Raw genomic sequence first — 56,281 nt, 5'->3', positions numbered from 1 at the left:
ATTAACGCTTGCCCAACAGGTACAATTAACAGGTGCGTTGGTTGTTTCTACGCCCCAAGATCTTGCTTTAGTGGATGCGCGTAAAGCAATAGAAATGTTCATGAAAGTTAATGTTCCTATTCTAGGACTCATTGAGAATATGAGTTATTTTATCGCTCCTGATACGGGAAAACGCTATGATATTTTTGGCTATGGTGGTGCACGGGCAGAAGCGGAACGTCGAGAAGTCCCTTTCTTAGCGGAAATACCGCTTGATGCAGCTTTAAGATTTTCTTCAGATGAGGGGGTCCCTATTTTTGTTGCTAAGCCTACTGAAGAGCTTGCTAAACTGTATCGTAAAATTGTTGATCAAATAAAAAATAAATTCTTTTGAAGATATGTTTGTTTAAGAGAATTTGCTAAAATATAATCATAAAAGACATAAAAATAGGTGTAACCTTTGTAAGGGTAAAGGGAAGCCTTAATGTTTGAGTGGAGTATAGAGGTGACAAACAAAAAGTTAGTCATGCACTTGGGTAATCTGAAGAACGGGGACTTAATCGGGGCGGTTGGAGCAGTGAGGTGAAAAAGATGTTGGCATTGATGCGAAAAGAAGAAGACAGAAAATGAAAATAATTGAGGAAAATTGTAAAAGGTTATAAAAAATATTTAACAATCACTTTTTTACGATAAAAACAGCTTGAAGATCAATCGGAAGATTGATCCCTATTCATTTAAATTACAAGGGATGGGCGTTTAAAAAGCTCGTTTATCTTGCTCTTGAAATGTGTATAGCAGATAATGTTATCAATCCATATTCAAGAAAAACTCAATAAAAATACCAATAACTTTCTCTTATTGAGAGGATAAAAAATGCTGGTCAAGCCTTTTTAGAAGCATTTATTTTTTGAAAAGTAGCTTCAATAGCCGTTGTTAAAGCACTTCTTCCCCCTTGATGAGAAAAACAATTTGACAAAAATTCATTTGTTCCCCCCTTTGTTGAAAACTCTTTTTCAAGTCGTGCAAAATCGAGAGATGTAGAACAATCTGTTGCTATAATTTTACGCATTTCATCTGTAAGATTGCCAAACATCATGGTAAGAAATTCTGCTGATTGCTGTTGTTTTAACCCCTGTGTTATAAACCATTGATGGGCTGTCTCTAAAAAATTAAAATATACGCCCATAAGTGAACCAGCAGTCATAAAAAGATTAAACTGCTCTTCCTTATCTAGTACCAATGTACCCCCCAATGCATCAAATAGAGCACGTAAAAAGGGATGATCGGGATAAATTGGTGTCAAATTTTTACACTCTGCGACAAAAGGTAGAGGAACAGCACGATAAACTTTATGGTTGATCCATTTTTCCACTTCTGCTGCTTTTGCCATAGCAAGTACGGAAATAACCAGCTGTTCTGGACGAAAGCGAAGAGAACGCAAAACGCTTTCTGCAATTTGGTTAGGCAAGCAAAGAAAAACACAATCACTCACATCGAGCAACGCTTGGTTATTTTCAGCAATCATAACCTTATCATACGTGTGTGAAAGATGCTCTGCTGTTTGTGCATTGCGCGGTGAAACAATAATGGAAGAAATGTCAAAGGTGCTTGTCATGAGGCCATTGACCATTGAAGCACTGATTGTGCCCGTTCCCAAAAAGCCAAGTTTCATTTCTCTTCCTCAGTTTTATATTTTAAAAGGAATCTCAATTAACAGTTTATGTGTTTTAACTAACATAAATGCTAATTGAGGAAGCAACACATAAAATAGCAAGAATAATCAAGCCCAAATAGACTTTTGGTTTGTCAAACAGAACGGCAAAAGCAGAAAACCAACCAACAATAGCTGCGGCTAATGCAAATAAAAAACCTGGTTTATTCATAAGTACAATATGCATTGCCATTAAACCACCAATAATCAGCGCTCCAAAAACAATGAGCAAACCTGTTGCAAACTTTTCATAATCATCCATATTTCGCTCCTTATAGCGCTCAAATTGTTATACACTTTTTAACGCATATGCATATAAAAACGAAACGTTTTTTATAGAGTATGGTTAAAACGGAAGGGGCCTTTTATTGATCAGATGTAAAAAATGCAGGGATATGCTGTGGCCAACGCCAAGGTAAAATTGCAATTAAATCAAAGCGTACAGACAAAAGGGCATAATCTTTTTGCCGTGCAAGCCAAATATCGGCAGCTGCTTCAATTCGCCTTTCATTCATTCGGGAAACCGCTTCCATTGCTTCAGCTAATGTTGAACGTGCTTTGACTTCAACGATTAAAATCAAATTTCCACGTCGTGCAATTAAATCAATTTCCCCACATTTTGTTTTAAAACGCCTTTCGGCAATGTGAAACCCTTTGCAACGTAGCCACCAAGCTGCCAATTTTTCTGCACGAACCCCTCGATAAAAAGACTTTTGCCTCCGTTTTTTTTGTATAGTCTTAATTTTATGCATTTTTTAAAAAATTTAACCGCTGAAAAAGTTCCTGTTTTTTAAAACCGGTCTTTTTTGCAACCAAAGCTGCTGCCTGAGCAGCAGAATGTGTCCGCGAGAGTTTTAATAACATTTCATCAACTTCTTGATCACTCATCACGTTTAAAGAAGAAGATGATTCTCCAACAAGTACAACAATTTCTCCACGAATATGTGATTGTTTTTTGTAAGATTCCAACAAATTCCCCAAATTGGAAGCATCCACTGTTTCAAACTTTTTTGTTAATTCACGACAAATTGCGGCAGGTCGATCAGCCGAAAAAAGCGTGACCATATCCTGTAAAGTTTCAACAAGACGATGCGGTGATTCATAAAAAATCAAAGTCGCTGGAATCTCTTTTAATTGTTCCAATCGTTTTTGACGCTGTCGCTTGCGTGCACTCAAAAAACCTGCAAAGAAAAAGCTATCCGTAGGAAGCCCTGTTGGTATAAGAGCGGTTAAAAGAGCTGATGCTCCAGGGATCGGAATAATTTTATGACCAGCTTTACGTGCCTTTTCTACCAATCGAAATCCGGGATCAGAAATAAGTGGCGTTCCCGCATCGGAAACAAGCGCTACCGTTTTATTTTCTGCCAAAGCGGCTAAGAGCTTCGGCCCCGCTTTTTGCGCATTATATTCATGATAAAGAAAAGTTTTTTTCTGAATACCATAACGTTGCAACAAAACACGTGTTACCCGCGTATCTTCACACGCTAAAATATCAATTCCTGCAAGCACTTGCAAAGCACGAAGCGTAATATCTGCAAGATTTCCAATAGGCGTTGCTACAAGATAAAGCCCTGGTTCTATAACGGGGGCAGAATAAGCATGCGCACCTATAAAATATGCTTTTTCACACATGCTCTTTTCTTTTCATCAAATTCCCCTCACCACAAGATTTTTATTCATACTCATAAGCTTTATAAGCCATTTTTGTTCATTTTTTACCAGTACATTTTTTATCATTACAAAGGCTTACTTTGCTCGAATAGTTGATACTCCCACAATACAATAGTTTTACCTTCATATTCACTAACATTATCATCTGTTTTGGTCAGCATGATCTTTTTCAAAAAAACAGACTCCAGATGTATCCAATATCCTATCAGCTCTATAATTTTCTATAAAGTTTTTCCTTTGAGAACCAAAAACAATTTTACCTGTGCCTATATTTCACGCTTGGTTGTGCTCTTTTACAAGCTAAACTTTCTCAATTATTTCCATAACGCCCATCTTTCAAATGCTCTATTGATATTCAAACTGTTCTTCTGAGTAAACGTCAGCAGATCCTTTTAAAACACAAACAACTCGCTATATCGTTATTGATCAAATATAAGCCCTTCTTAGCAAAATATTTCATTTTGTCCTATTCTCTTCCCCCTTAACAGATATAAAGAATATCTTAAAAACTTTCAAGGTTCATTTTTATCTTAATTATTTGATTTATAATGGATAATTTGTTATTTTTTGCCTATAGAGTAGGCGCCTTAAATATCGTAAAATTATCTCATTTTAACGCCTCTTATCATCAATGAATTAAAATCATTTGTATGCATCACAAGGAGGATTGGTGTGTCGTTGAAGATGAGTAAAAAAGGAGTAAAATGCCTTTTTGAGCTCTCTTAAAGCAAAGGCTATCGCAACATTGGAGTTAGCAAAGAAAGTGATGCTGCCGGTTTATACTTTTTATTGCGTAAATATGGAACTATTCATTTACGAGAATACGAGATATTTTTCTCAAGATTTATCGCGAAAGAATTGTTCGATATATATTGAGAGCTATCTTTTAAAAATAAATCCATAGATAAGCAATACAAGTTTGTTTTAATTTTGGGCGTTTTATTTTTTTGAAGGATATGCTCCCATAAAAAATGCAAGTCATAAAAGCAGGGATAATACGTAATCTCTCTTTTTTAAAAGATAGTGTGATGTTTTTGAAAGTCGTAAAACCGCATGAAAAGATGATGATAAAGATGTGAAACAGATTTCTTCCTTTCAGACCTCATATTCTTACTCAGTGAAGCTGTATTTTCATTTCAGGGAAAATTTAAATAGAATATGCAAGATTTTTGCTCAGGATACAAAAGCTGGAATGCCTCGCTTTCGTTCACCTTTATCTTTCTTTCATATATGCCGCTTGTGTTCGATTTGGATGTTGATTTACAAGCTACAGAGAAAGTACAAGCTTTATAAAGAAAATACGCTATAAAACGCGTAATAGAATGGTCATGAATTGGAAAGACATTTAGGTTTTGTCAGATATTATTTCCAATAATGATAGCGCTTATGGCTTTTTATTCTTATGGTGTTTTTACACATTCTTTGCATTCCATCTGTAAAGGTTAGATGCAAGACAATGTATAGACTACCCTTGATTTGAGCGTAAAAAGTTTATGTGATACTTAGATTTGGGGATATCTTTATCAGTAGAAACATTGAGAGTGATTAAATAAGCATGCTCTGTGTCATGCAATATTTTCTTTTTTCTACATTCATCCGTGGTTTCCTTTAGTGAAAATTGCTTGGCAAAGGATAGGAGATAAAACAAACTCGAAGCATATCTCCATGGGTTTTATTCTTGGCTTTTTGAAACGATTGAGTTTTCTTTGAGGGGGATAAATCCATTTTGGATCATGGGGGAGGGAGCAAAGTAGAGCCACAGCTTTGCCTTTGTACAGACTGTTGAGAGCAGTGTCTGTATTTTTATAGCAGAATGGTCAAGATATCTTCATTCTTGTTTTTTTATTGAAAAAAATCATGCAGTGAGGAGAGTATTTTATATGAGAATAGAGTCCATTTTACACTATGAAAGAACCTATATAGGAAGATGATTGATAGATTTCTGATCTGAGGGAAGTATTTCAATTTAGGAGAAAGAACAATAATCATATAGTGAGGGTTACATATTAGGATAGAAGGGGCCCTCATTGCCTTGCGGACAGGTCCAAGTGATATTTTGGTTCGGATCTTTGATGTCGCATGTTTTACAATGTATGCAATTTGAAGCGTTGATCATATAAGTCAGATGGTCATTATCCTCTAGCCATTCGTAGACAGCGGCGGGGCAATAGTTTGTGGAAGGTCCTCCGTAGATTGCATATTCAGAGTCCTTTTGTTTTTTTAATGAGGCTATTTTTAAATGGCAAGGTTGATTTTCTTCATGATGTGTATTGGAAAGGGCAACACTTGAAAGGCGATCAAAGGTTACAACACCATCTGGTTTTGGGTAAGCAATGGGTTGAAATTTTTTTGCTGGTTCAAGGCATGCATAATCTTCTTTTCCATGGGAGAGTGTTTTAAATAAAGAAAATCCGAACAGTTGTTGCCACCACATATCAAAACCGGCAAGTTTAATTCCATATTTTGTCCCATATTTTGCCCAGAGTGGTTTGGCATTTCGCACTTTATAAAGATCTTTGCCAATGAGCCCTTTTCGCCACTGTTCTTCGATTTCTTTCACCTCATCATGGGCACGCCCTTGTGCAAGAGCGGTAGCGATTTTATCGGCAGCTAATATGCCAGATAAGATGGCATTATGTGATCCTTTGATACGCGGAACATTAACAAATCCAGCAGAGCAGCCAATAAGTGCTCCACCAGGAAAGGTGAGTTTTGGTACAGATTGCCAACCTCCCTCGCTGATAACACGTGCACCATAGGAAAGACGTTTTGCACCTTTGAAGATTTCATAGAGTTTTGGATGTGTTTTAAAACGTTGAAATTCTTCAAAGGGAGAAAGATAAGGATTTTTGTAATCTAAGTGTACAACAAAACCGACAGAAATGATATTGTTTTCTTGGTGATAAATAAAGCCACCACCCCCGGTATTATTGTCTAAGGGCCAACCGGTGAAATGTTGTACTAAACCGCGTTGGTGTTTGTGGGGATCAATTTCCCAGAGCTCTTTGAGACCAAGACCGAATTTTTGTGGTTCACGGTTTTTGCTAAGATTAAAATGTTGTATCAGTTGTTTTGTAATTGAGCCGCGTGCTCCTTCCGCAATTAAAGTATATTTTGCCAATAAAGCCATACCAGGCATATAATTTTTTCCGTGGCTTCCATCTTTGTTAAGCCCCATATCACCGGTGAGAACACCAATGATCGCTCTGTTATCGTTTTGAATGGTCTCTGTTACGGCAAAACCAGGATAGATTTCAACACCCAATGCTTCAGCTTTTTTGCTTAGCCAGCGGCAGACGTTTCCAAGCGAAACGATATAACACCCGTCATTTGATAAGATTTTGGGATGCAAAATATTGGGAAATATTGTAGCCTTTTGAGGTTTTAGAAAAAAAAACTGGTCACGGGTAACAAGGGTCGTGAAGGGATGGTCATTGTCATTTCGCCATTCTGGTAAGAGTGTATTGATACCAATGGGGTCAACAACTGCGCCAGAGAGGATATGTGCACCAACTTCGGTACTTTTTTCAATAATTGCGATAGAAAGCTCAGGGTTAATTTGTTTCAAACGAATTGCGGCAGAAAGCCCTGCAGGTCCTGCTCCGACAATGACTATGTCAAACTCCATACTTTCACGCTGGTCATGCAGAGGTGCTTTCATGGTTTATAAAGCTTTCTCCAATTCTGGAATAATTTGATGGAGGTCACCTACAAGAGCATAATCGGCAATTTGCATGATGGGAGCTTCTTCATCTTTATTAATGGCAACAATAATTTGTGCATCCATTATACCGGCTAAATGTTGGATTGCACCGGAAATGCCAACGGCAATATAGAGTTCAGGGGCAACGACTTTTCCTGTTTGTCCAATTTGCCAATCATTGGGCGCATAGCCTGCGTCCACTGCTGCGCGACTGGCACCCAAAGCGGCATTTAATTTGTTTGCAAGGGGAAGAAGAAGTGCCATAAATTGCTCTTGAGAACCAAGACCGCGTCCGCCTGATATAATAACACGGGCTGAGGTAAGATCAGGACGATCACTTTTGTTGGTTTCTTCTTTTACGAAAGAAGAAAGATTTGGATTGGCAGCTGGCGTTATTGTTTTAATGGGAGCAGAATTATTTTGGGAAGGTGTTGGTGTGAAAGAAGCGGTGCGAACTGTTATAATCTTTTTGTGATCATTGGTGCGTACAGTTTCAAATGCATTGCCTGCATAAATTGGTCGTTTGAAAGTATCGGGAGAAAGAACGGCGGTAATATCTGAAATTTGCATAAGATCAAGAAGAGCTGCTACGCGTGGCATCACATTTTTCCCAGTGCTGCTGGATGCAGCCATGATCACATCGTAATCATTTGCTAATGTGAGAATTGTGTCTGCTATAGGTTCGGCGAGTTGATGGGCTAAATAGTCTGCTTCGGCAATAAGAATTTGCCGCACACCATTAAGTTTAGCACTGTTTTCCGCTATTGTTTGAATTTTTTCTCCGCAAAGCAAAATATCGATATCGTTACTGAGTGCGCGCGCTGCGGTGAGTGCTTTTGCGGTTTCTTCTATATTATGATCGGCCAATAAAAGAGTTGCCATAAATTTTTGCCTTTTTATGTGAGTGTTGCTTTTACGCTAATGGTGAGAATATTAAATGCAGTTTTTTTGTTTTAGCGCACTGACAAGCTCTTCTACATTCGCTACTTTAATACCAGATTGACGGGGGTTGGGTTCTTCAACGCTTAAAATTGTTAAGCGTGCTTTCGTATCGATGCCAAGATCAGTCAGCGCTTTTTGTTCAATGATTTTCTTTTTTGCTTTCATGATATTAGGGAGAGAGGTGTAGCGCGGTTCATTGAGCCGTAGATCGGCGGTCATAACCATGGGAAGGGGAAGAGAAAGGGTTTGTGTTCCATTATCAACTTCACGAATAACTGTCGCATGCCCATTTTCTATGTTAAGATGTGAGGCAAAAGTTGCCTGTCCCCACCCAAGAAGAGCGGCGAGCATTTGTCCTGTTTGGTTGCTATCGTCATCAATCGCTTGTTTTCCTAAAAAGACCATATCAGGTTTTTCTTCATCAACAATGGTTTTGAGAACCTTAGCAATTGCTAAGGGTTCAAGTGTTTGATCCGTGGTGACAAGAAGTGCGCGATCAGCCCCCATTGCAAGTCCTGTTCGTAGAGTTTCTTGGGCTGCTTCTGGTCCAATTGAAACAAGAACAACTTCTGAAATTTTACCGGATTCTTTCTGGCGAATTGCTTCCTCTACGGCTATCTCATCAAAAGGATTCATAGACATTTTTACGTGAGACAGATCAACGCCTGTGCTATCGGGCTTGACGCGTATCTTGATGTTATAATCCACAACACGTTTGACAGCGACAATTATTTTCATGATGATCCTCTTATTTGTATGAATACAAGTCTATAGCAATACTCATAAGAAACAAAATTGTTTAGAATGGAGTCTCATTTATAACTTGTGTTTTCTTTCATATAAGCTTTTTTTACGTTTACTTGTACTTTCTTTTCGTCATTTTCAATTTTCATATCTTTTGCATTGCAATAATTGCCTTATTTGCTTGAATAAAAAGTAAAAAAATCAATTTGTTTTGTGAGAATATTCTTTTTTCATTTTATATGCTCTGTTTATGATGGTGCAATAGGGGCTTTATGCAATGAAAAATAAGTGAAAAAAATAAAAATGAGAGAATGATTTTGCTTTTCAAATCTTGAAGGAAGAAAAATTAAAAAGCCTTCTTTCAAATATTTGGGGTGAAGATAGGGCAAAAATATTTCTGGAAAAAAGTTTTTTAGCGTTCTTAAAGCTCTATTTACTAAAATAGAGCACACTTTACTCATCATTTGTGCGATTCTTTTCAGAAAGTTAATGAGGGGTAAGCGTTTGTGAATACGAAGGGTCATACGATCAACCAGCCGATCAATCAGGTTAGGAACGATAAATTCTCTTCTTTTGTTGAGCAGAAAGAGAGAAGGGATGCGCCTATGGACGTAACGATGTCTGATATTGCTCAAAAATTACGCACTGTTCATGCACAAATGCAAATGAAGCATTCTTCCCGTTCTTTGATACAGCAGGGGTCTTTAGAAGAGCATTTTAAATCTTACTTAGATGATATTAGTCGGGCCATTTTGGCTGAATATTATATCCGTCGTCAAAGGGAAAAAAAGCTTTTCCAGTCTTTAGAGCAGATTAAAACAATTGTTCAAAGTTTGCAGAGTGAAAAAAAGAGCTTAGAAGAAGCAGCACTAACACGACGTGGTCCTCGTTCAAAATCACCTGATTCTGTTGTACAAAAACTTGCTCATATGGAATGTGAGGGAAATAAAGAACCTTTATCACTTCAAAAAGTTCAAAATTTTTCGAGACAAAACGGTATAATTCCACTCCAAACAAATGTTGAAAATGCGGTGCAGAAAGAAAATAAAAGCTCTTTGCTAAATAATACTCTGAAACCTTCTTTTCAAAAGGTTGAGGGAGCCGTAGAGTGTGCTGTGATAGAAGAAAAGGATATGGGTGTTCAGGCACCTAATCATTGCATTGAAAATGATTTTTCTTCTTTAAAGGGGCAGTCACGGGGGAGTGTCTCGTTTTTATCTCATTTGGTAAAAAAAAGTGTTCTTTGTTTTTTAATCGTTGCATTTATGGTAGCGATAACGTTATGTCTTTACAGCTTTTTAAAAGGAGCTCGCTTTTTTTAGTTTTTATGATGTTGATGTTAATAGATGTGAAATGTATTGCGCATTCGTGGATTATGCGAAAGTTGTATAGCAACTAAAATTATCCTTTTAAACACGCAACAAAGATTATTAGAAAAAGAGGATAATTGGAGAAAGATTTTTCCAATTGTTAAAAAGCCTCAGATTATCTTGAAGGTTCTGTAAGTGAGTATTTATTTACCAATTGCTGAAATGTCACTCAATATGCTGATTTTGATTGGTATGGGAGTCGTTGCTGGTTTTTTTTCTGGTCTTTTTGGAATTGGGGGCGGTTTTCTTATTACACCTTTATTGATTTTTTATAATATCCCTCCTGCTATTGCTGTTGGAACAGGTGCAAACCAGATGATTGCGTCATCTGTAACAGGGGCGATTACACATTTTAGAAGACGTACGCTCGATATCAAACTTGGTATTCTTTTGGCGATTGGAGGAGGGGGTGGTTCTTTAATCGGGATTCAAATTTTTTCTGTTTTAAAAAAATTAGGTCAATTAGACTTAATGATTTCCCTTCTTTATGTAATTCTTCTTGGAAGTGTAGGAAGCTTGATGATTGTTGAAAGTTGGTATGATATGATGCGCAAGCGTAAGGCAGGAAAAGCCAATATTCGTCTTGCGGGTCGACATAACTGGATTCATCGCTTACCGTTAAAAATGCGTTTTCGGACATCTATGATATATGTCAGCATTATTCCAGTTTTAGGGATTGGTCTCATTGTGGGGTTGTTGTCTTCTATTATGGGAATTGGTGGGGGGTTCTTTATGGTACCAGCATTGATTTACCTTCTGCGTGTTCCAACCAATGTGGTGATTGGAACTTCACTTTTTCAGATCACATTTGTGTCTTCTTTCACGACAGTCTTGCAAAGTATGACTCATCAGTCCGTTGATATTGTCCTAGCTTTTTTATTAATGCTGGGAGGCAGTATTGGTGCGCAATATGGAACACGAGCTGGACGGAAGTTAAAGGCCGAACAATTACGTATGGCACTTGCATTTTTGGTGTTGATTGTGTGTATGCGTCTTGCTTTTCAATTATTTATACGCCCTGATAATCTTTTCTCTCTGGATGTTCTTATGAGATAAAAATGGGTAGATTATTTTCTTTATGCATTATTACAAGTTGCTTTTGTTTTGTTTCTTTTTCCTCATGGTCACATGTTGGGACGACAGCGACATTCATTGATCAAGTTGATCACGAAACTGTCCAAATTATCGTAACAACGAATACGATTACTGTGGATACAAATTTTGCTGGTCGTGATCTTTATATTGCTGGTGTTTTAGAAAATGTTGATCCATTATATTCTCGACAGAACCGTTATGATGTTGTTGTAAGCTTGGAGGGACAAGACCGAACAATGGTGATGCGAGAAAAAAAACGTAATGCTGGTGTATGGGTTAATACAGATTCTCTTATTTTTAAAAAGGTTCCTCTTTTTTACTCTATGGTTACAACGCGTGAAATTGACGATATTACGAGCATTGAAGATTATAAACGCTTAGGGTTAGGGTTACTCTATTTGCCATTGCAGACGGATGAACAAGATCAGAAAAAAATACAGATCTTTCGCGATGAACTTATAAAATTGCAAAAAGCTAAAAACCTTTATTATGAGGAAGTAGGGGGTGTTCGTTTTGGTTCTGACACGCTTTTTACTGCACATTTTCGTTTGCCAACCAATATTCCTGTTGGACATTATAAGGTCCGTGCTTATCTTTTTCGTGATGGACAGTTTATTGATAGTGCAACAACGACTCTTGAAATTGTTAAAGCACATATTGCTTATACAATTTTTTATGCAGCGCACAAGTATCGTTTTTTATATGGTATTGTTGCAGTGATTATTGCTATTACTACAGGATTTTTATGTCGTTTGATTTTTCGAAAAGATTAACGCAAGGAAAATGTTAAGGCTTTTATTTTTTATGAAAAATTCGTAAGATAAGAAAAATAGGCACAACAACAATAGCTCCCGTCATAGTTATATGGAAGAAATTTGTAAGCGTTATAAATCCTGCTTCCCATAGTGATTGAAAAAAATCTACTATTTTTTGTATGAGGTTTCGAGGTGTCCATCCCAAAAAATTCATTACGATGCCAATGAAGAATGAAAGAATAAGCAATTTTAGACTAACGCGGCTTAATTTTTCTCCAAGAAACGCATGAAAAGAATTTAATAATTTTTTTTTTCGCTTCATTCTAAGATACTTTCGAAGATCGTGTTTTTTATTGTATTATCATAGTACAGCGATGTTAATATCATAAAGGAAAAACATTTTTTTATTTTTTCTTACTTTTTGTAGTTTATCACCTTATTCTGGTTAACAGTGCTGGTTTTTGAAATATACACATGTTTTATTGCATTTTTTGCGATATTTTCATGGCACTTTTTTATGAAATGAAGGAATATCCTTTGTTTCTGAAAATTTGTAGAGAAATTTTATAACGTTTCGACATTTTTTATCAGAGTGAGAGTTTTAGTCTATTGAAGATTTTGTAACGAACTTATTATTGTCGTGTATAGAAATAATATTTTAAGACAGTTTACTTAAAAAAAGACTATCTATTCTGATAATGGTGTGCTTATATAGGTATTATATTTAGGTATTTCAACCTTAGTGCATTGAAAAGATATTTTTTACTGAAAAAATGTAAGCAATGAATTGAGTGTTGTTAAAGGAGCAGAGGTATTTAAAATACGATGTGGAAAAAAGTTTTGTTATGTGTGGGTGCGTAAAGGAATATCAGGGGGAGCCCATGCTCCTTTTATTTAGAAATAAAATATAATTTAAAAGCTGTTATTTGGCAGAGGATTATGGAAAAATTCAAAATTCCTCTTGTAGGGGGAGGAGGTCATGTCGGTTGATGGGTGAATTTTCCTGTTTTTTTAAATGTCAAATTGTTAGTAGAGATCTTTGTTATTAAGGCGCTTAAGCTAACAAGGAAGAGTCTTTTGATGGCATAAAAAGGCGAGAGGAAAGAAGAGCAAGCTTACCCGACAAAAGAGAGAAAATAGTGGTTTTATAGTCTTCAATCGTAGGCGTTATGACATCATGAATAGGCTCTGTTATGGGGGAGTATTCATTGTATGTCAGAGTGTTTGTTGTTGCATGTTTTGGTATAGGGATGGGTAGAAGTCCGTGGTTGGTAAGTGGTGTTGTTTGAAGGTTTTAATACTTTGTTTGAGGCGCTTATGGATCATCTAACCTTATTATTAAAGCATGTGCTTGTTGTGTGGGAAATTTATATAGTAAACTTTAAAAGGAAAAGTCTATGAACTTGAAGAAAAAAATATTACAAAATAGCAGCTCTCTTGTTTCTGCTTTTATAGCTTTGGCGATGGTTGCACAACAAGTTTCAGCAAAAACACCCGCTGATACCCTTGTGATGGCTTGGAATCTTGACGCAATCAGTACATTTGATCCTGCGCAGCTCAATGATGTTTATGGAAGTGAAATTGTTCGCAACGTTTGTGATAACTTGATCAGTACTGCGACAGATGATCCTGCTAAAATGGTTCCTGCTTTAGCAACGCATTGGGATGTTTCAGGTGATGATCACAGTACGGTGATTACTTTTCATTTGCGTGATGGTTTGAAGTTTAATAATGGCAGATCAGCCAATGCCAATGATCTTGTTTGGGGTATGAAGCGGGTTGTCAAATTGAAGATGGGTAATGCGGCAATTTTTAATGAATATGGAATTGTAGAACAAAATGTTGATGATGCTTTGCAAGCTCCTGATAAGAAAACAGTTGTGATGAAATTTGATAAACCTTATCCAGCAGAACTTATTCTTAATAATATTGTTGCAAGTCCTGCAACAGCTTTGCTTGATCGTAACACGATTATGAAACACGAAAAAGATGGTGATTTGGGAAATCAGTATTTGAAGAGTCATGCTGCTTGTGTTGGTCCTTATCAGTTAAAAAGTTGGCGCCCTGGAGAAGCTCTTTTGTTGCGTGCAAGCTCTCACTATTGGGGACAAGCGCCTAAATTGAAGCAGATTTTAATTCGCCATGTTGCAGAGCCCGGAACACAACGTTTGTTGTTGCAAAAGCACGATATTGATGTTGCTCGTGATTTGACCCCTGAAGATCTTGCAGATCTGCAAAAAACAACAGATGTTAAAATCGAAGAAGTGTTAGAGCCATCCATGATGTACTGGGGATTTAACATGACAAATCCTATTTTTGCTAAGGAAAAAGTACGTTTGGCGATGCGTTATCTCATAGATTATGAAGGTCTTGGCAAGAAGCTTCTCAAAGGTGTTGGTGTTCCACGGGCCAGTTTTATTCCTCTTGGCAACTTTGGGGCTTTAGATGAAAAAGAAGGGCAACCCTTTACATTTAATATTGCAAAAGCCAAGCAGCTTTTAGCAGAAGCTGGTTATCCGAATGGATTTGAGGCAAATTTTCTCGTATCAAATGCTCCTTATAGGGTGTTAGTTGCTCAGTCACTCCAAGATAGTGCCGCAAAGGCAGGGGTGCGTCTTAAAATTGAACGGATGGCCGGTACACAGTTGTTTTCTAAACTTTATGCACGGGCTTTTGATACGATTTTTGTCGGATGGAATAACGATTCTGCGGATCCGCATACAATGGCTTCACGTCTTGTTTATAATCCAGATAATCGGCTTGAGGCTAAAAATACAGCCTATCCTAGTTGGCAGCATGGGTATTTGGATGAAACGATGAATCAAAAAGTTGAAGAAGCGTTGTTTCAAAAAGATCCGCAAAAACGAGCGCAACTCTATGCTGATTTACAACGTGAATTGATGCAAAAAGGACCTTATGCGTTTATCTTTCAGAAATATACCGTTATCGCGATGACGCCTGATATCAAAAAGTGGGTTTGGAATAGTGCGCCACATATTTTTTATAGTAAAATTGAAAAATAAGAGTGTCTTCAATGCTGTTCAATAGATAAAGGGCATTGTCATGATATATTCGGCGTATTGTATAAATTTTAAGCTTTGCAATGCGTCGAAGATCATAAGTAATGCGTGATATATTGTTGAATATCTTTTCAAGACATTCGTTTAAAGAGATTTTTCATTCTCATTATAGGTGTATTGAAGTGGATGTTAAGATCGATATTTCAATTTCTCTGAATTAGAAAGAGGTCAATTTATTTGTTAAAAAACTGAGTATAACATAAAGAACGAAGTGTAACAAATGTCGCGGAATTTAGTCGTGCTAAAGGTGCAAAGGTTTTGCGATGTTGAAGGAAAGTTTTGTTATGAGGGGTACACAAGGGATATCAGTTTTTTATGGTGTTCATATTTTCTTTTGCTTTGAAAGATGATGAGATGCCAATTGAAGGGTGCTATTTTACGGGGAGTGATGAAAAAATTAAATTTTCTTTTGAAGAAGGAATAAAAGTCGTTGCATTTGGCAAATTAACGAGTTTTTCTGTTTTATCAAATAGTCAAATTGTTATGAAGGCTCTTTGTTATTAAGGTACTTGAGCCAAAAGGGGTAGTGTTTTGATGGTATAGAATACGCCGGAAGAAATACGAGACAAGCTTGCTTAACAAGATAGAAAAAATACAGGTTTTATAGTCTTCAATAGTAGGCGTTATGATATCGTGAATAAGCTCTGTTGTTGGTGAGCGTTCATTGTATATCAGAGTGTTTTCCTTTGTATGTTTTAGTTTGGCTTATAAATGTAGACAGGAGGAGTCATTGGCAAGAGGTGCTTGTTCTTGAAGGTTTTAAAGTTTGATCTTTAGGAGCCTATCGTTCGTCTAAACTTAATTATTAAGCACGTTTTGCTGCATGGGGAATTTATACAATAAACGTTAAAAGGAAAATTCTATGAACGTGAAAGGTTCTATGAACGTGAAAAGAAAAATATTGAAAAAGGGCAGTTCTTTTATTTCTGCTGTTCTTGCAATGGGGATGTTTGTGCAACAAGTTTCAGCGAAAACACCTGCCGATACGCTTGTGATGGCTTGGAATCTCGATCCAATAAGTACATTTGACCCTGCACAACTCAATGATCGTTATGGAATTGAAGTGGTTAATAATATTTGTGATAATTTAGTCGTTTCTGCTACAGATGATGCTGCTAAAATGGTTCCCTCGTTAGCGAAGAGTTGGGATGTTTTAAGTGATGACCAGAGTACGGTGATTACTTTTCATTTGCGTGATGGTTTAAAGTTTTATGATGGTCGTCCTGCGAATGCCAATGATCTTGTTTGGGGTATGAAGCGGGTTGTCAAATTAAAATTGTCTAATGCGGCAACATTTAATGAATATGGGATTACAGAACAAAACGTTGATGAGGCTTTTCAAGCACCAGATGAGAAAACGGTGGTGATGAAATTTGATAAGCCTTATCCAGCAGAGCTCATTCTTAGCAATATTTCCACTAATCGCACTGCTGCTTTGCTTGATCGTGAGACACTCATGAAAAACGAACAAGATGGCGATATGGGAAACCGATATTTGGCCAGTCATTCTGCTTGTGTTGGTCCTTATCAGCTAGAGAGTTGGCGTCCTGGAGAAGGGATTTTGTTGCGTGCAAGCTCCAATTATTGGGGTGAGGCGCCTAAATTGAAGAAGATTTTAATTCGCCATGTCGCGGAACCTGGAACACAACGTTTATTGTTGCAAAAACACGATATCGATGTTGCACGTAATTTGATGCCAGAGGATTTGGCCGATCTCCAAGCAACAACGGATATTAACGTTGAAAAAGTGTTGGCGCCCTCCATGATCATATGGGGGTTTAATACGACAAACCCTATTTTTGCCAATGAAAAAGTGCGTTTAGCGATGCGCTATCTTATTGACTATGAAGGTCTCGGTAAGACGCTTCTCAAAGATGTTGGTGTTCCACGGGCAAGTTTTATTCCTCTTGGTAATCTTGGAGCTTTGGATGAAAAAGAAGGACAACCCTTTAAACTTGATTTTCAAAAAGCAAAGCAACTTTTAACAGAGGCGGGTTATCCGGATGGTTTTGAGGCCAGTATTTTTGCTGGTGCCTCTCCTTATCCTTTTGCGTTGCCTATTGCTCAGTCCCTCCAAGACAATGCAAAAAAAGTGGGGGTACGTTTTAAAATTGAACGTTTCGTAGGTACGCAGTTATTTTCAAAATTTTATGCGCGTGGTTTTGATACGATTTTTTTCGGATGGAATAATGGCTCTGCAGATCCCCATACAATGGCATCACGTCTTATTTACAATCCTGATAATCGGTTTGAGGCTAAAAATACAGGCTATGCGAGTTGGTGCCATGGGTATTTGGATGAAACGATGAATCAAAAGGTTCAAGAAGCGTTGTTTGAAAAAGATTCTCAAAAACGAGTGCAAATGTACGCTGATTTGCAACGTGAATTTATGCAGAAAGGACCTTATGCTTTTATCTATCAGACATATGTTTCTGTAGCGATGACACCTGATGTCAAAAAATGGGTTTGGAATAGTGCACCACGCATTTTTTATAGTGCAATTGAAAAATAAGAAGGTATCAGGTTTATAAAATATAAAAAACATGATCATGTATATTTAATGTATTGCAAAGCTCTTTAACACTTTGCAGTACGTTGAATTTTATAGGGAATGGATTACTATGTTGTGTAGAGAATTTTATTTCAAAACATTCTATTGGGAAGAGAGGTTATTTATCTCGATAAATTCTACGTGTATAGAAAGTAATAAATTTATTTGTTGCAAAAGACAGGTGTAAAGAATAAAGCAAAATTTAGTGTTTATGAAAAAATGGGGGACTTTAAAATGTTTTAGTGAAAAAACTATTTTATGCAGGTACGTGGGGAAACATCAAGCTACTCTTCTTATACCTCAGGTTACACTCCTTATGGCTTAAAATATGATAATCTATAGGTTCGAAGCTGTTATTTGATACGGAGTTATAATAAGGTTCGAGTTTTCTTCTTAAGAAGGGTGAATATGGCGACTAAAAATTTATTCAGAATCATCAAAATATCAAATTGTTTTGAGGGTTTTGAAGCAATTAGAGTAACGCTTTGATGATACTTTTTAGAAAATAACAAGAAGAAACTTGAAGAAGAAATCTTTTGGATGAAGCAAAGAAAAATTTTGGACTGATATGCTCTGAATTGTAAGTGCAGTGATGTCGCGTGCTATCGTGCGTGATAGCTTTATTTTAATCAGATCGTTTTGCGTTGCATATGTTCATTTGTCCTATACGTGTTCGGGGAGAATGAGCTTTTGAAAAGTGGCTGCTACTCTTGGAGGTTTTGATATTTTACCTCTGGGAGGCGTGTTTTCTAAGCATGATCTTATCATTTTTGCATGTTGTCACATGGGGAAGTTATACAATAACCTTAAATCTTAAAAGGAAAATTCTATGAACGTGAAAAGAAAAATATTGAAAAAAGGCAGTTCTTTTGTTTCTGCTGTTCTTGCAATGGGGATGTTTGTGCAACAAGTTTCAGCGAAAACACCTGCTGATACGCTTGTGATGGCTTGGAATCTTGATACAATAAGTACATTTGATCCCGCACAAATCAATGACCGTTATGGTAATGAAGTTCTTGTTAATGTTTGTGATAATTTAGTCGTTTCTGCTACAGATGATGCTGCTAAAATGGTTCCTTCTTTAGCGAAGAGTTGGGATGTTTCAAGTGATGATCAGAGTACGGTGATTACTTTTCACTTGCGTGATGGTTTAAAGTTCAACGATGGTCGTCCTGCGAATGCTAATGATCTTATTTGGAGCATGAAGCGGGTTGTTCAATTGAAGATGGCTACTGCGGCGACATTTAATGAATATGGTATCACAGAACAAAACGTTGATGAGGCTTTTCAAGCACCGGACGACAAAACGGTGGTGATGAAATTTGATAAACCTTATCCAGCAGAGCTCATTCTTAGCCATTTTGCCACTAGTCGTACTCTTGCTTTGCTTGATCGTGAGACACTCATGAAACACGAAAAAAATGGTGATATGGGAAACCGGTATTTGGCAAGCCATTCTGCTTGCGTTGGTCCTTATCAGCTAGAGAGTTGGCGCCCTGGAGAAGGAATTTTGTTGCGTGCAAGCTCCAATTATTGGGGGGAGGCGCCTAAATTGAAGAAGATTTTAATTCGCCATGTTGCGGAACCTGGAACACAACGTTTATTGTTGCAAAAACACGATATCGATGTTGCTCGTAATCTGATGCCAGAGGATTTGGCAGATCTCCAAGCAACAACGGATATTAAAGTTGAAAGAGTGTTAGAGCCATCCGTGATCATATGGGGGTTCAATGTGACAAACCCTATTTTTGCCAATGAAAAAGTGCGTTTAGCGATGCGCTATCTTATTGACTATGAAGGACTCGGTAAGACGCTTCTCAAAGATGTTGGTATTCCACGTGCAAGTTTTATTCCTCTTGGTAATCTTGGAGCTTTGGATGAAAAAGAAGGACAACCCTTTAAACTTGATCTCCAAAAAGCAAAGCAACTTTTAACAGAGGCAGGTTATCCGGATGGTTTTGAGGCCAGTATTTTTGCCGGTGCCTCTCCTTATCCTTTTGCGTTGCCTATTGCTCAGTCTCTCCAAGACAATGCAAAAAAGGTGGGAGTGCGTTTTAAAATTGAACGCTTCGTAGGCACGCAGTTATTTTCAAAACTATCTGCACGTACTTTTGATACAATTTTTTTCGGATGGAATAATGATTCTGCGGATCCTCATACAATGGCTTCACGCCTTATTTATAATCCAGATAATCGGCTTGAGGCTAAAAATACAGGCTATGCGAGTTGGTGCCATGGGTATTTTGATGAAACGATGAATCAAAAGGTTCAAGATGCGTTGTTTCAAAAAGATCCCAAAAAACGGGCGCAAATGTATGCTGATTTGCAACGTGAATTTATGCAGAAAGGACCTTATGCTTTTATTTATCAGACGTATCACACGATAGCGATGACACCTGATGTCAAAAAATGGGTTTGGAATAGTGCTCCACGTATTTTTTATAGTGCAATTGAAAAATAAGTGGATTTTAATGCTGTAAAATACAACAAGAATGAAATCATGATAACTTCAGCGTTTTGTATGGGGGTTAAGAACTTTGCAAAACGTTGAAGCTTATCGGTAGCGCATTGATATGTTGTGTATAGAATGTAATTTCAAGATACGCTATTTAAAGAGCTCTTTTATCTTATTACGCCATAAAATACTGTTGTTTAGAGCGGTGATATAAGGCATGAAAAGCTTTACATATTAAGTGTTTTTAGATATCGTGATCAGTATTCAGGGTAGGGCTTGGCTGTCGCGCCTATGAAGTAAACCGCATGGAGTGGTCAGCAGGTGTAATCCCACCGAGAGAAGCTAGTCCGGTGGACTGATAGTAATCTCCATCCTTTGAGATGTTGGGAGGAAATCAATTTCGTTAAAATTAAAAATGTGTTTGTGTGAATGTTAAGACTGAATATTTCAATTTCCGTGAATTGAAAAATGGCAAATTTGTTTGATGAAAAAATAAGTGCAACGAATGTTGCGGAATTTACTGTTTCCGAAATAGCAGGGGCTTTAAAGCGTGTTGTTGAGGAAAAGTTTGGTTATGTACGGGTGCGTGGGGAGATATCAGGTTACCGTGGTGCTCATGCTTCAGGACATGCTTATTTTGCTTTAAAAGATGATAAGGCGCGGTTGGAAGCTGTTATTTGGCGTGGAGTGATGGAAAAGCTCAAATTTCCTCCTGAAGAAGGGATGGAAGTGGTTGCTGTTGGTAGACTTACGACGTATCCAGGATCATCAAAATATCAAATTGTCATTGAGGCTCTTGAACCAACTGGGGTTGGTGCTTTGATGACACTTCTTGAAAATCGTAAGAAAAAGTTTTTAGAAGAAGGTTTATTTGATGAAGCTAAGAAAAAAGCTTTGCCTTATATGCCTCGAATTATAGGCGTTGTAACATCACCAACAGGTGCTGTTATTCGTGATATTATTCATCGTATATCCGATCGTTTTCCGTTGCATATTTTGGTTTGGCCTGTACGTGTTCAGGGGGAAACAAGTGGGAAAGAAGTGGCTGCTGCTGTTGAAGGGTTTAATGCGTTGCCTTTAGGAGGCGTTGTTCCTAAGCCTGATCTTCTTATTGTTGCACGGGGAGGGGGAAGTTTAGAAGATTTGTGGGGATTTAATGACGAAGCTGTTGTTCGTGCTGTTTATGAATCTTCTCTTCCTGTTATTTCTGCTGTTGGGCATGAAACGGACTGGACCTTGATTGATTATGTGGCTGATTGGCGCGCTCCAACTCCCACTGCTGCAGCAGAACGGGCTGTTCCTGTTAAGCTTGATCTCGAGGTGCTGGTGGCATCGCTTGGTGCACGTTTGCGCACGGGACTTGCGCGTTATTTTGATTTTTATCGACAAAAACTGCGTGCTGCTCTACGAGCTCTTCCGACTGCCGATCAACTTTTTGCTCTACCACGGCGTGGTTGTGATGAAATTTCAAGTCGATTACAGCGTGCTCTTTGTGTGAGCTACGATAAAAAACGTTTTTCTTTTCATGCACTTGGTGTGCGTCTTTCACCGCGTTTGCTTAATACTGAAAAAGCACAACGCAATACAAAGGAATATACGGCACGTCTTCAGCGTGCTTTTGTGCGTAGTGTGGAAAAACAACGTGCTGGGTTAGAGGTAGTATCTAGGCTTTTAAGGAGCACTTCATATCAGAATATTTTGGAGCGCGGTTTTGTTTTGGCTTTGGGGAAAGAGAATAAGCCCATTAAACGCTTGGCTCAGTTTCCTGAAACGGGGCACATAAATTTACGTTTTTTTGATGGTGATATCCGTGTTGCAACACAAGAGCCTGTTTCCGCTAAACGTTCAAAACATAAGCAAATAAAATCGCCTAGTGATGATCAAGGAATGCTCTTTTAATACGGGGGGTAATGCAATGCTTGCGGAAGGTCTTCTTAAGGGAGTGGATGGAAAAGTTCGTTGCGCATGGGCTGGAACGGATCCACTTTATTGTGCTTATCATGATAATGAATGGGGAAAGCCTGTTTTTGAGGATATCCATTTGTTTGAAAAAATTTGTCTTGAAGGTTTCCAAGCGGGGCTTTCTTGGTTGACAATTTTAAAAAAACGCTCTTCTTTTCGCATTGCATTTGATCACTTTGATTTTGAAAAGATTGCTCATTATGATGAGCTAAAGGTGCTAATGTTAATGCAGAATAAAGACATTGTTCGCCATCAAGGAAAAATTCAATCGGTGCTTAATAATGCATTGAGAGCACAGGAAATTATAACAGAGTGGGGGAGTCTGTCCCACTATTTTTGGTCTTTTCAACCACCACAATCAGAGCGTTATGAAAAGATAGACTTTCAAACACTGTCGGCTCATCCCATAACTCCTGCTTCTCTTCGTCTTTCTCAAGACTTGAAGAAACGTGGCTGGACATTCGCTGGCCCCACAATTTGTTATGCTTTTATGCAGTCTGTAGGGATTGTTAATGATCATCTTGAAGGATGTTTTTGTCGATAAATTGGCAAATTTTCTTTTGTAAGAGTAATGATCAATAGGATAATAATTGAATTATTTAATAAATGTATAAATTATACAATTCCACTGTATAAGATAATTGAAATATACAAACTATAGAATATCAATGATTTTTTATTGTTGTTGGCACTAAAAACGATAAAGGTATAATTTTGAGGATGAAAAAACAGACGCAAAAAGGAGTGATATCTTAACTGTTATGTATCTGAAGTTAGATCATGGTGATGTCTTGTATGTTTTAAAGAAACATTTAGTACACCAAAGCCCATTTCGCGACGCAGCCCGTGAATGGTATGACAGATAAGTCCATAATGCACTCCATCTTTAGGTTTATGAAGGAGCAAATCGGCACCATCACACATTTACTAGCTCTCAATGTTGGGAAACAGTCTTTGGCATTTGTAATGGTTCAGAAGAGTTTTTTTATTTCCGTTAATAACATGACTGTTATAATTAATTGAATATTTTATTCATGTTTGTTGACGAATGCAAAGTGGTTGTTAGATGGGGTGCTGTTGTTGCATTGTTTTTCTTTGCTTATATGACTGTTGGTTTATTTATATGTAGGTTGATTGCCCAATGCTTACCTAGGCAATATAAAATGAAATGCAGCGATGAAAAATTAAAGTTAAATGACTCAAGCTGCTTGTGTTGGGTTTTATTATCTGATAGCTTTCCTCTATTAGTAGAGTGATCTTGCCGCGTGTGCGCTCCAATTTTTTGGAAGATGATTAAGCTCATGCAGGCTTGTATCCACTACATTGCTTCGTTGAATCTCTGTATGTTTCCGCTGGAAACGAGAGTTCTGTTGCTGTATGTTGTTTTCTGCTCTATTTTTATAGTGGTAAAGCAATGATGCACACTAAAGTTTAGAAGGGTTTATATTCGTTATGTCTTTAGGGGGGAAACGTCTAATGAATTTTATTTTTATCAATGAGAGAATGCATTTTAGTGTGTATTCTTTTATTGTAAGCTTTATTTTTCAAAAGATTAAGCAGATTTTTGTAGGGGGTAGCGTTTTAGAAAAGATATTTTCTTATGTCTTTCTGCTGTTTCAGTGCCGTTTTGGTCATGTAGTAAAGATGCGCCGCATCTTGAAACTGAGTGTTTGAGGGGGATGACTATTTTTAAAGTTTGCATATTTTATTTTAAATGTCGCCTAAAGGAATAGAATAATGAATTCATAAATTTTTGCGTAATGATTTTTTTAAAGCTCACTATTTTTTTGGGCGACAAGGCTTATTGATGATTAATAGGGAACTGATATAGTGCATATATCATATGCAAAGAGGTTATGAAAAGAATGTAATACTGGTTAGTAAAACATATATTGCATGTTCGCTGTGGTTTATTGAGACGTAAGTCAATGAATTTATCAAGTAGATGACTCTGTGTAGGTGATTAAAAATATAGGCGATTAGAACGTATTTATTCAATGCTATAATTATAAATTTGCTATATTATTTCAGCGTCATTAATTGATAAAAATAAATAAAGGGAAAAGTTTATGAACTTGAAGAAAACAATATTGAAAAGTAGCAGCTCTCTTGTTTCTGCTCTTATGGCATTGGCGATGGTTGCACAACAAGTTTCAGCAAAAACACCGGCTAATACCCTTGTGATGGCTTGGAATCTTGATGCAATCAGTACGTTTGATCCCGCACAACTTAATGATGTTTATGGAAGTGAAATTATTTACAATATTTGTGATAACTTGGTGAGTACTGCGACAGATGATCCTGCTAAAATGGTTCCCGCTTTAGCAACACATTGGGATGTTTCAGGTGATGATCACAGTACGGTGATTACTTTTCATTTGCGTGATGGTTTGAAGTTTAATGATGGCAGATCAGCCAATGCCAATGATCTTGTTTGGGGTATGAAGCGGGTTGTCAAATTGAAGATGGGTAATGCGGCAATTTTTAATGAATATGGAATTACAGAACAAAATGTTGATGATGCTTTGCAAGCTCCCGATGAGAAAACAGTTGTGATGAAATTTGATAAGCCTTATCCAGCAGAACTTATTCTTAATAATATTGTTGCGAGTCGTGCAACAGCTTTGCTTGATCGTAAGACGATTATGAAACACGAAAAAGATGGCGATTTTGGAAATCAGTATTTGAAGAGTCATGCTGCTTGTGTTGGTCCTTATCAGTTAAAAAGTTGGCGCCCTGGAGAAGCTCTTTTGTTGCGTGCAAGCTCTCACTATTGGGGACAAGCGCCTAAACTGAAGCAGATTTTAATTCGCCATGTTGCAGAGCCCGGAACACAACGTTTGTTGTTGCAAAAACATGATATTGATGTTGCTCGTAATTTGACACCTGAAGATCTTGCAGATTTGCAAAAAACAACAGATGTTAAAGTTGAAAGAGTGTTAGTGCCAACTATGATGTACTGGGGATTCAATACGACGAATCCTATTTTTGCTAAAGAAAAAGTGCGCTTGGCGATGCGTTATCTCATAGATTATGAAGGTCTTGGCAAGAAGCTTCTCAAAGGGATTGGTATCCCACGGGCCAGTTTTATTCCTCTTGGCAACTTTGGGGCTTTAGATGAAAAAGAAGGGCAACCCTTTAAACTTGATATTGCAAAAGCCAAGCAGCTTTTAGCAGAAGCTGGTTATCCGAATGGATTTGAGGCAAATTTTCTCGTGTCAAACACTCCTTATACTTTGTTACTTGCTCAGTCACTTCAAGATAGTGCTGCACAGGCGGGCGTGCGTCTTAAAATTGAACGTGTAGCAGGTACACAGTTGTTTTCAAAAGTTAATGCACGGGCTTTTGATACGGCTTTTATCGGATGGAATAACGATTCTGCGGATCCTCATACCATGGCTTCACGTCTTGTTTATAATCCAGATAATCGTTTTGAGGCTAGAAATACAGCCTATCCTAGTTGGCAGCATGGGTATTTTGATGCCAAGATGAATCAAAAAGTTGAAGAGGCGTTATTTCAAAAAGATCCGCAAAAACGGGCACAACTCTATGCTGATTTACAACGTGAACTTATGCAAAAAGGACCTTATGCGTTTATCTTTCAACAGTATAGCGTTGTCGCGATGACTCCTGATGTCAAAAAATGGGTTTGGAATAGTGCACCGCGTATTTTTTATAGTGCAATTGAAAAATAAGCGTGTCTTTTTAATGTTATCAAAGCTAAAAAGAGCTTAATCATAATTGCATGATGAAAATATTCTCCCATATAAAAGCTCTTCAGTTTTTTAAGGATGAAACTGTGAGGGATCTTTGTGCAGTATATGATTAAGGTCGTTTATAGGGGGGATGAATATGGGAAGTTTATATTGGGGAGGTTTTTTTGTTTATCGTTACAGATTCTCTGCATTCCGAATATAGATTGATATATAAGAGAATTACTTTATAGATGCTTGGTTCGATTAAATGAAGTTGATGTTTGATGCCATGCTATTTAAAAGAGCAAAATCATAATCACTTTGTGTGAAAAGGTACAGGAATACAATAGAAAGAGATAAAATGGGAAAACAAAGAATATTAAAAAAATTTTCTATTTTATTAAGCGCAATCGTTTTTTTTAATGGGGCTGTAACATCGGCATTCAGTACCTCATCTAAAGATATATTGGTAATGGCATGGAATATTGATTCAATTAGTAGTTTTGATCCAGCGCAAACTGTTGAGGTTGTGACGAGTGAGTTATTGACGAATATTTGCAGCGCGTTAGTGCAATATGATGAGTATGACCCTACAAAAATTCGCCCTGCTATGGCAAAATCTTGGGATGTTTTAGATAATGGCAAAAGAATAGTTTTTCATCTTCGTGATGATTTAAAGTTTAATGACGGAAGGACGGCTACAGCGCAAGATCTGGTATGGTCGATGCGGCGGATTATTAAATTAGGATTAAGCTATGCTCAATCTTTAATGGATTATGGATTTACCAAAAACAATGTTGAAACAAATATTCAGGCTCTTGATGATAAGACTCTACAATTAAAATTAGATAAACCCTATCCTATTCAGCTCATATTGACTGTTATTGGACAATCTTATGCTTCTGCTTTGCTTGATCGGGAAACAATTGAAGCACAGAGTATTAACGGTGATATGGGGAATAAATATTTAGCAACACATACAGCTTGTGTTGGACCTTATAAATTGGTGAGCTGGTCTCCAGGAGATAAAGTTGTGTTAGAGGCGACACAGCATTATTGGGGCGATGTACCTAAAATTAAGCAGATTGTTGTGCAGCATGTAGCGGATTCATCAAGTCAAAGACTTCTTTTGGAAAAAGGTGATGTGGATATCGTGCGTGATCTTTCTTCAGAGGATATTTTAGATCTTGAAAAAAAGGGAGGCCCAGTCAAAATTAGTCGTGTTTTGCGTCCGCAGATTATTTACCTATCGTTAAATAATAAGAATGCAATTTTTGCGAATGAAAAGGTCAGATTGGCACTTCGTTATTTGGTTGATTATGAAGGTCTTGGAAAAACTGTTCTGAAAGGGATTGCTATTCCTCGGGCAACTTATATGTCCTTGGGTGTTCCAGGTGCTTTAGATGAAAAAGAAGGCTTGCCTTTTCAGTTGGATTTGAAAAAAGCAAAACAACTGATTACTGAAGCTGGTTATCCTAATGGGTTTAAAGCTAATCTTTTAGTTGGAAGCCTTAGTTATATGTCGTCTGTTGCACAGTCTATTCAAGCCAATGCACGCAAAATTGGTGTTGAGCTTACAATTGAAAAAATGGCACAAAATCAATTGTTGAGCCGTGTACGTGGTGGAAACTATGATACTGCACTTATGGGGTGGGGGAGTGCCGATCCTGATGGACATCCAGCTTCATTAAATCACGTGTTTAACCCTGATCCAACATTTACAAAAAAGCACAATATGTATTTAGCTTGGCGCGCTGGGTATTATGATAAAAATATTAATAACATGGTGATGGATGCTTTGTTTGAGCAAGATCCCAATAAGCGCATTGTGCAATATCGTACTTTACAGCATTATGTGCTAGAGCATGGTCCTATGGTTTATTTATTTCAGACATATTATACCATTGGTATGGGACCTGATGTCAAAAAATGGATTTGGAACAGTTATAGACTTTATTACAATGAAGCAGAAAAATAAAAAGAAGCATGTTATAGAGAAGGATTGTAGAACATGCTTAATAAGAGGTTGTTTCGTTATATGAAAAAAGGTATTTGCTTTATGTTGTGTCGCTACAGAGGGGATTTTTATAATGGTTTTGCCACTTTCAGAGACTGAAAGAGCTGTATCAGAAAAGCAGAAAAAATTATTTTTATGGGATTTTTTATGCAAAGGATTGAAACTTCTTATTTCAGTTTTTATCACATTGCTTGGGTTGGTGACGATTACTTTTTTTCTTGGTCATCTTCTTCCTCTAGATCCGGTTCTATCTATTCTTGGTGATAATATCAGTCAGGAAGCTTATGATGCAATGTATTATAAGCTGGGTCTTGATAAGCCGTTGATTGTCCAATATTGGAAGTATCTTCATAATGTATTTTTGTTTGACTTTGGAGATGCTTTAACTTCTGGGCGACCTGTTCTAGCCGATATTATGCGTGTATTTCCTGCAACATTAGAGCTTGCAACCGTTGCTATTGTTATTGGCACAACTCTTGGAATACCATTTGGTGTTTTTGCAGCAATGTATCGCGATTCATTTATTGATTATGTTGTCCGTGTTTTTACACTTGTAAGTTATTCTACTCCAACGTTTTGGCTCGGATTAATGGCGTTGTTAATATTTTACGCCAAGCTTGGCTGGGTTGGTGGCCCAGGACGACTTGATTTTCTTTATGAATATTCTTTTGAACCAAAAACAGGTTTTTTCCTTTGGGATACTGCAAGCCAAGGACAATGGGAGGCTTTTGGTAATGTTTTTAGTCACGTTATTATGCCTGCTTTGATCTTGGCTTTCGGTGCTATGGCTTATATTAGCCGTATGACTCGTGGGTTTATGATTGAGCAGCTTAATCAGGAATATATCATTACTGCACGTGTAAAGGGATTATCGTGGGCGCGAACCGTTTGGGGGCATGCCTTTCGAAATGCTGCTGTTCAAATTATTACTGTTGTTGCGCTTTCTTATGCTTTTTTATTAGAAGGGGCTGTTTTAACGGAGACAGTTTTTGCTTGGCCTGGTTTTGGACATTATTTGACAAATGCTCTTTTAGCCGGAGATATGAATGCAGTTGTAGGATGTACTTTACTTGTAGGATTTATCTTTGTCGCCATTAATTTATTTTCTGATTTGCTTTATCGCATTTTTGATCCAAGGACACGTTGAATATGACAGTAAGTAATCATCATAAATCGCAATCATCATCTTCTTTGGGTAGTTGGTTAAACGATCCTGTTCCAAACTCCATAATTCAAGCGAACATACAAAGAATTTATCACGCACTGGCTAAGTTTTTTCATAACTTTTCGGCTGTATTCGGTCTGCTTATTATTTGTATTATTATTATATGTGCATTTTTTGCTCCTTGGATTGCTACGCATGATTTTCTTAGCAATGATCTAGGTCATCGGTTACAGCCACCCTCTATGGCGCATTATTTTGGAACAGATGAATTGGGACGTGACATTTTTAGTCGCCTTGTTTTTGGTTCCCGTATTACTCTTTATGTTGTTTTTCTTACAACAGTTATTGTAGGTCCAATAGGGCTTATTGTTGGAACTGTATCTGGTTATATGGGGGGATGGGTTGATACTGTGCTCATGCGTATTGTCGATATTTTTCTTGCTTTTCCAGGTTTGATTTTAGCTCTTGCCTTTTCAGCCGCATTGGGACCAGGGATTGAAAATGCTTCTATTGCAATTTCAATTGCAGCATGGCCGCCAATTGCACGTTTAGCACGTGCTGAGACTTTGACAATACGTTCTTCTGATTATGTTTCTGTAGTTCGCTTGCAAGGAGCTTCTGCTTGGCGAATTATTTTGTTTCATGTTGCACCCATGTGTATTCCTTCAGTGATTGTACGATTAACTTTAGATATGTCTGGAATTATTTTAACGGCTGCTGGTCTTGGTTTTTTAGGGTTGGGAGCTCAACTGCCAAGTCCTGAATGGGGTGCGATGCTTTCTTCAGGGCGGGAATTTATGATGACAAATTGGTGGTTGGCGGCAATACCAGGCTGTGCAATATTATTTGCAAGTCTTGCTTTCAACCTTTTAGGTGATGGTCTTCGTGATGTATTGGATCCACGCAATGGGTAATAAATTATTAGAAGTAGAAGATTTACGTATTTCTTTTCCTACAACGCGCGGCATTTCAGAAGTTGTGCGTGGCGTTAGTTTTTCTGTTGGAAAAGAAAAAATTGGAATTGTTGGTGAATCCGGATCTGGAAAATCGATGACTGGGCGCGCAATACTAAGGTTAAGTCCAAAAGCAGCCATTGTTAAAGCTAAAAAAATGCGCTTTGAGGATGTTGATTTATTGGCCGCAAGTGAACCTCAGATGCGAAAAATCCGTGGGAAACGTATTTCAATGATTTTACAGGACCCCAAATATTCACTTAATCCATTAATACGGATCGGAGAACAGATTATGGAGGCTTACCGTATTCATTATCGTGTTTCAAAAGCTGAAGCGCGGGAGCGCACCATATCTATGTTAGAATCTGTTCATATTCGTGATCCTGAACATGTGATGCGTCTCTTTCCTCATGAAATATCTGGGGGGATGGGGCAGCGTGTGATGATTGCAATGATGCTCATTCCAAAACCTGATTTAATTATTGCCGATGAACCAACATCTGCGCTTGATATTACGGTCAGACGGCAAGTTTTATCCGTATTAGATGAACTTGTGACAAAATCTGGAACGGGACTTATTTTCATTAGTCATGATTTGAATATGATTGCTGATTTTTGTGATCGTATTTTGGTGATGTATGCGGGGCGTGTGTTAGAAGAGTTGCCTGCTTCTGATTTGTCTCACGCTTGTCATCCTTATACGAAGGCGTTGCTCGCGAGTTTGCCACGGCTTGATAATCCAGTTGATATTTTGGCTGTTCCTGAACGTGATCCTGATTGGTTGTATAATCCTACGATTGTTAATGGTGTTGAGGAGGTTCCTCATGACAAATTGTGAGAATATTATTGATGTTTCTAATTTATCTGTAACTTTTGGTCATAGGCATAAGGCAGTAACAGTTGTTAAAAATGTTAATTTTCATATTAAGCGTGGTGAAGCTTATGGTTTGATTGGTGAATCCGGATGTGGAAAGTCAACTATTTTGAATACATTGGTGGGGCTTATTCCAGATTATAGTGGAAAGTTCCTTTTTGCTGGACAAGAAGTTGAAAAGAAAAAAAGTAAGGATTTTTTACGCTGTATCCAAATGGTTTTTCAAGATCCTTATGCTTCGCTGCATCCAAGAAAAATGGTCCATACGGTTCTTTCTGAATCGCTCAAAATCCATGGGATGGATAATCAAAGAGAGCGGGTAGAGGATGCTTTAGATTCCGTTGGTTTAGATTCTTCATTTCTTTATCGTTATCCTCATGAGTTGTCTGGAGGGCAGCGTCAGCGTATTGCTCTTGCACGTGCTTTAATTATTGAGCCAGAGGTGTTATTGCTTGATGAGCCAACATCTGCATTGGATGTGTCGGTACAGGCTGAAATTTTAAACTTGTTGAAATCACTGCGCGTGAGAAAAAAGCTTACTTATTTAATGGTATCCCATGATCTTGCTGTTGTTGCACATATTTGTGAACGTGTTGGAATTATGCATAAAGGGATTATTCTTGAAGAGCTTAGCAATGATGAATTGCGTAATCTACATGCGCAACACGATTATACAAAGGAGTTCTTTGAAGCAAGTATAGAGCCTATTGTCCATAGAGATCAAAGAGCATGATCAATTTTACAGAAGAGAAAATGCAATTTTATTTGTTTTGAAGTTTCTAGAGATGTTTGGCGGTATTGTTAAGAGGGAAGGGCATAATAGGATTTTTCCAGTATGAATTTGCTGGGCAGTGTTTGAGCTATAATATTTTAAATCCTATTAGAACTCCCATTTTGAAATATACGAGTGACTTATAACATACATCCCTTTGTTTAATATTGTTACATTATTTTTAATTATCATTTTATGTTCAAAAGTTTTATTTTGGGATTTTAAGCATTAAATTTGTGAGAAATAACAAAAGATAGTAATGCTGTATTTTCTAGAAAAGCTTCTCATTATTTTACAATTGTAGTTTGACACTAGGTTTTATACTAAGTGGGAAAAGGTGGGATTAGGTAGGAATACGTGGTAATTTGTTGTTTTTGTGTATAAAATTTAGCATTAAATGCGCGTTTTGTCAAAATAGATTTTGACACCTAAAATTGTAAAAAAGAGCTAAAAAGAGCGAAAATTAGAAAAAAGTGCGTTTTCATGGTAAAAATGAGAGAAGGCTTTGAAAGGTCTGTGAAAACCCTGTGAAAAATTTTGAAAAGTCTGTGAAAGCCCAGAAAACCGCCTTTGAAGACCCTGTGAAAAAAATCAATCCAAAAGTTCAATTGACTCCAAAATCAGCCAAAAATAACCAAAAAAGCAAAAAAGATTTTCACCTATTGATGATTATCTATTTTTAGAGGCAATATATACTTATTAATCAAATAGTTATATTATTTTTTTAATGTAAAAAGATTTTCATATCGATTTTTCATATTAAAGAGGCATTAAGCTGTATCTTATTTAGTTTCTGGATGTGCATTTTCAGCTTCTATTTGACGCTTTAAATGCAATTTTAGAAGAGGTAAAATAAGCTCGATTTCTTCCGTGTCGTTGATGTCTTGAACAAGCTCTTGCAACTTTATACAAAGTTCCGCCGCGCGTTCCGCTATATCTTCAGGAGGGATCTTTATATTTGCATCGCGATAGGTTGTATAAGCTATGCGACCAAGCTTTTTCATGAGACCAGCAGGGATGGTAGGTGCTTTAAAACCAGCTGCTTTCGCTTTTGCCATGTTACTAAACATTTCACCTTCACCAGTGACAAGCCAGTCTAAGGATATTCCACAGCGATCTTTATATATTCGCATTATAGATGCAGGGGGTTCTTGTAAACCCGTTTCATAATTGCGCATAGTCGTTTCGGGAATTTCAAAATGTCTAGCAAATTGCTTACGCTCTGTGAAACCAAGGGTGTGTCGTATTTCACGCAATCGTTTTGCTAGTTCTGTTTTAGGTTCTAGTTCGGGGCGTGCCAAAAATGCTCCTTATTCATATTTAGGTTAGCTTAAATTACAGGATTTTAAAAAGAGCTTCCCCCATTCATCTTAGAGAGGCATTAAGCCGTATTTTGTGTAGTTTCTAGATGTACTCTTTCAGCTTCTATTTGACGCTTTAAATGAATTTTAAGAAGAGAGAAAGTCGCTTCGACTTCTTCCGTGTCGTTGATGTCTTGAACAAGCTCTTGCAACTTTATACAAAGCTCTGCCGCTAATTCCGCTATATCTTCAGGGGGGAGTTTTATTTTAGCATCGCGATAGGTTGTATAAGCTATGCGACCAAGCTTTTTCATGAGACCAGCAGGGATAGTTTGTGGTTTAAAACCCGCTGCTTTCGCTTTTGCCATGTCACTAAACATTTCACCTTCACCCGTAACGAGCCAATGAGGATTAATGTTATAGACTCTATGATAGGCGTTAATTGCTGAGGATGTTGGTTCGTGTGCTCCGATTTCATAATTGGCAAGAGTAGTGCGTTGTAAATTAAGGCGTTGCGCAAAAGCACCGCGTTCTTCATTTCCGAGTACTCGTCTTATTTCACGTAATCGTTTTGCGAGTTCTGTTTTAGGTTCTTTTTCAGGGCGTGCCAAAAAAAATCACTCCAAACGCCAAAAAACTGTTTACAAAGACAGATATTTGGCGTATACCTCATATTACCGCCCGATATTGAGGGCAGATATTTTACAATTAACCCCACAAAAAACGGATGGTTTGAGCATCCGTTTGAAGCAGGAGCGAAGTTTATGACAACCACCCAAACATGCATTCAAGTATGGGATCGCCATAGTATTTTAGCTGAGCTACGCCGCCGTAATATGACCTTGGCGGAGCTCGCGAAAGCTTATCAACTATCGTCATCCAGTGTTCAACATATCTGGACACGGTCTAACGAGAAAGCCGAACGTGCTATTGCCGATTTTATCGGTTTGCCCGTCGAGCAAGTATTTAGCGACCGCTACCCCAAAAGTCGCCGTCGCATTTTTAAAGCAGCAAAACATGCCAATACAGATTCGCGTGCGCATTCTGCTTTGCGTGGGAATGCTGCTTGAATTTCGTTACACGGCTTTGCGCTTTTGCGCATTTGCCATGAATTTAAATACCATAAGATAAAAAGGTTTATCAATGTCTAAAGATCAGTACGAAATAGGCAAGATAAATTGCAGAGAGTTGCATCATAGAACAGCCGTTTGGAAGGGTTGGTTCTGGCGATTAGATGGTGGTCATATTGTTTTTATAGGGGGTGGTTATGGTTGCTGCTTGTAATTTATGGACCCCAGAAGCCAGAAGCGATATCGTTAATCCTTATTCGGAGGTTGAACGTTTGGAAGCTATGCTTGCCTGTTCTTTTAAGGCGGTGAGTAGTGGATTTAAACATTTGCCAATCCGGTATATTATTGACCCTCCGCACTGCTTATTTGATGCGGCGTTAGCACGACAGATTGTTATTCATATTTTGCATTATCAGTTTGAGGTGCCGCGGCGGCGTCTTGTTGCCATGCAAGAGCGTGAACGCACTGCTGTTGCTCGTTCTTTGCGTACCATTAACCGGCGTTTGGAAGAACCCGTTTTTGCGAAAGCTTATCGAAGATGGGCGGGGCGTGCGATGGATTTATTCTTTAAAGAGATCAGAAAGGCGGCGGCGTGATGGCACAGTTTCAAAAGCTTGCTCTTGATGTGATTGTGGTGCCGGAGCGTATACGCCCTGTGGATGATGAGCATGCCAAGGCACTTGCGCAATCAATGGCGCGGGAGGGATTGATGAATCCGATTACGGTGCGCCATACCCCCAATGCTAAAGAGGGTAATTACACGCTTATAGCTGGTGCGCATCGGCTTCGTGCTGCTGAGCTTTTGGGCTATAGTGACATTGATGCTGTTGTGGTGCAGGCGGATAAAGAGAATGCTGCGCTTTTAGAAGTAGCTGAAAACCTTTTTCGCAATGAATTGTCTGTTATTGACCGTGCGCTTTTTGTCCAGACTTACCGCGAATTGTGGGAAAAGAAGTATGGGGAGATTCAACGTGGCGGTGACCATGGTAATCAATATACAAAGGACAAAGTGGCAAAGGTGCAAGTTGCACCTTTGCCAAATGATGGTGACTTAAATGGCAAAGTGCAAGGTTTGCACTTTGCCAAACATGTGGCGGACCGCATTGGTTTCTCTCAAGATGTCGTGAAACGTCTTAACAACATTGCTCAGCATTTACAGCCGGAGTTGCGGGCGGTTTTGCGAGGGACGGCATTGGCGGATAATCAAGCGCAATTGTTGAAGCTTGCCAAGATGGAGCCGGTTGCGCAACGGCGGGTGGCGATTGCTTTGCAACAGGTTGAGGGGGATTTACGGCGGGCTGTTGATTTGGTCAATGGGATTAATACGCCACCGCAAATTAATGAACAGGAACGGATTTTTGCTCAGTTATTGGGTGTTTGGCAGAGGGCGGATGCGCAGACAAAGGCGCGGTTTTGTGATTATCTTGCAAGAGAACGGGGGGAGGAGCAGGCATGAAGAGGCATGGTTGCGGGCAGCTTGATTTTTTCCAAAAGCCGGTTTTTCCTTGTCGTGAACCCGTTGCGCAGATTGATTTAGGGCGGTTTCGCTCGCGCATTAAGCGAGCGATGGCGCGGGCTTTGCGTGAATGCCGGCATGAGCGCAGTGTGATTGCGGAGCGTATGGCGCATTATTTAGGGATTGGGTGTTTAAGTAAGGCGAGTTTGGATGCGTATGTTGCGGAAAGTAAGCAGGTGGATATTTCCCTGCCACGGTTTAAGGCATTTGTGCGGGCGACAGAGGCATTTTGGCTCTGGGATGAGGTGGTGAGTGAAGATGGATTGTTGCTGTTGCAAGGGGATGAGGCGCGGTTAGCAGAAATTGCGCGGCTTCAGCAGGAACAGCGGGAGATTGCAGCGCAATTGAAAGCCATGCGCGCAACGCCGGTTCGCATTAAAAGGGGGCAGCCATGAAGGAATGGTTTACTATTGCCGAATTGGCTGAGGCAGCTTTGCCAGGGTTGCCGAAAACATATAAAAGTCTTGAAAACCACGGACGGGCATATTGGAGAAAAAACTCTGAACTTTCGAGGAAAGTGGGAGGCAAAACCAAGCCGGTTTGGGAGTATCACATTTCCTTATTGCCGGAGGGGGCGCGGGCGGCATTGTTGGTGCGGTTTGGTGGGGCTGTTGATGTGAAACAAACGCAAGGGGAGCAAAAGGCAAGTATTTGGGTGCGTTATGAGGGGCTTTCAAAGGCGCATAAAAGGCGCTGTGAAGAGCGTTTGAAGGCACTTTGCTTTTGGGAAGATTTACTCCATGCCGGTATGGGTGTGCATGATGCGGCAAGTTTGAGTGCTGTGCAATTTGGTGTGAGCCGGATGTCGCTTTTTAATTGGCGGCAGATGGTGGAGGGGTATGAGCGCCCTGATTGGTTGGCAGCTTTAGCGCCTTGTTATGGTGAGGAGAATGTTTCGCAATTTGCGCCGTGTCATGAGGGGGCGTGGGAGGTTTTTTGTTCGGATTATTTGCGCCCCTCTAAACCTGCTTTTTCGGCATGTTATCGGCGGATGGTTTCGGTTGCGCAGGAGCGGGGTTTTGAGCCCATTCCTTCTGAGCGGGCTTTGCGGCGTCGTTTTAAGGCGCAAATTTCCAAAGCGGTTGTGGTTTTAGCGCGTGAGGGAGAAGAAAAGGCAAAAAAGCTTTATCCAGCCCAACGGCGTGATCGCTCGAGCCTGCATGCACTGCAAGCTGTGAATATGGACGGGCATAAGCTGGATGTTTTTGTGAGCGTTCCTTGGACAGAAAAGCCTGTGCGGCTTTATCTGATAGCGATACAAGATCTTTATTCGGGCAAGATTTTATCGTGGCGCTTATCGGATGCTGAGACTTGGGAAATCGTTCGTTTGGTGATTGGGGACATGGTGGAAGCTTATGGCATACCGGAGCGTATGACCTTGGATAATGGGCGTGCCTTTACCAGCAAGTGGATTTCTGGAGGTGTGCAAAACCGCTTTCGTTTTAAGATTAAGCCGGATGATCCGCAAGGGCTTTTGACGAGTTTGGGTGTGCAATTGCAATGGACCACCCCTTATAGCGGACAGTCTAAACCGATTGAGCGGGCATGGCGTGATCTGGCAGAAGCGATTTCGAAACATCCCTTTTGTGCGGGGGCTTATACGGGCAATAAACCGGATGCCAAGCCTGAAGATTATGGAAAACGCGCGATAGGATTTGAAGCGTTTAAAGCCCATGTTGGTGCGCAAATTGTGGCGCATAATGCGCAAGCAGGGCGTAAGGCGGTCAATTGTGCGGGGCGCAGTTTTGATGAGACCTTTACTGAGAGCTTGCAAGCCGAGGGGACGATTATTCGGCAAGCAACGGCAGCACAACGGGCTTTATGGCTTTTAACCTCTGAGGCATTGCGTGCGCAAAAGGGTACGGGCGAGATCCATTTTTATGGCAATCGTTATTGGGCGCGGGCGTTGAATGAGCATGCGGGGAAAAAAGTGATTGTACGCTTTGATCCGGATAATTTGCATCAAGATTTACGGGTTTATGATTTGAACAATCGGTTGCTTTGTTTGGCACCATGCCTTTGTGATGTAGGTTTTTATGACCAGCAGGCGGCGCGCTTGAATGGGCGTTTGCGTAAAGAATATGTGAAGGCTGTTAAAGCAGAAAAACAGCTAGCGGCAAAGCTTGCGCCTGATCACTTGGCCGATGTTTATGGTCGCCTTGAGAAAAAGGATGAAGCGTTCAAATCGAAGCTTCCGATAAAGCCAAAGGTGAGCCGCTTGATGCCAAACAATGTGGGGAATTTAGCTTTGAAAGCAGACGATGATGAGGCTTTGGGGGAGGAAGAATTCAGTCAACACTTGCATAAAGCTTTGAGAAAGTTTTCCGCCTCTGATGAGGGGCGTGAGGTGATCAAGTTTCCCAAGCAATAGAATAAGGAAATAGGAAAAGAGAGGGGGGGGGGTATAAGAATTCTCAAAAGGAAGCTGGTTTTGTATCGCGTATCAGCTTGAAGCGTTAACAAAGAAAGGGGGGAGGAATCTTAATCCTTTAAAAGTCTAATCAATACATGAAGTTTCTAGGTATCTTTGCCTGATTGGGTGAGATGCGTGGAGTTAGCAAGTTCCCCGATGTGTGAGAAAGAGAGGGGATTTGCAAGGTTAGCCGTTTTAGTATCGCGTACGGCTTTTAAATGTTCATTCTAAAGACAAAAGATAAGGGGCGGGTGGGAGCCCTTCCCCTTATCAATAGTCTAAAATCAATACGAGAGGGGAATATACATGAAAAACGCGATAAATGCAACGGTCGATAAAAATCCTTGGGCGCGACCTAAAATCCAGCCCAATGGAACAGCACAAAACCGCAACAGTGATGACATTGCTTTATGGAATGAGCTTGTGGATGCAGTGAGAGCTTTGGGGCAAATGAATGATTGGTCGAAAGCAGAGGTGGCGCGGCGCATAGGCATGCCGGATGGGACGTTTTCGCAATGGTATGCGGGCAGTTATGCGGGACAGTTGGGGAAGCAAAATGCAAAGGTTCACCAATGGGTTGAGACTTTAAAGGAAACAGCGGGGTTTTTGGAGCGCATTCCTGAAAAACCAGCCTTTCAGAGGAATCGAATTGCCAGTGAGATTATTGATACTTTAACACTGGCACAAAGTACGGGGGATATGGTGATGATTACGCTTGATGCGGGCAGTGGTAAGACCGAAACTTGCCGCCATTATCGCTCTACCCGCCCGCATGTTTATCTGGTAACAGCCAGCCCGCATACGCGCAGTGTTCACGGTATTTTGAATGATATGGCAGCAGAATTGGAAGTGGTGGAATATAATCCCACCCGCTTAACGCGTGCGATTGGCAAAAAGTTAGAGCGTGTTGGTGGCGGAACATTGTTGATTGTTGATGAGGCGCAAAATTTAACGGATGAAGCGATTAATCAGTTGCGCCACTTTGTTGATATCAACGGTACGGGGTTGGCTTTGGTTGGCAATGATGAGATCTCGGGGCGGTTGGTTCATCGTCAAAATGGTCCCTCTTATGCGCAAATTAAAAGCCGATTGGCGATGCATTTGAAACGGCGAAAGCCCTATAGTGAGGATATTGCAGCGCGCATTCATGATTGGGGGATTGAAGATGTTGGTGCGATAAAGTTTTTGACAGGGATAGGCTTAAAGGCTGGAGCTTTGCGGCAAATTGACAAAACCATGATGTTGGCACGCATGGCAGCGCTTGGAGATGGGTGTGAGGTGACTTTGAAACATGTCAAAGCGGCATGGAAAAACCGTGACGTGGAGGAATTGGCATGATCTCTTTATGCGACAAAGAATTATCCGATACGCTTGTTGGTCTTTATGACGATTATCAATGCGGTTTTGATATTGGAGAAAAGCTTCAATTGTGTGTTGATTTGGCGTTATTGCTTGAATTGGAGTTGAGTGTTCATCGTTTGGGGGAGGCGGATGCGGTTTTGGAAGCTGAAGTTGCAGAAGTTTTGGCTGAGTGTGACAGCTCTGATCGAGATGAGAGCAATCGTGTGATTTATATGGATTTTGGAGGAAGCAAATGATGGAACGTAACCCCTATATGGTGAGAGAGTGCTTGATTGCTTTGCGCTCTGCCTTTTTACAGTATGAGGTGAATGGCATTTTTATGCATGGACAAGATGTTCGAGAATTGAATGAGTATTTGCGTCGTTTGGCAGGCTATAACCACGTTTTAGGTCATGAGCTTATGCGGTGTCGTTGGCAATTGAAAGCGGGATGTGCGCCTTCTTCAGGGGATGTTGTGCCATTTCGTCGGTTTCAAAAAACATAAGGAGGAAGTTGGTGATGAATCCACAAATTGAACTTGAAGGTACGCGTTATATGAAGGATGCAAAAGGGGCTTTGGTGCCGGTAAACCTGATCCGCCCTGCGGATTTGTTAGAGGATGAAACGGTGCGCAAAATTATGGGTTTTGCGAAAGAATTATCGGCAAGGATTGCACGTTTTAACAACCATACGATTGCGGATTTGAGTGATTTTGATAGCTTGCTTGCGCAAGAATATGGTGTGGAGCGGCGTGGCAAAAAGGGCAATTGTACTTACACAAGCTTTGATGGTTTGCAACGCATTAAGGTGCAGGTACAGGAAAGTGTTGATTTTGGACCGCAATTGCAAATTGCCAAAAGCCTTCTTGATGAGTGTTTGAATGAATGGTCTGCGGATGCACGCCCTGAAATCCGTGCGATTATTACGCGTGCTTTTAATACGGATAAAGAAGGCAAGGTGAATCGGGGCGAGATCTTTATGCTGTTGCGTTTGGATATTGATGATCCACGCTGGAAAGAGGCGATGCGTGCTATTCGCGAGTCATTGCGTGTGACGACATCTAAGGAATATGTGCGTTTTTATGAGCGCGATAGCCTAGAAAGCGCTTGGCGTGCTGTGACCATTGATCTGGCGAAGACATGAGGGGGGAGAGATGTCTTTAGCTGTCCTTCATATGGGAAAACGCGCGTTAGGTCTTGATGATGAGACCTATCGCGCACTGCTCTATCGCTTGACGGGCAAGCAATCGGCGAAAGATTTGAATTTTTCAGAAAAGCACTTGGTTATCGCTGAAATGAAAGCGTGTGGTTTTGAGCCGAATGGGAAGCGTTTAGAGGGTAAATATGCCAAGAAGCTCCAGGCGCTCTGGATTGCTGGGTGGAATCTTGGCATTATTCGTGATCGTTCAGATAAAGCGTTGCTTGCCTTTGTGAAAAGACAGACAGGGATTGATCATATTCGTTTTTTACGCGATAGCGATGATGCATGCAGAGCTATTGAGGCGTTGAAAGGTTGGTTGCAGCGTGAGGGTGGGGTTGACTGGAAAGGGAAAAACCGCGAAGATTCATGGAGGAATAAACCAAGCATTTCCATTTTGTGTGCCCAATGGAAGTGTTTGAATCCCGATGCTGTGTTTGATCTTGGGGCTTTTCACCAAAGTGTTATGGCGTTAAGTGGTAAAGCTTTGGGTGAGATGAGTGGGGGCGACTTTAGAGAAGTGATGAATGTTTGGGGGCGGAAAATCCGTAAAGGTGTTAAAAGCGAGGGGTAAGCATGTATGCAAGAGGAAATCTATAGCGATTTTCCTGCCTTATTGCGTGAAATAGCTGATGTTGCGGGCAGTGAAGCAGCATGGAATATGATGCGGGCTTTTGGTGGACGAGAAGTTTATATACCCGGGCGTCTTGAGAGTGCGGATTGGTTGATTGAAATTGTTGGGTTTGAAGAGGCGCAACAATTGATCAACCATTTTTGTTTTAATGGTTCGGGTGTGCGCCTTCTTATCCCCCTTGGCAGAGATGCTGAACGGCGGCAAAAAATGGTGCAAGCGTTGCAAAAAGGCTGGTCGGTTGATGCTGCAGCTGCTGTTTCTGGTATGCATGTGCGCACAGCCTATCGCTTGAAGAAGAAATTTTCTTTGCAAGAACCACAAGGTTTATTATTTCCAGAGTTTTATGAGTATTGAGAGTTTTGACTGACAGTGTCAGGCTTATATTGGGGGGTTGAAATCCGATAAACTGCGCATGGATTTTTATGCATTGAGTGGTTTGTTATGGTTTCAATAGATGCTTCTTTTCTTCATCGCCTTGCGCCTAAATTGGCGCATCATGCGCGCCAAGATTTTATTATTGTTGAAATGGCACGCGTGTTGCCTAAAGCTTTATCTTATGGGGCACTCACAACACCGTTGCGTATTGCACATTTTTTAAGCCAATGTGCCCATGAGAGCGATGGCTTTTTTACCGTTTGTGAATATGCCTCAGGGCGCGCTTATGAGGGGCGGCGTGATTTAGGCAATGTCAACCCTGGGGATGGGGTGCGCTTTAAGGGGCGTGGGTTGATCCAATTGACGGGGCGCAATAATTATCGCCGTTTTACGAGGTTTTGGCGCTTAGTCGATGAACAAGCTGTTGATTGTGAGGCATTTCCGCAAGAGCTGGAAAAGTTTCCAGCAGCGCTTTGGTCTGCTGTTTGGTTTTGGCAAATGAAAGGCTTGAATAGGCTTGCTGATCAAGATGATTTACTCAGAATTACTAGAGCAATTAATGGGGGCAAGAATGGACTTGTGCAACGTTTGATTTATTTGAACCGCGCCAAAAAGCTTTTGGGGCTTGGAGGCGAGGTGAAAGCATGAAGCCCTCTTATCGTGGCTCTAGGCTCTATTTATGGTGGTCTTTTTGGTTTGCTTGGGGGGTTATTTTTTTGCTCGTTTCTGGTGGTTTGTGGGGGGCTCCGCATATTGTTGATATGGCGAGCATTTCTATTCCTTCGATGGTGGCGATTATTGTTGGCAATCTGGGGGTGCATCGTGGCTTTGGTTCGTTGGATTTTTCCAATAGGAAACATTCCCATAAGCGGCATAGCAGCTCCTATGATGGGGTGGAGATAACGAGGTGGGGAGATAAAAGCAATGTTTAGCCCACTTTCAAAACTGTCTTTTGGTCTGCTTTTTTTGGTCAGTGTGATGTTGGCGGCTTTTGGCTTTATGAAAGCGCAAGTTTTAAAAGCGGAAAAGGCGCGTGATTTGTATTGGCAGTTGGAGATTGCCAAGGCTTCAGCACGTGCACTGCTTGTACAAGAGCGACAAAGACAAGCAGCGTTGGAAGCTGAGCATCAAGCGCAAGGGGTGATTTCGGCTTTGGAACAAAAGCTTGTGAAAATGGAGGGGGTCAATGGGAAGTTGCCGGTTACTGGCGGTGGCATTGGGCTTGAGCGTGTGCGCTTGCTCAACACACAAGCCGGTGGGTAGCCTTTCTTATCATTTTTTATCGGTTGAATTGCCGCCTGTTGTTCGCATGGCGTGTGCCCGCCCAGCTTTATTGCCAGAGCGTGCTTTGAATGCGCGTGAAGTGGTGCACTATTGGGGGCGTGATCGTGCTGCTTTATTGATTTGTGAACAGCGTAGAAAAGCTGCGGAGCGGGCGATTTTAGGCACAAGAGAGGGGACTTTTAAGTGAATTTGGATATCAGTGTTGCCAATGGCTGGTTGTCTTTATTGTTATCGGTTATTGCGATTTGTGGGGTTTTGAGAGCCTATTTTTCTTCAGGTGCGCGGGAAATGCTGAAAGATATCACGGCGCTTAAAGAGCGTGTGCAAAAGTTAGAAACAGAGATGGACTTTTTGCCTGATCGTGATGCGCTGCAAAGATTGGAAGTGAATATGGAGAAATTGAATGGTCGTCTCAACACGCTTTCTGCACAATTACAACCGGTGGCAGCCATTGGTGAGCGCTTGCAAGAGTTTTTACTGGAGAATGCCAAGAAATGAAAGCAGATATGGATAAAATCATCCGTGAAGAAGCGCGGTTGATTATTTTAAAAGGGCTTGCTTGTGAGCGCAGTGAAACTTTATCGAGTGCGATGATTGAGCGGCTTTTATACAGTTATGGCATCAGGCGCGATCGCGATTTTGTGCATAATGAACTGGCATGGATGGAAGATCAAGGTGCTGTTACGTTAAAATGTGTGGGTTCGGTTTTTCTTGCGGCATTAACAGAACGGGGAGCACGTCATTTAGTCCGGAGCTTTTCCATTGAGGGGATTAAGCGGCCTAAACGTTCATCAATAAAAGACGAGGTGAAGGATGCGCAAGGTCGGGCGTGGACGTTTAACGGCGATTGATTTATTGCCGCAAGCTTGTGATCAAATTATTGCTGCTGCTGCTGAGGCTTTAAATGGGCGTGAGAAGACGCAAAAAGCCATTTATGATGAATTTAAAGCAGCTTTGAAGGCTTTAAAAAAAGAAATGGGTTTAAGCTTTTCTATACCCTCCTTTTCCAGTTTTAATCGGTATTCTTTGCGGCTAGCCGTGATGTCACGGCGCCTAGAACAGACAAGAGAAATTGCAGCAAGCCTCTCGCAGCGCTTTGATGCTAAAGCTTCTGATAATATCACTCTTTTGACGGCGGCAGCGATTAAGGAGTTGATTTTTTCCACGTTGAGCAGTGGGAAAAACCTTTCGCCAAAGGCAGCACAAGAATTGGCCAATGCGCTTAAAGGCGTGTTGGCGGCTGAACATTTGTCGACCACGAGGCGGCAAAAGTTGGAAAAAGATTTTACCAGCAAAGCAAGCAAAGCGGTTGACGCAGCAGCAGCAGCGGCGGGGCTCTCAGAAGAAACAGCGCGAGCTATTCGTGCGCAGGTGTTGGGGGTAAAACATGGCTGAACAGCCCTTTTCAAAAAGTCATGTCTTTGATCATCAAGGTGGTTTTGATATTTGGCGGAAAAGTACTTTTCCCAAAGAGAGTGATCCCTTAGCGGAAGGCGTTTTGATGGCGCATCAACGGGCATGGATTGAAGATAAGTCCCCATTAAAATTGGTTGAAAAGGGGCGGCGGACCGGCATTACTTTTGCAGAAGCTTTGGATGATACACTGATTGCGGCGGCGGCACGTGAAGCGAGGGGCGATAATGTTTTTTATATTGGTGACACCAAAGACAAGGGGCGGGAATTTATTGGCTATGTGAGCAATTTTGCTTCGGCAATTACGAGCCATAGTGGGGATGTTGAGGAATTTTTATTCTCTGATCAAAGGGCGGATGGTTCAACAAAATATATCTCTGCTTATCGGGTGCGTTTTGCTTCGGGGTTTCGGGTTGAGGCGCTTTCTAGCCGCCCTGAAAATATTCGCGGACTACAGGGCATTGTGGTGATTGACGAGGCGGCGTTTCATCAAGATGTGCGCGCTGTTTTGGATGCTGTCAATGCTTTGCTCATTTGGGGAGGAAAAATCCGTGTGATCTCCACCCATAATGGTGTGCTCAATCCTTTCAATGAATTGATCCGTGAAGCGCGAGCAGGTAAGGTTCCTTTTTCGGTGCATTGTTACCCCTTTGGTGTTGCTGTTAAAAATGGCTTGTTTAAACGGGTTTGTGCCATGAAGGGGGAGGTGTGGAGTTTAGCATCTGAGCAACAATGGGAAGAGCAAATTCGTGCGTCTTATGGGGTGCGTTTGGCTGCTATGCGCCAAGAATTAGATGCCATACCAGCTGATCAAGAAGGGGCGGCTTTAACACGCTTACAGATTGAAAATTGTTGCGCGCTTGACATTGCGGTGTTGCGTTTTGCTTGTGTGGATGATTTTAAAAATCAATCGGAACATCAACGAAGTGTTGCTGCTTTTGCTTGGTGTGAGAAACATATAAAACCTCTTCATATTGGGCTTGATCGGCGGCGCCAACATGTTTTTGGTGTTGATTTTGCCAGATCGGGCGATGCGACATCGATTGTGGTGATGGAGGTGGGACAAGATTTGGTGCGCCGTGTCCGGTTTATGGTGGAATTGCGCAATACGCCGTTTGATCAACAAAGAGAGATTTTATTTTATGGGGTGAATGGTTTGCCGCGTTTGATGGGCGGCGCGTTAGATGCGCGGGGCAATGGGGCTTATTTAGCCGAAAAAGCGGCGCAACGTTATGGAGCTCTTGTGAAGGAAGTGCCCTTGTCACAAAGTTGGTATGGCAAGGAAATGCCGGCTTATTTGGAAGCTTTTGGGGATGGGACGATTGTTTTGCCGCGCGATAGTGACATTGTTGCCGATCATCAAGCGCTTGCTTATGTCAATGGCATTGTGAAAATTCCAGACAATCATCGTTTTAAAGGCAGTGACGGTTTTATGCGCCATGGTGATAGCGCGATTGCTTGCGCTTTGGCTTATTTTGCCAGCCGCCAAACTCCTGAAATTTATGATTATACACCTGTGAGAGAGGCTTATCGTTTTGATGAAAGCTCGCTCTTTTCAACGCCTTTTTTTTCAACAATGCGATCAAAGATTTATTGATGGGATGATGAGATGGTAAAACTTTTAGATCAGTGGGGCAGGGCGCTTAATATCAAAGGACTGGAGAGGGAAGTCGCAAGCCCTACCATTAATGGTATTCGTGATGTGTGGTCACAAACCATTGTCAGTGGTCTCACCCCTGCGCAACTTGCTGATATTTTGCAACAGGCAGCACAGGGGCATCCAGAGCAGTTTTTTCAACTTGCCGATGATATGGAAGAGCGTGATTTGCATTATCGTGCTGTGCTTGGCATGCGTAAAAATGCTCTCACAGGGGTGGAGCCTGGAGTGATTGCCGCAAGCAACAGTGCACAGGACAAAAAGATAGCAGATGCGGTGCGGGAAGTGATTAGTGCGCCTACTTTTGTTGATGATTATGTCACGGATTTGTTAGATGCTTTGGGAAAAGGCTATGCGGTTGTTGAAACTTTGTGGGACAAGAGTGCCAAGGAATGGTGGCCGGTTGCTTGGAAATGGCGTGACCAGCGGTTTTTTCAATTAGATCGGCGGGATGGTTTTCATTTGCGTTTAAAAGAAGAGGGGTCTCACTATGGTATTGAACTGCCTGCTTATAAATTTTCTATTCACAGACCCAAGTTAAAAAGTGGTTTGCCTATCCGCACGGGGCTTGCACGGCTTGCAGCTTGGGCTTTTTTGTTTAAATCTTATACCTTAAAAGATTGGATGGCTTTCTTAGAAGTTTACGGTATGCCTTTGCGTGTGGGCAAATATGGAGCGAGTTCTTCTCATGAGGAACGACGGGTTCTCATTCAAGCGGTGCGTGATTTATCCAGTGATGCGGCAGCAATTATTCCCAAAGAAATGGAGATTGAATTTATTGAAGCGGCAGGAGGCAGTGGCAATGCGGTTTTTGCCTCTAAGGCGGAATATTTAGATCGGCAGATTTCTAAAGGGGTATTGGGACAAACCATGACGACGGATGATGGTTCGTCCTTTTCGCAAGCACGCATTCATGAAAATGTGCGTCATGATATTGCCAGAGCTGATGCACGCCAATTAGCTTTAACGGCTAATCGTGATTTAATTGTGCCCTTTGTTGAGATTAATTTTGGGCGCCAAGAGCGCTACCCCCTTGTCTATTGGCCGATTTCGGAAAATGAAGACATTAAAGCGATTAGTGATGCGCTGGAAAAACTTGTGCCCTTAGGTTTGCGTGTTGGGGCGCAAGAAGTGCGCAATAAGATTGGTTTTTCGCAACCAAAAAAGGAAGAGGATATTTTAAAGGCTCCTGATAATGCGCTTGATGATGAGAGGGGAGAAAAGGCTCATGTTTGTGCTGATTGTGGAGGTGTTTTTGATGTTTCTGTGACAAGAGAGAGCAAGGGTGCAAAAGAGAAGGGTGGGAAACATCACGACGAATTGGACCGGCTTTCACAAGAAGCTTTAAGCGACTGGGAAGAGGACTTAGAACCCCTTTTAGAGCCTTTTAAAAAGCTTGTGAGAGAAGCAAAAAGTTATGAGGATATCCTAAAAGGCTTAGATGAATTGCTAGGTGAGATGGATCATCACGCATTAGCAGCGCGCTTGGCAAAAGTACAAATGATTGCACGTGGGCTTGGGTATCATGGATGAGGAACTTTTTAAAACCGCCCCTAAAGAGGTCACCCGTTATTTTGAAGCCAAGGCACTTGTTCCAAGCTTTGATTGGCGTGATATAGCACCAGAAGAACATGCCTTTTCCTTTACGGTGGCAAAATCGGTGGGCTATGATATTTTGGATGATTTTAAGCGAGCGGTTGGAGAAGCCATAAAGCATCAAGTTCCTTTTCAAGATTTTCAAAAAAATTTGATGCCGATTTTACAGGAAAAGGGTTGGTGGGGTAAAAAGACCAGCATTGACCCCAAAACTGGTGAAAAGAGCGTGGTGCAATTGGGCAGCCCACGGCGTTTAGAAACGGTCTATTGGGCCAATACCATGAGTGCGCATGCAGCAGGCGAGTGGGAGCGCACACAAAATAATAAAGAATTTTTGCCCTATCTCACCTATGCTTTGTCGAGTTCAGAACATAAGCGTTTAGAACATGAAAGTTGGGTGGGGTTTACGGCACCTGTTGATGATCCGGTTTGGGATTGGCTTTATCCACCCAATGGTTGGCGGTGTAAATGCAGTGTGCGACAGGTAAGCCGTTATGAAGCAGAAGATTTAGGCTATGAAGAGGGGGCAGAGCCACTTCATGTTGAAAAGCAGGTTTGGCACAATAAGCGAACGGGGAAAGTTGAGAAGATACCAAAGGGCATTGATCCTGGTTGGCATTTGAACCCTGGGAAACATCGGGCGCAAAATTTAAGCCGTTTTTTGAGTGATAAAATTTCTGTGATGGGGGACAATGACAAACGCATTGCCATTGAAGATATTGTGGGTTCGCCGCTTTTGGAAGCGATGTTTGAAGGACGTATGCCTCGCGGGTTTATACCCATTGCACCTATACCACAAAAGGTGCGTGATGTTTTTGCAGCGGAAAATTCTCTTATTCGCTTATCCGCAGACAGTGTGAAACATATTTTGTTAGAGCATCAAGCGCGTGATCTTCGCTTGGATGATTTTCGGGGCGCCATTCAAACACTCATTCGCCCCCATGGTGTTATTAGACGAAAAGATGCACAGAGTGTTGTGTTTTTGGGTGAAAATGGTGGGGCATGGTGGCGCTTTGCAGTCAAATGGGTAGCAAGCAAACAAGAGTGGTGGCTTATCTCGATGCATAAAAAGAGCTTTCGCGAAATTCAACGTTTGTTAAACGCCGCTGAAAAGAAGGATGAACGGTTGTTGTAAAGAGAACACCGAAAAAGATCTGCTGGCTTTTGTGAAAAGAGAAGGCGTGGAGGGCGGTCAACTCCTCACAGATCCGGCAAAGCCGCCCTGGCATAACTGGCTCACGCCTCGCAGGTAATCTAACAGTTTCAACGTTCAAAAGCAATCTTTAAAAAAACGGCTTGAGAGAGGCTTTTTTTGTATAAGACGATAATTGTACCTCTCACTTCACAACGGCGCTCTATCGTCTTTGAAGTGCCTTTGAAAACGATTTTATGGGATGGTTTGGCACGGGGGGTTCTCTCACAAGGAGAAGAATAGGGAAAAGAGTGCTTTTTTGAGAAATGCTCTTTTGACTGACAGTGTCAGACTTATAGTGGGAGTAAGTTTCATGCATTGTATTGCCAATGACAATTGTAAAGCAATAGGCAATGTATGGAACAGGAATTTCACGAAGATCAAAAAGATGGGGATGCAGAAACATTTCATGCTGCGTTAATAGATCTTTGCCAAGACGCTACCGTTAGCCAAGCGCCTGAGTGGGTAGAGCTTTTGCCCAAAGCGCCCCATGTGAAGGCACGTGATGGACGACAATGGCATTATAACCCGCAAACTATTTTAAAAGCCTTTGCAGCCAATAAAGGACCGCTTGTGATTGATTATGAGCATGGGCAACATCACCGTGCGAGAAATGGTTTAGAAGCACCTGCCAGTGGCTGGATTGAAGAATTAGTAGAGCGGGATGGTGCGATTTGGGGGCGTGTTAAATGGACCGATATGGCCGCTAAAAAGATTGTTGCCCGAGAATATCGCTATCTTTCGCCTGAGTTTCGCCATTCCAAGAAAGGTGAAATTTTAAATTTAGCCGGTGCTGGTTTGGTGAACCGTCCAGCCCTTGTCATGACGGCTTTAAGCCGTGAACAGCCTTCCCCTATAACTTTGACGGAGAAAATGATGGATTTGACAGCCATTGCCAGTGCACTATCACTGGCAGAAGATGCTAAAGCGGATGAGATTTTAGCAACGCTTAAAGCGCGCGAAAAAGAACGCGCGGAATTAAATTCCCAATTAACAAAGATGCAAGAAGATTTAGCGCTTTTGCAAGAAGAGCAGAAAAATACAGCTATTGAGAGCCTTTTAGACAAGGCCATTGAAGAGGGCAAGATTTTGCCTGCTGCCCGCGAGGAGTATCGTGCACTCTGTAGCCTTGAAGGGGGTGTGGAACATTTTAAAAGTTTGGTCGAGAAGTTGCCGGCGCTTGCCTCAACAAGCCCTTTAGAAGTGTGTGCTTTAGCGCAAGAACCAAAGCTTGCTCCAGAAGAGGTTGCCCTTGCGGCACGCCATTATCAGGAAGAGCAGAAGCAAAAAGGCTTCGACATCACCATTAGCCAAGCGGTTGAGTATATTAGCGAGCAAAAGGAGCGCCAATCATGAGTACGATGATTTTAATTAAATCTTTTCGCGCTGGAGATGTGATCTCACCTTATTGCATTGTTGCAGCGCGCGGTGATGGAATGGTGGCAACGGCTTCTGGTAAGGGTGATAAATTATTAGGGACTGCAGGGTCTTGTGAAGCCAAGGCTGGTGAGATGATTGATGTTGGCCAATGTGGTTGGGGCGAAGTAGTTTGTGGAGGCAATGTTTCTTTTGGTGATTTTTTGACCTCTGACCCCAAAGGACACGCCATTAAAGCGGAAGCCGCAGATCGCACCATTGGTATTGCCATGAGTGATGGTTCTGCTGGTGATGTTATTTCTTTTAAAATTAATTAATCGAGGCATATGATGAACAGACCTTTTCCCATTGATCCAACACTCACCGCTATTGCTATTGGTTATCGCAATCCAGCAGGTTCTCTTATTGGCGATAAAGTTTTGCCACGCGTTTGTGTTTTAAGTGAGGTGTTTAAATATAGTGAATTTCCTTTAGCGGAAAATTTTACCGTGCCTGAACTTGAAGTTGGGCGAAAAGGGCGCCCGAATGTGGTGGAATTTTCTGCCTTTGAACGGGAAGCCAGTGTCAAAGATTACGGACTTGATGATCTTATCCCCAATTCAGATATTGAAGCAGCGGCACGGGCACGGGCGGAGCAACGCTCTCGTTATAACCCCGAAAAGACAGCTGTAGAGGGACTTGCCAATTTGCTAGAATTGGGGCGTGAAGTGCGTGTTGCAGCCCTTGTGCAAAGAAGTGAAAATTACGCACCAGAGCGGGTGATTACGCTTAAGGGTGAAAATAAATTTAGCGATTATGAGAAATCTGACCCTTATGCCACTTTAGATGAGGCGATGGATAAAAGTCTCGTCTATACGCCCAACACCATTGTGATGGGCAAAGTTGTTTGGTCAAAACTCAAACGTCATCCCAAAATCATTAAAGCCGTTAAAGGGGGTGGCACTGCTGATGGTTTTGTCACCAAGGCGCAATTTGCTGATCTGATGGAAATACACCCCGATCGTTTACTCATTGGTGAATCGCAAGTGAATTTGGCACGTAAAGGGCGTTCGGCACAATTGGCACGCGTGTGGGGCAATAAGATTGCACTGCTTTATATTGATCCTACCAAACAACAGGCAGATGGTTCGGTGATCAGTTGGGGCTTTAGCGCCCAGTTGGGCGAGCGTTTGTCTGGAGTGATCAATGATCCAGATATCGGCTTATCAGGCGGTAAACGGGTGCGTGTGGGGGAACGGGTGTGTGAATTGGTCGCTGCAAAAGATGCCGGCGTTTTGTTGCAAGAAGTTGTCTAAGGGAAACTTTTAAACATGGCTTATGCAAGCAAAACATTGATTGAAGAGCTCTGGGGTGATGACTTCTTGGATGACTTATGCGGGATGGATGAGAATTCTGATCCAGTTTTTTCAGAGCAAGCCATTGCCCGCGCGCTCGAACAGGCAAGTGGTGAGATTGATGTGCATTTGTCTCATCGCTACTCAATCCCCATTGCTGGACAGCCAGCGGCTCTGGGTATGATCTGTGTCAATATTGCTGTTTATAATTTAGCCATACGCCATACGGCACTGACCACGACTATTGAAGATCGTTACAAACAGGCGGTTGATTTGCTGAAACGTATTGCCGAAGGCAAAGCGGGTTTAGGCATAGATGAACCTAAAATTATGAGCGAAGATGGACCGGTTCGTGATGGGGCTTTTTTTCATGCCAAGCCGCGTTTGATGGGAAGATAACATGTCTGTTGCAACCCATATTGAGATTAAAGAGACAGGGCTTGAAGCGGCTTTATCCTTTTTGCAAAAGGGAGCTGATAGCTCGATGGGGACTTTGGCACAAGGGGTTGGGCGTCTCATCCAAGAAAGCACAAGGCGGCGGATTCAAAGTGAAAAAATGTCTGCTCAAGGAGAGAAGTGGAAAAACAATCATGCCCGCACTTCCATTCTTTATGCCAGTGGGGCGCTTTCACGCTCCATTGATATGAAAGCTTCACCAGAACAGGTGATTGTGGGCTCTGGGTTGGTTTATGCGCGGATTCATCAATTGGGTGGGGTTATTCGCCCGAAAAATGGCAAGACACTGCGCTTTTTTCTTAAAAGCGGCAAAGCACACCGCTTTGTTTGTGTGCATCAAGTGACCATGCCCGCACGCCCTTATTTGGGGCTTTCAGAGCACAATAAAGTGGAAATTGTCAAAGCGACAGAAGATTGGCTGGAAAGGGTCTTTTCATGAGTCAAACGATCACACAAGCAGGGCGCATTAATCAGTTTCGTGAAGCGGTGATAAGAAGCCTTAAAGGCGCTTTACCGGATGTGCGTGATTGCGGCTGTCAATTTGGACGTTTTAACTTAGAAGAGCTTGAAACACAGATGCTGGTGGCTCCAGCCGTGCGTGTTGCGGTGTTAGAAAGCCGTTTAATTTCTGTTGCTTCTGGACAGATGAGTGCTGATCTTCATTTAGGGGCTTTTATTATTACCACAGGTAAAGAGCGTGATGTTTCCAGTTGGCTTTTAGCAGAAGCCATTGCGGTGCTTTGTCATAGCGGGCAATTGTGGGGACTAACGCATTTGAGTGCCCCGCGTGAGGTGCAAATTGAACCGATTATCTCTGCGGCGATTAAGCAGCGTGGTGTATCGATAAGCGTGGTGGAATGGCACCAAGATTTGCATCAGTTGGGACATGATATTTTTTGTGATGAAGGACAACTCAAAAGTGGTTTGATTTCATGGGACAATGAGGTGGGGGCATGAATGACGCACATCTCTTAAGTGATACCTTTCGACAAATCATGAAGCGTCTTGATGCGCTTGAACGCTGTCTTGCCAACCAGCACATGATCGGGCGGGTTGTGCAAGTTGATGGCCATAGGGTGCGGGTGAAACTTTCCGAACAGGGTTCCAATAGACAAGCGGTTTTATCGCCTTGGTTGCAAGCGCAAGAAGCTTCTGGCGCTCTCTCAAGCAATATGCCCCTCCATGTTGGTGATCCGGTGCGCTTGTTAAACCCCCATGGCGAAATTGGTTCTGCTTCTCTGGTGGTGCGCGATAGCTATAGTGAGGATGCGCCTAATCCCGCACGCTCTTTCCAAGAACTTGCTCTGTGTTATGCGGGTGGCGCTTTGCGGATGACAAAAGATGAACTTATTCTCTCCCATGGGGAAAATCAAATTCATTTGAGTGCACAAGGTTTGGTGCTTTCTCATCAATCAACCCGTGTTGAATTAACGGGTAGTGTGCATATTCAAGCAGAAGATTTACAGCACAATCAAAAATCTGTTGGCGCAAGCCACAAACACGGTGGGGTCAAAATGGGTCCCTCCACAACCTCTTCCCCTCTTTAAAGGAGTTTTATCATGCGTGAGAACACTTATGTTATTTTAACCAATGCCGATTTTGTTGCAGGCAAGCGTTCACCGGGCAAAGGTGAAGAAATTTGTTTAAGTGAGGAAGAGGCTAAATATCCGTTGCTGCTTGGTCAGATCGCTGAAAAACCAGCACCTGTTGTTTCTGCGCCCCCAACTGTTTCTACCACAAAGACAACAAAGGGTGTTTAAAGCATGCGGTGCGGGATGAGCGAAAAGGATGGCTCTCTTTTATATGGCTTTGCGCATTGTCAACAGTCACTTCGTAAATGTCTGACGACAAGAATTGGGACACGGGTTTTGCGTCGTCATTATGGATGTGATGTTGGAGCATTCCAAGATGCCAATGCTGATCCTGCGACGATGATGCAGCTTTATCAAGCAATTGTTGAAGCACTCAATGATCCAGAGTGTGGAGAGCCTGGGTTCTCGTTGCAGAGGATTGATCTGACAAAAGCAACGCGTGAAGGCACGTTCCATTTTGTTTTAACGGGTGTTTTTTATCCCAATGGGCATTTGGGGGATTGGTCACACAAAGAGCCAATGAGCATCAATTTAGAGGTTGGTGATGACTGAGTTTGAACCTTTATCCATTCTACAATTTCCTTGGCCACAAATTCCCCCTCCACAACTCCCTCTGCCACAAATTATTGAAGAGCTTTCTGTTGAAGCAATTTTAGAGCAAAAGATCACGCGTTTGACTGAGCTTTTTGCGGCGCATCATATTCCTTATAATGTAGAAAAAACCGCTTATGATCCCGTGGTCATTCAATTGCAAGCGGCGGCTTATGAAGAGTTGCTATTGCGCCAGCGAATGAATGAAGTGGCGCGGGATAATTTACTCACATTTGCCTGTGGAACAAGTTTAGATCATTTGGGGGATTTTCATGGGGTCACGCGCCTTTTGGATGAAGATGATGAGCGTTTGCGCCGCCGCATTCGTTTGAATAGACAAGGGCATTCCACAGGGGGCACAGCGCCACGTTACCAATATTTTGCCCTCTCAAGCGATATCCATGTCAAAGATGCTTTTGTTTATCGTGAGGGTAAAAGTCCGCTTATTCATGTTGCGCTTTTTAGTGACACCCCTTCAGGGGTGGCTGATGAGGCTTTAATTGCCAAGGTACAAGCAGCCCTTGATGAGCCCCATGTTAAAATGACCAATGACCACATCTTTGTGAAAAGCGCGGTACAGCGGATGATCAATGTTTCTGCTGATTTTTGGTTGTTACCGGATGAAGGCTCCTTTGTTTTGGAAAGAGCGGAGCAGAATTTAAGAGCAGAATGGGCGCGTGCATGGAGGCTTGGGCGTGATTTGTCTTTAAGTTGGATACTAAGCCGCTTGATGGTTGAGGGCGTTCACCATGTGAACATAACGCACCCTTGTGAGGATATTTTGGTCGCACCTGATGAAGCGGTCGCACTAGGGGATATTGTTTTGTCTGAACGGGGGCGTGCTTATTGATGCTTTCCTCACTTTTGCCCCCGAATTCTAGCTTGTTTGAACGTTGTTTTGCAGAAGCAATGGCTCTTGACCTTCACGTTAAAACTGCACTCGAAGAAATACCTCGCGCGAAATTTATCACGCGTCCGCCTTCTTGGTTGCCCTTTTTAATTGATGAATATGGCTTACAAGAATTAACCCCTTATTTCTCTAACCTTTATGATTTAATTGATCAGGGTCTTGCATGGCAAAATATTCGCGGCTCCCTTGAGGCAATAGAGATAGGGCTTGAATGGTTAGGGATTTCGGCACGCTTTCAACCCGCCTGGACGGGGCGAGCATGGTGGAACTCCTTTCAACTTGATTTTGATCAGTTGCCTGAACGCAAAAGCCTTGAAGCTATTGAAGCAATCACAGATCTTTCCAAAAGTTTGCGCTCTGATTTTCGCCGTGGGACCTATGGTTATGATGTGCAAGCTGTTGAATGCAATATGTCACGGTTTGATGACAGCATGTTGGAATATGAAAGCGGTGTTCACTTAACAGCTGGGGACACTTTGTTTTCCTTTGGACGCACAACAGAAATCAATCACACGCTCACAAGAGAAGAAGGCAGGCTTATTGGTAATTGGATAGATGATGGGGATGAAGAGTTAAGCTGGAACCAAATTGATTATCCTTGGGATTTGGCAAATTTTCCGTGGTGTTCGGTCAAAAAACATGAACGCGATATACTCATGGCAGAGTGGTTCCAAAATCGTCCCCTTTATTTGGCTTTAAGAGACGAAAACAATACTCTGATTGGGTATCGCCGATGCAACATTGTCCAGCCTGTAGAGCAGGTTTTAGAGGGTGTTTACAACCATTGTGGCAACAGATTTAACCCTTCTACAACAGGCACTCTGTTGTTTCTTGCAGCCCGCACAGATTTTGAAGATGTTGAGGACAAACAAGCCGCCGCTGTTTCCCTTCTCGTTCATGGCTGTCTTGCACAACAAACCCCTCTTGGCAAACTTTGGTTAGGGGCTGATGAGCTAAATGGCGGTGTAGAGATACTCAAAACGCCTATCAATATTCCTTTGCGTGCCGATGTTCGCGAACAATTCAAGATTTTATTGAGGTTTTAATATGAAGCATGAAAGTGGTTTACCGTTTGCAATTGACAGATCTCGCGGCAAAGAGGAACAACAAAGCGTGGTGTTTTATGGCACGCGTCCCTTTATTCAAAGTGGTGAACTCAATGAGGTTCAAACCATTATAAGGGGGCGGCATGACCGCTTGGGACGCCTTGTTGCAAAAGAAGGAGACCGCGTTGAACGCGCTGATGCTTTTGTCAACAAAGAGACAAAGACCGTCACTTTAACGGATGGCAAGATTTATATCGCAGGCGATATTTTCCCCGTTGCACCAGCTGTACTCAACAATGTTGCCATGATTGGGCGCTTGGAAATTGGTGTGAAGCTGCAAAAAAAATGGATAACACACGAAGATGATCCAGAGCTATTGGGGCAAGTCCCTGGCACATTGGCAGAAGGAGAGCCTGGAGCGGCACGTGAAGTAGCAAAACTTGTCTGGGCACTAAAAGAGGATGCGCAGAATGGCACTTTCTTTCCGGTTTA

At 41.2% G+C, this 56,281-nt stretch carries 62 protein-coding genes (1 of these 62 cut by a window edge); 51 read left to right on the top strand and 11 right to left on the bottom strand.

Annotated elements, in window-relative coordinates; genetic code table 11:
• A protein-coding gene (locus tag ACFILW_RS06605) for an Mrp/NBP35 family ATP-binding protein (RefSeq protein WP_375623822.1) crosses the window boundary here: on the top strand, positions 1-373 show its end. Its footprint begins 689 nt before the window's first position; only the last 373 of its 1,062 coding nucleotides appear in the window; its start codon lies beyond the left edge, outside the window; its stop codon occupies positions 371-373.
• Positions 374-859: 486 nt separating this feature from the next.
• Here ACFILW_RS06605 and ACFILW_RS06600 read toward each other — a convergent pair whose 3' ends face one another.
• The 7 genes from ACFILW_RS06600 to ACFILW_RS06570 all read right to left on the bottom strand — a co-directional run bounded on the left by ACFILW_RS06600 (position 860) and on the right by ACFILW_RS06570 (position 8,744).
• Positions 860-1,651, bottom strand: coding sequence for a pyrroline-5-carboxylate reductase (locus ACFILW_RS06600; protein ID WP_375646399.1), 792 nt, complete (start codon positions 1,649-1,651; stop codon positions 860-862).
• A gap of 55 nt (positions 1,652-1,706) precedes the next feature.
• Positions 1,707-1,952: a hypothetical protein gene (locus ACFILW_RS06595; RefSeq protein WP_375607294.1), complete on the bottom strand. Its 246-nt coding sequence runs from the start codon at positions 1,950-1,952 to the stop codon at positions 1,707-1,709.
• Between the two features lie 103 nt (positions 1,953-2,055).
• Positions 2,056-2,424, bottom strand: coding sequence for a YraN family protein (locus ACFILW_RS06590; protein WP_375623865.1), 369 nt, complete (start codon positions 2,422-2,424; stop codon positions 2,056-2,058).
• 10 nt (positions 2,425-2,434) lie between these two features.
• Positions 2,435-3,322: a 16S rRNA (cytidine(1402)-2'-O)-methyltransferase gene (rsmI, locus tag ACFILW_RS06585; RefSeq protein ID WP_375623826.1), complete on the bottom strand. Its 888-nt coding sequence runs from the start codon at positions 3,320-3,322 to the stop codon at positions 2,435-2,437.
• A 2,038-nt stretch (positions 3,323-5,360) separates the two neighbouring features.
• Positions 5,361-7,022, bottom strand: coding sequence for a 4Fe-4S dicluster domain-containing protein (locus tag ACFILW_RS06580; RefSeq protein WP_375685389.1), 1,662 nt, complete (start codon positions 7,020-7,022; stop codon positions 5,361-5,363).
• Between the two features lie 3 nt (positions 7,023-7,025).
• On the bottom strand, positions 7,026-7,946 hold the full coding sequence (locus ACFILW_RS06575) for an electron transfer flavoprotein subunit alpha/FixB family protein (RefSeq protein WP_375623830.1): 921 nt from the start codon (positions 7,944-7,946) through the stop codon (positions 7,026-7,028).
• Between the two features lie 51 nt (positions 7,947-7,997).
• Complete coding sequence (locus ACFILW_RS06570; RefSeq protein ID WP_375685388.1) at positions 7,998-8,744, bottom strand: electron transfer flavoprotein subunit beta/FixA family protein; 747 nt, start codon at positions 8,742-8,744, stop codon at positions 7,998-8,000.
• 512 nt (positions 8,745-9,256) lie between these two features.
• Between ACFILW_RS06570 and ACFILW_RS06565 the strand changes: the two genes are divergently transcribed.
• From ACFILW_RS06565 to ACFILW_RS06555, 3 genes are all read left to right on the top strand, one after another.
• The gene (locus ACFILW_RS06565) at positions 9,257-10,072 is read left to right on the top strand and encodes a hypothetical protein (RefSeq protein WP_375685387.1); all 816 of its coding nucleotides are present in this window, start codon (positions 9,257-9,259) and stop codon (positions 10,070-10,072) included.
• Positions 10,073-10,255: 183 nt separating this feature from the next.
• On the top strand, positions 10,256-11,176 hold the full coding sequence (locus ACFILW_RS06560) for a sulfite exporter TauE/SafE family protein (protein WP_375623836.1): 921 nt from the start codon (positions 10,256-10,258) through the stop codon (positions 11,174-11,176).
• A 2-nt stretch (positions 11,177-11,178) separates the two neighbouring features.
• The gene (locus ACFILW_RS06555) at positions 11,179-11,988 is read left to right on the top strand and encodes a TIGR02186 family protein (RefSeq protein ID WP_375623838.1); all 810 of its coding nucleotides are present in this window, start codon (positions 11,179-11,181) and stop codon (positions 11,986-11,988) included.
• Between the two features lie 22 nt (positions 11,989-12,010).
• On the opposite strand, the gene ACFILW_RS06550 is transcribed toward ACFILW_RS06555, so the two are convergent.
• Positions 12,011-12,292, bottom strand: a complete 282-nt coding sequence (locus tag ACFILW_RS06550) for a DUF6460 domain-containing protein (RefSeq protein WP_375613505.1) — start codon at positions 12,290-12,292, stop codon at positions 12,011-12,013.
• A 1,075-nt stretch (positions 12,293-13,367) separates the two neighbouring features.
• Between ACFILW_RS06550 and ACFILW_RS06545 the strand changes: the two genes are divergently transcribed.
• From ACFILW_RS06545 to ACFILW_RS06520, 6 genes are all read left to right on the top strand, one after another.
• The gene (locus tag ACFILW_RS06545) at positions 13,368-14,993 is read left to right on the top strand and encodes an ABC transporter substrate-binding protein (RefSeq protein ID WP_375685386.1); all 1,626 of its coding nucleotides are present in this window, start codon (positions 13,368-13,370) and stop codon (positions 14,991-14,993) included.
• A 372-nt stretch (positions 14,994-15,365) separates the two neighbouring features.
• Complete coding sequence (locus tag ACFILW_RS06540; protein ID WP_375623842.1) at positions 15,366-15,554, top strand: exodeoxyribonuclease VII large subunit; 189 nt, start codon at positions 15,366-15,368, stop codon at positions 15,552-15,554.
• Positions 15,555-15,930: 376 nt separating this feature from the next.
• Positions 15,931-17,562 carry an ABC transporter substrate-binding protein gene (locus tag ACFILW_RS06535; protein ID WP_375646403.1) on the top strand — a complete coding sequence of 544 codons (1,632 nt, stop codon included), beginning with the start codon at positions 15,931-15,933 and terminating at the stop codon, positions 17,560-17,562.
• 868 nt (positions 17,563-18,430) lie between these two features.
• The gene (locus tag ACFILW_RS06530; RefSeq protein ID WP_375623844.1) at positions 18,431-20,062 is read left to right on the top strand and encodes an ABC transporter substrate-binding protein; all 1,632 of its coding nucleotides are present in this window, start codon (positions 18,431-18,433) and stop codon (positions 20,060-20,062) included.
• A gap of 462 nt (positions 20,063-20,524) precedes the next feature.
• Entirely contained in the window at positions 20,525-21,955 is a 1,431-nt protein-coding gene (gene xseA, locus ACFILW_RS06525) for an exodeoxyribonuclease VII large subunit (protein WP_375623846.1), read from the top strand.
• Positions 21,933-22,562, top strand: a complete 630-nt coding sequence (locus tag ACFILW_RS06520; RefSeq protein WP_375623848.1) for a DNA-3-methyladenine glycosylase I — start codon at positions 21,933-21,935, stop codon at positions 22,560-22,562. Before xseA ends, ACFILW_RS06520 begins: the two co-directional genes overlap by 23 nt.
• 215 nt (positions 22,563-22,777) lie before the next feature.
• Here ACFILW_RS06520 and ACFILW_RS06515 read toward each other — a convergent pair whose 3' ends face one another.
• The gene (locus tag ACFILW_RS06515) at positions 22,778-22,942 is read right to left on the bottom strand and encodes a DUF4102 domain-containing protein (RefSeq protein WP_375623850.1); all 165 of its coding nucleotides are present in this window, start codon (positions 22,940-22,942) and stop codon (positions 22,778-22,780) included.
• A 1,145-nt stretch (positions 22,943-24,087) separates the two neighbouring features.
• Here ACFILW_RS06515 and ACFILW_RS06510 point away from each other — a divergent pair.
• The 6 genes from ACFILW_RS06510 (at position 24,088) to ACFILW_RS06485 (ending at position 31,455) form a co-directional block, all read left to right on the top strand.
• Positions 24,088-25,713, top strand: a complete 1,626-nt coding sequence (locus ACFILW_RS06510) for an ABC transporter substrate-binding protein (RefSeq protein WP_375685385.1) — start codon at positions 24,088-24,090, stop codon at positions 25,711-25,713.
• 361 nt (positions 25,714-26,074) lie between these two features.
• Positions 26,075-27,691: an ABC transporter substrate-binding protein gene (locus tag ACFILW_RS06505; RefSeq protein ID WP_375685384.1), complete on the top strand. Its 1,617-nt coding sequence runs from the start codon at positions 26,075-26,077 to the stop codon at positions 27,689-27,691.
• 112 nt (positions 27,692-27,803) lie between these two features.
• Entirely contained in the window at positions 27,804-28,877 is a 1,074-nt protein-coding gene (locus tag ACFILW_RS06500; RefSeq protein WP_375623856.1) for an ABC transporter permease, read from the top strand.
• A 2-nt stretch (positions 28,878-28,879) separates the two neighbouring features.
• Positions 28,880-29,809 (top strand): ABC transporter permease, encoded by a 930-nt coding sequence (locus ACFILW_RS06495; protein ID WP_273790732.1) that lies wholly within the window; start codon positions 28,880-28,882, stop codon positions 29,807-29,809.
• Positions 29,802-30,686, top strand: a complete 885-nt coding sequence (locus tag ACFILW_RS06490; protein WP_273790733.1) for an ABC transporter ATP-binding protein — start codon at positions 29,802-29,804, stop codon at positions 30,684-30,686. The genes ACFILW_RS06495 and ACFILW_RS06490 overlap by 8 nt, the downstream gene beginning before the upstream one ends.
• Positions 30,673-31,455: an ABC transporter ATP-binding protein gene (locus ACFILW_RS06485; RefSeq protein WP_375623859.1), complete on the top strand. Its 783-nt coding sequence runs from the start codon at positions 30,673-30,675 to the stop codon at positions 31,453-31,455. Before ACFILW_RS06490 ends, ACFILW_RS06485 begins: the two co-directional genes overlap by 14 nt.
• An 821-nt stretch (positions 31,456-32,276) precedes the next feature.
• Here the strand turns inward: ACFILW_RS06485 and ACFILW_RS06480 are convergent.
• Together ACFILW_RS06480 and ACFILW_RS06475 are read right to left on the bottom strand one after the other, a co-directional pair.
• The gene (locus tag ACFILW_RS06480) at positions 32,277-32,795 is read right to left on the bottom strand and encodes a helix-turn-helix domain-containing protein (RefSeq protein WP_375685383.1); all 519 of its coding nucleotides are present in this window, start codon (positions 32,793-32,795) and stop codon (positions 32,277-32,279) included.
• Between the two features lie 80 nt (positions 32,796-32,875).
• Complete coding sequence (locus ACFILW_RS06475; protein ID WP_375685382.1) at positions 32,876-33,406, bottom strand: helix-turn-helix domain-containing protein; 531 nt, start codon at positions 33,404-33,406, stop codon at positions 32,876-32,878.
• Positions 33,407-33,559: 153 nt separating this feature from the next.
• Here ACFILW_RS06475 and ACFILW_RS06470 point away from each other — a divergent pair, with 153 nt between their 5' ends.
• From ACFILW_RS06470 to ACFILW_RS06300, 35 genes are all read left to right on the top strand, one after another.
• Complete coding sequence (locus ACFILW_RS06470) at positions 33,560-33,865, top strand: helix-turn-helix transcriptional regulator (RefSeq protein ID WP_005864619.1); 306 nt, start codon at positions 33,560-33,562, stop codon at positions 33,863-33,865.
• A 73-nt stretch (positions 33,866-33,938) separates the two neighbouring features.
• Positions 33,939-34,079, top strand: a complete 141-nt coding sequence (locus ACFILW_RS06465) for a hypothetical protein (protein WP_375685381.1) — start codon at positions 33,939-33,941, stop codon at positions 34,077-34,079.
• On the top strand, positions 34,063-34,461 hold the full coding sequence (locus ACFILW_RS06460; protein ID WP_375617384.1) for a hypothetical protein: 399 nt from the start codon (positions 34,063-34,065) through the stop codon (positions 34,459-34,461). Before ACFILW_RS06465 ends, ACFILW_RS06460 begins: the two co-directional genes overlap by 17 nt.
• Positions 34,461-35,321 (top strand): ParB/RepB/Spo0J family partition protein, encoded by an 861-nt coding sequence (locus ACFILW_RS06455; RefSeq protein WP_375685380.1) that lies wholly within the window; start codon positions 34,461-34,463, stop codon positions 35,319-35,321. Before ACFILW_RS06460 ends, ACFILW_RS06455 begins: the two co-directional genes overlap by 1 nt.
• Positions 35,318-35,776 (top strand): hypothetical protein, encoded by a 459-nt coding sequence (locus ACFILW_RS06450; RefSeq protein WP_012232200.1) that lies wholly within the window; start codon positions 35,318-35,320, stop codon positions 35,774-35,776. The genes ACFILW_RS06455 and ACFILW_RS06450 overlap by 4 nt, the downstream gene beginning before the upstream one ends.
• The gene (locus tag ACFILW_RS06445) at positions 35,773-37,752 is read left to right on the top strand and encodes a transposase domain-containing protein (protein WP_375685379.1); all 1,980 of its coding nucleotides are present in this window, start codon (positions 35,773-35,775) and stop codon (positions 37,750-37,752) included. Before ACFILW_RS06450 ends, ACFILW_RS06445 begins: the two co-directional genes overlap by 4 nt.
• Positions 37,753-38,100: 348 nt before the next feature.
• On the top strand, positions 38,101-39,132 hold the full coding sequence (locus tag ACFILW_RS06440) for an AAA family ATPase (protein WP_375624046.1): 1,032 nt from the start codon (positions 38,101-38,103) through the stop codon (positions 39,130-39,132).
• Complete coding sequence (locus tag ACFILW_RS06435; protein WP_375685378.1) at positions 39,129-39,392, top strand: hypothetical protein; 264 nt, start codon at positions 39,129-39,131, stop codon at positions 39,390-39,392. Before ACFILW_RS06440 ends, ACFILW_RS06435 begins: the two co-directional genes overlap by 4 nt.
• A complete protein-coding gene (locus tag ACFILW_RS06430) occupies positions 39,389-39,640 on the top strand; it encodes a hypothetical protein (RefSeq protein WP_375627417.1) in 252 nt (83 codons plus the stop codon). Before ACFILW_RS06435 ends, ACFILW_RS06430 begins: the two co-directional genes overlap by 4 nt.
• A 14-nt stretch (positions 39,641-39,654) precedes the next feature.
• Positions 39,655-40,278, top strand: a complete 624-nt coding sequence (locus tag ACFILW_RS06425; RefSeq protein ID WP_375624044.1) for a DUF3164 family protein — start codon at positions 39,655-39,657, stop codon at positions 40,276-40,278.
• A 10-nt stretch (positions 40,279-40,288) separates the two neighbouring features.
• A complete protein-coding gene (locus ACFILW_RS06420) occupies positions 40,289-40,906 on the top strand; it encodes a regulatory protein GemA (RefSeq protein WP_375685377.1) in 618 nt (205 codons plus the stop codon).
• Positions 40,907-40,912: 6 nt separating this feature from the next.
• On the top strand, positions 40,913-41,320 hold the full coding sequence (locus tag ACFILW_RS06415; protein ID WP_375685376.1) for a helix-turn-helix domain-containing protein: 408 nt from the start codon (positions 40,913-40,915) through the stop codon (positions 41,318-41,320).
• 87 nt (positions 41,321-41,407) lie between these two features.
• The gene (locus tag ACFILW_RS06410) at positions 41,408-41,989 is read left to right on the top strand and encodes a glycoside hydrolase family 19 protein (protein ID WP_375646424.1); all 582 of its coding nucleotides are present in this window, start codon (positions 41,408-41,410) and stop codon (positions 41,987-41,989) included.
• Entirely contained in the window at positions 41,986-42,273 is a 288-nt protein-coding gene (locus ACFILW_RS06405; protein ID WP_375612317.1) for a hypothetical protein, read from the top strand. Before ACFILW_RS06410 ends, ACFILW_RS06405 begins: the two co-directional genes overlap by 4 nt.
• The gene (locus ACFILW_RS06400) at positions 42,266-42,604 is read left to right on the top strand and encodes a hypothetical protein (protein WP_375624038.1); all 339 of its coding nucleotides are present in this window, start codon (positions 42,266-42,268) and stop codon (positions 42,602-42,604) included. The genes ACFILW_RS06405 and ACFILW_RS06400 overlap by 8 nt, the downstream gene beginning before the upstream one ends.
• Positions 42,597-42,812, top strand: coding sequence for a hypothetical protein (locus ACFILW_RS06395; protein ID WP_375624036.1), 216 nt, complete (start codon positions 42,597-42,599; stop codon positions 42,810-42,812). Before ACFILW_RS06400 ends, ACFILW_RS06395 begins: the two co-directional genes overlap by 8 nt.
• Positions 42,809-43,123, top strand: coding sequence for a DUF2730 family protein (locus ACFILW_RS06390; protein WP_375607966.1), 315 nt, complete (start codon positions 42,809-42,811; stop codon positions 43,121-43,123). Before ACFILW_RS06395 ends, ACFILW_RS06390 begins: the two co-directional genes overlap by 4 nt.
• Positions 43,120-43,476, top strand: coding sequence for a hypothetical protein (locus ACFILW_RS06385; RefSeq protein WP_375685375.1), 357 nt, complete (start codon positions 43,120-43,122; stop codon positions 43,474-43,476). Before ACFILW_RS06390 ends, ACFILW_RS06385 begins: the two co-directional genes overlap by 4 nt.
• Positions 43,439-44,020 carry a phage protein Gp27 family protein gene (locus ACFILW_RS06380; RefSeq protein WP_375624034.1) on the top strand — a complete coding sequence of 194 codons (582 nt, stop codon included), beginning with the start codon at positions 43,439-43,441 and terminating at the stop codon, positions 44,018-44,020. The genes ACFILW_RS06385 and ACFILW_RS06380 overlap by 38 nt, the downstream gene beginning before the upstream one ends.
• Positions 44,013-45,635 (top strand): hypothetical protein, encoded by a 1,623-nt coding sequence (locus ACFILW_RS06375; protein WP_375685374.1) that lies wholly within the window; start codon positions 44,013-44,015, stop codon positions 45,633-45,635. Before ACFILW_RS06380 ends, ACFILW_RS06375 begins: the two co-directional genes overlap by 8 nt.
• Positions 45,636-45,647: 12 nt before the next feature.
• Positions 45,648-47,228, top strand: a complete 1,581-nt coding sequence (locus ACFILW_RS06370; RefSeq protein WP_375685373.1) for a DUF935 domain-containing protein — start codon at positions 45,648-45,650, stop codon at positions 47,226-47,228.
• Positions 47,221-48,426, top strand: coding sequence for a phage minor head protein (locus ACFILW_RS06365; RefSeq protein WP_375685372.1), 1,206 nt, complete (start codon positions 47,221-47,223; stop codon positions 48,424-48,426). The genes ACFILW_RS06370 and ACFILW_RS06365 overlap by 8 nt, the downstream gene beginning before the upstream one ends.
• Before the next feature lie 177 nt (positions 48,427-48,603).
• Complete coding sequence (locus ACFILW_RS06360; protein WP_375630267.1) at positions 48,604-48,726, top strand: hypothetical protein; 123 nt, start codon at positions 48,604-48,606, stop codon at positions 48,724-48,726.
• Positions 48,727-48,840: 114 nt separating this feature from the next.
• A complete protein-coding gene (locus ACFILW_RS06355) occupies positions 48,841-49,839 on the top strand; it encodes a phage protease (RefSeq protein ID WP_375685371.1) in 999 nt (332 codons plus the stop codon).
• Positions 49,836-50,177, top strand: a complete 342-nt coding sequence (locus ACFILW_RS06350; RefSeq protein WP_375612326.1) for a hypothetical protein — start codon at positions 49,836-49,838, stop codon at positions 50,175-50,177. The genes ACFILW_RS06355 and ACFILW_RS06350 overlap by 4 nt, the downstream gene beginning before the upstream one ends.
• A 12-nt stretch (positions 50,178-50,189) precedes the next feature.
• The gene (locus ACFILW_RS06345) at positions 50,190-51,155 is read left to right on the top strand and encodes a capsid protein (RefSeq protein ID WP_375646437.1); all 966 of its coding nucleotides are present in this window, start codon (positions 50,190-50,192) and stop codon (positions 51,153-51,155) included.
• Between the two features lie 15 nt (positions 51,156-51,170).
• Entirely contained in the window at positions 51,171-51,593 is a 423-nt protein-coding gene (locus tag ACFILW_RS06340) for a gp436 family protein (RefSeq protein WP_375612327.1), read from the top strand.
• 1 nt (position 51,594) lies between these two features.
• A complete protein-coding gene (locus tag ACFILW_RS06335) occupies positions 51,595-52,089 on the top strand; it encodes a phage virion morphogenesis protein (RefSeq protein WP_375612328.1) in 495 nt (164 codons plus the stop codon).
• A complete protein-coding gene (locus ACFILW_RS06330) occupies positions 52,086-52,607 on the top strand; it encodes a hypothetical protein (RefSeq protein ID WP_375612329.1) in 522 nt (173 codons plus the stop codon). Before ACFILW_RS06335 ends, ACFILW_RS06330 begins: the two co-directional genes overlap by 4 nt.
• Positions 52,604-53,197: a baseplate assembly protein gene (locus tag ACFILW_RS06325; protein WP_375685370.1), complete on the top strand. Its 594-nt coding sequence runs from the start codon at positions 52,604-52,606 to the stop codon at positions 53,195-53,197. Before ACFILW_RS06330 ends, ACFILW_RS06325 begins: the two co-directional genes overlap by 4 nt.
• 12 nt (positions 53,198-53,209) lie before the next feature.
• Entirely contained in the window at positions 53,210-53,410 is a 201-nt protein-coding gene (locus tag ACFILW_RS06320; protein WP_375685369.1) for a hypothetical protein, read from the top strand.
• 3 nt (positions 53,411-53,413) lie between these two features.
• Positions 53,414-53,794: a GPW/gp25 family protein gene (locus ACFILW_RS06315; protein WP_375685368.1), complete on the top strand. Its 381-nt coding sequence runs from the start codon at positions 53,414-53,416 to the stop codon at positions 53,792-53,794.
• On the top strand, positions 53,787-54,683 hold the full coding sequence (locus tag ACFILW_RS06310; protein WP_375685367.1) for a baseplate J/gp47 family protein: 897 nt from the start codon (positions 53,787-53,789) through the stop codon (positions 54,681-54,683). The genes ACFILW_RS06315 and ACFILW_RS06310 overlap by 8 nt, the downstream gene beginning before the upstream one ends.
• Complete coding sequence (locus ACFILW_RS06305; protein ID WP_375685366.1) at positions 54,683-55,789, top strand: phage tail protein; 1,107 nt, start codon at positions 54,683-54,685, stop codon at positions 55,787-55,789. The genes ACFILW_RS06310 and ACFILW_RS06305 overlap by 1 nt, the downstream gene beginning before the upstream one ends.
• A 1-nt stretch (position 55,790) precedes the next feature.
• Positions 55,791-56,281 (top strand): DUF4815 domain-containing protein (locus ACFILW_RS06300; protein ID WP_375685365.1); only part of this gene is annotated, 491 nt, incomplete at its 3' end.

Origin of the sequence: Bartonella sp. TT110JLCBS (genome assembly GCF_042193405.1) — a bacterium.
In the GTDB taxonomy this organism is placed as follows: Bacteria; Pseudomonadota; Alphaproteobacteria; order Rhizobiales; family Rhizobiaceae; genus Bartonella.
This window is presented reverse-complemented; position numbering and strand designations above follow the sequence as displayed.

What these genes read in the sequence shown, in the direction of transcription:
- ACFILW_RS06600 (WP_375646399.1), bottom strand. Translation starts at nt 1,651, where the DNA reads ATGAAACTTGGCTTTTTGGGAACGGGCACAATCAGTGCTTCAATGGTC.
- ACFILW_RS06595 (WP_375607294.1), bottom strand. Translation starts at nt 1,952, where the DNA reads ATGGATGATTATGAAAAGTTTGCAACAGGTTTGCTCATTGTTTTTGGA.
- rsmI (WP_375623826.1), bottom strand. Translation starts at nt 3,322, where the DNA reads ATGTGTGAAAAAGCATATTTTATAGGTGCGCATGCTTATTCTGCCCCC.
- ACFILW_RS06580 (WP_375685389.1), bottom strand. Translation starts at nt 7,022, where the DNA reads ATGAAAGCACCTCTGCATGACCAGCGTGAAAGTATGGAGTTTGACATA.
- ACFILW_RS06575 (WP_375623830.1), bottom strand. Translation starts at nt 7,946, where the DNA reads ATGGCAACTCTTTTATTGGCCGATCATAATATAGAAGAAACCGCAAAA.
- ACFILW_RS06570 (WP_375685388.1), bottom strand. Translation starts at nt 8,744, where the DNA reads ATGAAAATAATTGTCGCTGTCAAACGTGTTGTGGATTATAACATCAAG.
- ACFILW_RS06555 (WP_375623838.1), top strand. Translation starts at nt 11,179, where the DNA reads ATGGGTAGATTATTTTCTTTATGCATTATTACAAGTTGCTTTTGTTTT.
- ACFILW_RS06550 (WP_375613505.1), bottom strand. Translation starts at nt 12,292, where the DNA reads ATGAAGCGAAAAAAAAAATTATTAAATTCTTTTCATGCGTTTCTTGGA.
- ACFILW_RS06545 (WP_375685386.1), top strand. Translation starts at nt 13,368, where the DNA reads ATGAACTTGAAGAAAAAAATATTACAAAATAGCAGCTCTCTTGTTTCT.
- ACFILW_RS06540 (WP_375623842.1), top strand. Translation starts at nt 15,366, where the DNA reads ATGGTGTTCATATTTTCTTTTGCTTTGAAAGATGATGAGATGCCAATT.
- ACFILW_RS06535 (WP_375646403.1), top strand. Translation starts at nt 15,931, where the DNA reads ATGAACGTGAAAAGAAAAATATTGAAAAAGGGCAGTTCTTTTATTTCT.
- ACFILW_RS06530 (WP_375623844.1), top strand. Translation starts at nt 18,431, where the DNA reads ATGAACGTGAAAAGAAAAATATTGAAAAAAGGCAGTTCTTTTGTTTCT.
- xseA (WP_375623846.1), top strand. Translation starts at nt 20,525, where the DNA reads ATGGCAAATTTGTTTGATGAAAAAATAAGTGCAACGAATGTTGCGGAA.
- ACFILW_RS06520 (WP_375623848.1), top strand. Translation starts at nt 21,933, where the DNA reads ATGATCAAGGAATGCTCTTTTAATACGGGGGGTAATGCAATGCTTGCG.
- ACFILW_RS06515 (WP_375623850.1), bottom strand. Translation starts at nt 22,942, where the DNA reads ATGTGTGATGGTGCCGATTTGCTCCTTCATAAACCTAAAGATGGAGTG.
- ACFILW_RS06510 (WP_375685385.1), top strand. Translation starts at nt 24,088, where the DNA reads ATGAACTTGAAGAAAACAATATTGAAAAGTAGCAGCTCTCTTGTTTCT.
- ACFILW_RS06505 (WP_375685384.1), top strand. Translation starts at nt 26,075, where the DNA reads ATGGGAAAACAAAGAATATTAAAAAAATTTTCTATTTTATTAAGCGCA.
- ACFILW_RS06500 (WP_375623856.1), top strand. Translation starts at nt 27,804, where the DNA reads ATGGTTTTGCCACTTTCAGAGACTGAAAGAGCTGTATCAGAAAAGCAG.
- ACFILW_RS06495 (WP_273790732.1), top strand. Translation starts at nt 28,880, where the DNA reads ATGACAGTAAGTAATCATCATAAATCGCAATCATCATCTTCTTTGGGT.
- ACFILW_RS06490 (WP_273790733.1), top strand. Translation starts at nt 29,802, where the DNA reads ATGGGTAATAAATTATTAGAAGTAGAAGATTTACGTATTTCTTTTCCT.
- ACFILW_RS06485 (WP_375623859.1), top strand. Translation starts at nt 30,673, where the DNA reads ATGACAAATTGTGAGAATATTATTGATGTTTCTAATTTATCTGTAACT.
- ACFILW_RS06470 (WP_005864619.1), top strand. Translation starts at nt 33,560, where the DNA reads ATGACAACCACCCAAACATGCATTCAAGTATGGGATCGCCATAGTATT.
- ACFILW_RS06465 (WP_375685381.1), top strand. Translation starts at nt 33,939, where the DNA reads ATGTCTAAAGATCAGTACGAAATAGGCAAGATAAATTGCAGAGAGTTG.
- ACFILW_RS06460 (WP_375617384.1), top strand. Translation starts at nt 34,063, where the DNA reads ATGGTTGCTGCTTGTAATTTATGGACCCCAGAAGCCAGAAGCGATATC.
- ACFILW_RS06455 (WP_375685380.1), top strand. Translation starts at nt 34,461, where the DNA reads ATGGCACAGTTTCAAAAGCTTGCTCTTGATGTGATTGTGGTGCCGGAG.
- ACFILW_RS06450 (WP_012232200.1), top strand. Translation starts at nt 35,318, where the DNA reads ATGAAGAGGCATGGTTGCGGGCAGCTTGATTTTTTCCAAAAGCCGGTT.
- ACFILW_RS06445 (WP_375685379.1), top strand. Translation starts at nt 35,773, where the DNA reads ATGAAGGAATGGTTTACTATTGCCGAATTGGCTGAGGCAGCTTTGCCA.
- ACFILW_RS06440 (WP_375624046.1), top strand. Translation starts at nt 38,101, where the DNA reads ATGAAAAACGCGATAAATGCAACGGTCGATAAAAATCCTTGGGCGCGA.
- ACFILW_RS06435 (WP_375685378.1), top strand. Translation starts at nt 39,129, where the DNA reads ATGATCTCTTTATGCGACAAAGAATTATCCGATACGCTTGTTGGTCTT.
- ACFILW_RS06430 (WP_375627417.1), top strand. Translation starts at nt 39,389, where the DNA reads ATGATGGAACGTAACCCCTATATGGTGAGAGAGTGCTTGATTGCTTTG.
- ACFILW_RS06425 (WP_375624044.1), top strand. Translation starts at nt 39,655, where the DNA reads ATGAATCCACAAATTGAACTTGAAGGTACGCGTTATATGAAGGATGCA.
- ACFILW_RS06420 (WP_375685377.1), top strand. Translation starts at nt 40,289, where the DNA reads ATGTCTTTAGCTGTCCTTCATATGGGAAAACGCGCGTTAGGTCTTGAT.
- ACFILW_RS06415 (WP_375685376.1), top strand. Translation starts at nt 40,913, where the DNA reads ATGCAAGAGGAAATCTATAGCGATTTTCCTGCCTTATTGCGTGAAATA.
- ACFILW_RS06410 (WP_375646424.1), top strand. Translation starts at nt 41,408, where the DNA reads ATGGTTTCAATAGATGCTTCTTTTCTTCATCGCCTTGCGCCTAAATTG.
- ACFILW_RS06405 (WP_375612317.1), top strand. Translation starts at nt 41,986, where the DNA reads ATGAAGCCCTCTTATCGTGGCTCTAGGCTCTATTTATGGTGGTCTTTT.
- ACFILW_RS06400 (WP_375624038.1), top strand. Translation starts at nt 42,266, where the DNA reads ATGTTTAGCCCACTTTCAAAACTGTCTTTTGGTCTGCTTTTTTTGGTC.
- ACFILW_RS06385 (WP_375685375.1), top strand. Translation starts at nt 43,120, where the DNA reads ATGAAAGCAGATATGGATAAAATCATCCGTGAAGAAGCGCGGTTGATT.
- ACFILW_RS06380 (WP_375624034.1), top strand. Translation starts at nt 43,439, where the DNA reads ATGCGCAAGGTCGGGCGTGGACGTTTAACGGCGATTGATTTATTGCCG.
- ACFILW_RS06375 (WP_375685374.1), top strand. Translation starts at nt 44,013, where the DNA reads ATGGCTGAACAGCCCTTTTCAAAAAGTCATGTCTTTGATCATCAAGGT.
- ACFILW_RS06370 (WP_375685373.1), top strand. Translation starts at nt 45,648, where the DNA reads ATGGTAAAACTTTTAGATCAGTGGGGCAGGGCGCTTAATATCAAAGGA.
- ACFILW_RS06365 (WP_375685372.1), top strand. Translation starts at nt 47,221, where the DNA reads ATGGATGAGGAACTTTTTAAAACCGCCCCTAAAGAGGTCACCCGTTAT.
- ACFILW_RS06355 (WP_375685371.1), top strand. Translation starts at nt 48,841, where the DNA reads ATGGAACAGGAATTTCACGAAGATCAAAAAGATGGGGATGCAGAAACA.
- ACFILW_RS06350 (WP_375612326.1), top strand. Translation starts at nt 49,836, where the DNA reads ATGAGTACGATGATTTTAATTAAATCTTTTCGCGCTGGAGATGTGATC.
- ACFILW_RS06345 (WP_375646437.1), top strand. Translation starts at nt 50,190, where the DNA reads ATGAACAGACCTTTTCCCATTGATCCAACACTCACCGCTATTGCTATT.
- ACFILW_RS06340 (WP_375612327.1), top strand. Translation starts at nt 51,171, where the DNA reads ATGGCTTATGCAAGCAAAACATTGATTGAAGAGCTCTGGGGTGATGAC.
- ACFILW_RS06335 (WP_375612328.1), top strand. Translation starts at nt 51,595, where the DNA reads ATGTCTGTTGCAACCCATATTGAGATTAAAGAGACAGGGCTTGAAGCG.
- ACFILW_RS06330 (WP_375612329.1), top strand. Translation starts at nt 52,086, where the DNA reads ATGAGTCAAACGATCACACAAGCAGGGCGCATTAATCAGTTTCGTGAA.
- ACFILW_RS06325 (WP_375685370.1), top strand. Translation starts at nt 52,604, where the DNA reads ATGAATGACGCACATCTCTTAAGTGATACCTTTCGACAAATCATGAAG.
- ACFILW_RS06320 (WP_375685369.1), top strand. Translation starts at nt 53,210, where the DNA reads ATGCGTGAGAACACTTATGTTATTTTAACCAATGCCGATTTTGTTGCA.
- ACFILW_RS06315 (WP_375685368.1), top strand. Translation starts at nt 53,414, where the DNA reads ATGCGGTGCGGGATGAGCGAAAAGGATGGCTCTCTTTTATATGGCTTT.
- ACFILW_RS06310 (WP_375685367.1), top strand. Translation starts at nt 53,787, where the DNA reads ATGACTGAGTTTGAACCTTTATCCATTCTACAATTTCCTTGGCCACAA.
- ACFILW_RS06305 (WP_375685366.1), top strand. Translation starts at nt 54,683, where the DNA reads ATGCTTTCCTCACTTTTGCCCCCGAATTCTAGCTTGTTTGAACGTTGT.